Source organism: Chryseobacterium potabilaquae, from assembly GCF_902728265.1.
In the GTDB taxonomy this organism is placed as follows: domain Bacteria; phylum Bacteroidota; class Bacteroidia; order Flavobacteriales; family Weeksellaceae; genus Chryseobacterium; species Chryseobacterium potabilaquae.
On the sequence record NZ_CACVBR010000002.1, the window covers coordinates 115,344 to 173,014 of the forward strand.

A 57,671-nucleotide genomic window follows, 5' to 3' on the forward strand; every position below is an offset into this window, starting at 1 on the left:
AGGTTCTTTTTTGATACCGTGTATTGCCACGATAACATTGCCGTCTTCGCCTTGCTGTAAAGACAGGCGGGCATCTGTGCGGAGGATAGAGCCACCGAGGTTAATGCCTATCGGTAAAAGTTCATTGGTTTTGTAACCTCGTAACAAAGGGTCGAGCAGGTTTCTTTTTTCAAGATACTCTTTGCTTAATCCGAGGTTTTTCATTGTGTCCCAATCAATCTGCTCCGGCTTGTAGCGGTATTCGCTTGTTTCCGTTGTTGTTTGTGCTGTTGCCATATTATTTTGATTTTCTTGTTTTTTATCCGGTTGGGGTTCTGCTTTTACTTCGTGTTCTTTCAGCACTTTTTCGCCCTGTGGGGTGGGCTTATCTACGTGCTTTTGGAGTTCCCGCGCTTTTTCAGCAGCAACCGGGGCAGGCACTTTGAAGAAAGTAAAGTTTGTGGGGTTCTTTAACTGGCTGAAAAAATTGGAAAAGAAGTTGGAAAAGAAATCGCCACCTTTGTCCACACGCATAAACTGGTTTTGGTTCTTCTTGGTGGGGTCAACGGTTTCCATTTTCCCGTTTTCGTCTATACTCTTTACTGCCTGGATTTTCATTTTTTCTTTATCCAGTACGAGTAAGATGTCCGAAAGCTGTTCGGGCATTTCCTGTTTATTTACTGTTTCTTCGCTCATAGTCTGAAAATTTTAAAATTTCACGGTCGAATGTAAAGGAAGCCTTCACTGATTTGCTTTAAGTGGCACTCAAAGGCAGCATTTGTCACTTATTGGCATCCAGTTTTGGCAAAGGCGGGTTAAAACTTTCCCTGATGAACTGATGCACATCGGACAGTTTGTAATACAGTTTTCCGCTAATGGTATAATAAGGCAGCTTGCCTATGGAGCGATACCGTTGCAGGGAACGGTTACTGATTTTCAGCATTTGCAATAAATCCTGATTATCCAGTAATTCTTCGCCGTCTATGCTGTTGCGCTTCTTTTGTAAATCGTCTATGTGGTTGCCGAGAATGTCCAGCCTGTCCATTATGCGTTCCATCCACGCCACAAATTCCATTTTGTCGATATTCATACGGGTACGCTTTTAATGATTACCTGATTTCAATTTTCTGCCTTTCTCGATATAGCTTTTGCCTTTCGCCATAAGCTGTTCTACATATTCATCGGTAGTCTGCACGGCGTTAGTGTTGAGCATATCTTTTATAGCACCAATGGTATAGTAATACTGCCCGTACATTTTTGAAAAGGCTATCTGCCCGTTGGTACGCATACGCCACAATGTTTTTTCACTGATGTGGAGATACTGGCAGACTTCGTGGTTGTTGAGCCATAAGCTATCGTAGCTTGTATCTTCCAGTTTGAGGATATATTCGCTAATGGCTTTCAACCGTTCATTGAGGTGCTTCCACACTTCTTCGTCAACTGTTATAATGTTCATAGCACTATTGTTTAATATTCACAGGACAAAATTCAGAAGTGTGGCAGTGTTTGTCTGCCAATGCGTACCCATTGGTTTGGCACTTTTTTCAAATTTTTTGCAATGAGAAAAACCCTTGTTTAATAAGGGTTTTAGCGTATTTCGGTTATTTTGTAGTAGCCTTTTGCCAACATTTGCCAATTGGCATATATGGGCAAAGAAAAAGCAGTACACAAAATGTACTGCTTTCAAACCCCTGTGCTGATATTGCTAAAGGTCTTTATCCATATACTCTTCGAGGGAAATTTTGAGTTGGTCTAAAAACACCGTCCGGGAGCCTGCCCTTGTTTTCATCCTGTGGAAAGAATGATGTATATCGTTCAGGGGCGTTCGGAAGAGGATTTGGAAAATCAATGCCAATTTCCTGATGCCTATTTTACCGTATGCAATAGATTTGGAAGCATACAAGGCGTAAATTAATTCTATCAGTGCATTTTGCGAGTTCGTCCACGAAATGTCTTTGTTTCCATCACCGTTTATTGAAATGGCATCGGGATTTTTTTCGGGATTTATTTTGGTAAGTAAAAAAGTATAAAGTAATTCATTGGCTATAATATGGGCAACTTTGTTATCGTAATAAGTAGAAAAGCTAAGGTCAATTTCAAATACATTACTTTTTAGACCATCGTGGTAATTGATTTTTCCGAGCCTGAAATAACTGTGGTCACGGTCAGTTCTGCCTGCACGATAGTACCTGTAAAAATCCTCATTGGATATGCTTTCCTTATATTCGGATTTGAGAATTTTAAGTTGGTTTTCAAAATAACTTTGGTGTATTCTCCCTGTACTCACTGGGCAGGTAGTTTCAATTCGGAATACCTTATTATAGTAAATAAGTTTTCCTAAAATCTGCGGTTTGATGTTCTTGAAAAAAATGATTTCCTGCTGTTCATTCTTAAATCCGGTCTGTAAGACTTTCATCTTTATAGTAAACAGCATTTCCTTTAGGAATAAGGTCATTTGGTAAGCCTCGTTCGCAGTTTGCATCATTTGAGAAGATAGCTTATCTTCCTGACGCTGAATTTCCGATAATACTTTGTTCAATACGATTTCCATAGCTTAGACGTTTAGATATTGGGACTATTTGTTTCGGCACTACATCTTCGTTGATTTGCCAAAACTTGGAAATAATATGTAAAGCATTATCACATAGTGTCCCCATATTGGGAAAGATTTATTTTTAATTATCTTCTTTTGAGGGAGGGTTAAAAAACGAAAAAGGGTAAAGTATGCTGTTACTTTACCCTTTTTTTATTAGATTTGCAGTAATGATTTACAAGGTAATCAGATGAAAGCGAGTGCAGTAAGCACCATTACTAAATCGTTACCGATAGCACTTTCGGTTCTTGTAAACTCTTCTTTATTAGCCACTTTGGGCTATTTTAATCTTTTTTTCATAAAATAATATAAAGTTGTCCAAAGTAAAACCTCTAAAGAAGTGGGTTGAAAAAGCATATTTAAACGAAGTAAAACTGAAAACAAAATTCCCGTTGCGGTAAGTATCTGTGCATAAAGATTTCCTTTTAGCTCTTCAACCATTTTCCAACTCACCACAATAGTCAACGCTCCAAATAAAGCAGGAAAAAATTTCACCCAAAATACGGAACCTCCCAACATTTTAATTATCCAAGCAATCCAAGAATTGACAGGAGGCACTGATAAGAATCCCCATGCTAAATGATTTCCTTGATCAATATGTAAATATTCATCACGATGTAATTCGTATTCCGGACTTATTAAAGAATATTGTAAAATAAATTTTATAACAATAAAAAAGCAAAGAACTAAGTAACTATTTTTCATGGATTATTATCATATTTTATTATATAAAAATAAAACATTTCACCCACTATAATTATACATTAGATCACATAAAAAACTAAAAAAACCCAAGAAAAATTCTCAGGTTTTTAGTTGAATATAATATTCATTTATTACTTCGTTTTCTCTTTAAGCTCTTCTTTATCTTTATCCGATGGATTCCATACTTTCACTTCAGAGTTTTTGGTTAAACCTGAAAGAATCTGAACATTTATCCCATCACTTGCTCCTAATTTTACATCTACTTTTTTAAACTTCCCATCAGGTTGCTTCACCTCAACAAACGGTTTGTCTTTACCGTTACTTTTCTCATACTGGATAAGTGATTCATCTAGTAACAAAGCATTTTTTTGAGAGCTTAATACAATTTCCCCATTAGCTGAAAACCCAGCCCTTATATATTCATTATCAGGATTATATACATCTCCCTCCACAGGAAACTTTATCGTTCCATTATTATCTTTACCTTTTGGTGCAATCATCGTAAGCTTACCGGGAAATGTTTTGTTTTGCAAAGCTCCAATTACCATATTCATTTCCATTCCTTGTTTTAGCTTTCCGGCTTGTGCTTCATCAATTTCACCTTGGAATATTAAAGAATTCAGATCTGCAATAGAACAAATTGTAGTTCCTGCATTAAATGAATTTGCCTCTATAACCTGACTACCCACCTTTACCGGAACTTCAAGAACAGTTCCAGAAACTTTAGATCGTATTTGAGTCGTTGCCAAACCTTGTAATTCGGGAGTTGCACCCGTCTTTACTATTTGTAATCTTTTTTGAGCGGTCACCAATTGCTGATGAGCATTTTTAAGCGTCTGCTGCGTTGAATATAATTGCTGTTGAGAATTCAGATAATCTTGTTTAGCAATTACACCTTGCTTATAGAGCCTTTCCTGCATAGCAAATTGTTTCTCCATATTATCTACATTCATTTTGGCATTACTAATTTGCAACTGAGAGTTTTGAACATCCTGTTGAGCATTATTCACTTCAGCAATATTAGGAACAATTTTTACCGTTGCGATCAGTTGTCCAACTTCCACTTTGTCTCCTTCATCTACTAAGATCTTTTCAATGATTCCTGCTATATTAGGTTTAATTTCAATTTCTTCTTTAGGGATAATTTTTCCGGTAGCCATAACCTTATCATCCATATTTTGAATGGTTGGTTTTCTCGTAAGAAAAGCATCCTTCTCTTTAGAATTTGACTTCACAACATACCCAATTACTGAGAACAAAGCCACTGCAAGTAAAAGTCCTAAAAATATATAAATGACTTTTTTCCAGGTGAATTTCTTTTTCATATAGCTAGTTTATTTTTTTATATTGTATTAATTTATTTTTCATGTTTTTTTAGAATACTTTTCAAATCTTTTTACCAATGAAAACATGGCAGCAGTCCGTTTTTTTTAACATTTAAAAACATATTCCTTATCAATTTTCATTTGATTATTCGGTTCTCAATGCCTCAATCGGTCTAATCTTAACCGCTCTTTGCGCCGGAATCATTCCTATAATTAACCCTAAAATTACCATAACAGCCATCGCAGCAAATACATTTCCATAATTAACGGTCGGATTATAAAAAGGAAAATCATCTTGATTTTGCGTAACAGCATTTAAAATCATGAGCACAAAAATACCTGAAATAAAACCGAGTAATCCGGAGGATAATGTTATTACTACACTTTCCAATAAAATTTGATTTCTTACTTCAGAAGGTTTCGCCCCTAGAGCCCTACGTATACCAATTTCTTTTGTTCTTTCTTTTACGGTAATTAATAAAATATTTGAAATGGCAATAACCCCTGCTAAAATAGTTAATGCCCCTACCACAATTGTTAAAAATTGCATTCCACTCAAAAACCCCGTAAGCTTTTTAAATTCCTTTCCAAGATTAAATGTTCCGAACGCGTTTGTATCATCTGGAGAAACGTGATTTTTAGATTTCAGTTGCTGCTTTACTTTTTCTTCCACTGTATTCACCTCCGCATTCGGTTTACTTACAATCGCAAAGAAATCCACATTATTTCCATTATTATACATTTTTGTAAAGGTTGACAATGGAATAAAAACAGTTCGATCATTTTCCATTCCACCTCCTTTTTTCACTCTGAAAACTCCAATGACATTAAAAAAAATACCTTTAATATTAATCGATTTTCCGAGTGGATTTTCATTCTTTTTAGAATCAAAAAAGTTCTTGTACACTTCTTCTCCTATAACCACCACATTCTTATTTTGTGAAATATCGGCATCATTCAAATATCTTCCGAAAATTAATTTTTTCTCTGAAATTTTATTTCCTAAAGGATAATCACCATTCAACGTATAGGTCGCAGATTTTCCGTTTTTCGACATTTGCTCCCCTGCATTTCCAAAATTCCCTCTGGAATTTTGAGGCGAAATATAATCTATCTCTGGAATTTTCCTTTTCAACAGATCAATATCCTCAATTTTTAAATGAACTTCCCTTCCTTTTGGAAAACCATCATAAGGAATTGATGTATTCTGGGCCCAAAGAAAAATAGAATTGGTCGCAAATCCTGAAAACAATTTATCAAACCCATTTTCCATCCCTTTTGCAGCTCCCAGTAAACTCACATACAAAAACATACCCCAACCTACCCCGATCATGGTAAGAAATGTTCGAAGCTTATTATTCCTCAATGAATAATAAATCTCTTGCCAAGTATCTTTTTTAAATATTATATTCACCTTTATATTAATTATGAATGATTCAGCTTATTATCTATTTTTTTCCTTGTTGCCATCCTTGTTTCATTATTCCGTTCTCAATGCCTCAATAGGTTTAATTCTTGAAGCTCTATATGCTGGAACAAATCCTGCAATTAATCCTGAAAAAACCAAAGCAATAAATGCCATAATGATGGTTCCCCATCCTACGCTAGGACTTTTAATGAAGTACTCTTCAAGGCTGTCACCAATTAAATGCAATGCTAACGCACCTAATCCAACTCCTATAAATCCCGAAACAACCGTAATGACAACACTTTCCTGAACAATTAAAGCAACAATACTTCTCGGTTTTGCTCCAATTGCCTTTCGTACTCCTATTTCTTTTGTACGTTCTTTTACAATATAAACCATAATGTTACTAATTCCGATAATCCCAGCTAGCAAAGTTCCCATTCCAATAAATCCTACAATTGCCGTAAGAACAGCAATAAAAGTGAATGTATCGTTCATATTTTGAGCATTATTCCAAACCCTTATTCCATTCTCATCATCTGGAGAAACATTTTTTCTAGCTTTTAATTTTTCTTTTAATTTATCACCATATTTTATGGCTTGCTGCGGAGTCAGTTTATCACTATAAGCAATATAGTTAATGTTTACAGTATCAGAACCTTTCCGCATTTGCTGTAATGTAGTAATAGGAACAGTGATATGTCTTTCATCCCAGTCACCTCCATCATCCGAGAAAACTCCCACAACCTTAAACATGGTTCCATTAATATCGAGTTCTTTTCCAATGGGGCTTCCGTTTTTAATCAAATCTCGCTGAACCATCCTTCCAATTACAGCAATATTTTGCTTTCTATCCAAATCAGTAGGTGTTAAGTAACGACCTTCCAACATTTTTCGGTTTTCGATAAGCTGTTCTTCCGGTTGGGCTCCATTTATTTGATAATTCCCACTTTCTTTACCATACTTCACCAATAGATTTGCGGTGTATCTCGGTGTAGAACTTCCCACTTTTTCTTTATCTACATTAACTAGAAAAGTATAATCATCATTATTCATCGTCACTTGTCGATCAGATTGAAGCCCTTTATAAGCAATGGTTGTTTTTCCAGCCACAATCGAAATAAGATTCTGAGCATCTCTAGCAAAACCTTCAGTAAAAGCATTCTGTAATCCCTTCCCAATTCCAAAAAGCACAATGAAAATAAACAATCCCAAAGCCACGGTAAAACCAGAAAGTACTGTGCGCAATACATTACTGCGAATCGAACTGAATATTTCCTGCCAACGATCTAGGTCAAACATTTTTCCAATTTTAAAGATTAAAAAACTTAAAGATGAGTTTCATATAAGGTTTCACAATTATTTCATTTCCAAATTAACATATATTACAAAACGATCTGTTTTATAAAATCATCACTTTCAATAATTCCGTCTCTCAAGACTACATTTCTTTTGGTTTGCGCAGCCACATCGGGTTCGTGAGTTACCACAATAATGGTCTTACCCTCGTTATTAATTTCCTGTAAAAGCTTCATAATATCATGTGTCGTACTTGAATCCAGAGCTCCCGTCGGCTCATCCGCTAAAACAACTTTAGGATTTGTAATTAAAGCCCTTGCGATAGCAACTCTTTGCTTCTGTCCTCCTGAAAGTTCATTAGGAAGATGATTCGCCCATTGTGCAAGCCCTACCTTTTCAAGATATTCCATTGCTTTTGTTGTACGTTCTTTTCTTGGAACATTTTGATAATATAAAGGAAGAGCTACATTATCTAGCGCCGTTTTATAGCCTATCAAATTAAAAGACTGGAAAATAAATCCCAAAAAGCGACTTCTATATTCCGCTGCTTTTATTTCTGATAAATGCTCAATAGAAACACCATCCAGGTTATATATCCCTGAATCTTTTTCATCCAAAATACCTATAATATTAAGAAGTGTGGACTTTCCAGAACCAGAACTCCCCATAATAGAAACAAATTCCCCTTCCTCAATATTAAGGTTTATTCCCTTGAGAACATGCAATTTACTTTTGCCTGTACTATATGATTTATGTAAATCTTGAATTACTAACATTAAGCGATATATGTTTTTATAATCAATAAGTATATGATAATTTCGAATTGTTACAAGAATAAAAATTAATTCAACACAACAACTGTTTAATAATTAAAAAATTGATTTTCAATACAATAAACAAAACCGTTTAATTTAAGTTTTATAATTTTCTCTATTTTTGTACCCTAACTCTTTGTAAACCAATATCAGAGCAAGCTCTATGTAAATGTGGAAAACTTTTAAGGCTAAAACTCAACTAATTAACGTTTTACTCTTTTGAAATCAGTTCTTTTTGTCGAAATTTGTATTCGTAATTCTACAAAAAATATAAAGACTTTACTGTGAAAACTTTTTAATACAAGTTTCTACATATTAGAATATTGCATATTTTTTGAACTTTGCACGGGGATCTATTTATTTTAACTTTTAAAGACATTTTAATATGGGAATTTTTGATAAAAGAGTAAGTTACAAACCATTTGAATACCCTGAGGTTCTTCAATTTGTGGAAGCGATCAACAAATCTTTCTGGGTTCATTCAGAAGTAGACTTTACTGCAGATGTTCAGGATTTTCATTCTCAACTGGAGCCACATGAAAAACATGCTGTAAAAAATGCCCTTTTAGCCATTGCGCAGATTGAGGTGTCCGTAAAAACATTTTGGGGAAACTTATATACCCATCTTCCAAAACCGGAATTAAATGGTCTAGGAGCTACTTTTGCAGAATGTGAATTCCGTCACTCCGAAGCATATTCTCGTTTATTAGAGGTATTAGGATATAATGAGGAATTCTCAAGTGTAATCGAAATTCCAGCTGTGAAAGCAAGAATAGAATTTTTAGGCAATGCTCTAAAACACGCTAATTCTGCTACCCCAAAAGAATATGTTTCAGCTTTATTATTATTTAGTATTCTAGTTGAAAACGTTTCTCTTTTTTCGCAGTTTGCTATTATCCTTTCGTTTACAAGGTTTAAAGGATTCATGAAAAATGTTTCAAATATCATTGCTTGGACTTCTGTTGATGAACAAATCCATGCCAACGCAGGGATTTACTTAATTAACAAAATCCGAGAAGAGCAACCTGATCTATTAACAGACAGTGATATTGAAGATATCTATACACTTGTTGATGAATCAATTGAAAGAGAAGGAGATATATTAAATTGGATCTTTGAGTTGGGTGAAATAGATAATGTATCTAAAGAAGATCTACTCAATTTCATGAAATACCGTGTTGATGACAGTTTAAAGAAAATCAATATGAAGACAAAGTATAATGTTACTCCTGAGCAATATAGACCTATGGTTTGGTTTGAAGAAGAGGTTTTTGCCAATTCTATGGATGATTTTTTTGCGAAAAGACCAGTGGACTATACAAAACATGATAAGAGTATTACGGCAAATGATTTGTTTTAATTAAAACAAGTACCCTTCAAACATGATTAATGTAATAGTTACCTATACCGTAAAACCAGAATTTGTTTCAGAAAACAAAATAAATATTCGAAAGTTTTTGGAGGATTTTAAAAATTTAAATCAATCCACATTTGAATACAAGGTATACATCAAAGAAGATGGGGTTACATTTTTACATTATTCAAATTATATCAATAAAGAAGTTCAACATGAGGTTTTGAATACTCCTTCTTTTAAGGATTTTCAAAGACTAAGAGATGAAAGTGGTTTACAAGATTCCCACAAAGTGGAAGTTTTAGAATCAATATAATAACACGCAACAAAATTCTGAAGTGCATTACTCTATTTCAGAATTCGAAAATATATAAATACTATGGAAGAACAAAATACCAATATATGGTGGCTTAATGAAGAGTCCGAGCAAATGCTAAACAGAGGATATTTGTTAAAAGGTGAAACCGTGGACGGAGCCATCGACAGAATTACCACTGCTGCTGCAAAAAGATTGTACAAACCAGAACTTCAAGCCGCTTTTAAAGAAATGATCACAAAAGGATGGATCAGCTTCTCTTCTCCAGTTTGGGCAAATATGGGAACCCAAAGAGGCCTCCCAATTTCTTGTTTTAATGTTCATATTCCAGATAGCATTGAAGGTATCACTCATAAAATGGGAGAGGTAATCATGCAAACAAAAATTGGAGGAGGTACTTCGGGCTACTTCGGAGAACTTCGTAACAGAGGAACCGCAGTAACTGATAATGGAAAATCTTCGGGAGCAGTTTCTTTTATGAAATTATTTGATACTGCGATGGATGTCGTTTCTCAAGGTGGTGTAAGAAGAGGAGCTTTTGCAGCTTATCTCGATATAGACCATGGGGATATTGAGGAGTTTTTATCCATTAAAGATATTGGAAGTCCAATCCAAAACTTATTTACGGGAGTATGTGTTCCAGATTACTGGATGCAGGATATGATTGATGGGGATATGGAAAAACGTAAAGTTTGGGCAAGAGTTTTAGAAAGCCGTCAACAAAAAGGTCTTCCTTATATTTTCTTTACAGACAATGTAAATAGAAATAAACCACAGGTTTACAAAGATTTAGGATTACCTGTCAATGCTAGCAATTTATGCTCTGAGATTATGCTTCCTTCCTCAATGGAGGAGTCTTTCATTTGCTGTTTATCCTCTATGAACTTAGAGTTATATGACGAATGGAAGGATACTGATGCTGTAAAACTAGCCATTTATTTCCTAGACGCTGTTTTATCGGAGTTCATTGATAAAACTGAAGGAAATTATTATCTTCAGGGAGCAAGAAACTTCGCTATGCGTCATAGAGCTCTTGGATTAGGAGTTTTAGGCTATCATTCTTATTTACAAAAGAATATGATTCCATTTGAAAGCTTTGAGGCAACACAATTCAATGCAAGAGCTTTCCGGCATATTAAAGAACAATCCGAACAAGCTTCGAGAGAGCTTGCTAATATTTATGGTGAACCCGAATTATTAAAGGGATATGGGTTGCGAAATACGACCACAATGGCAATTGCACCCACCACTTCAAGTTCGGCTATTTTAGGACAAACATCTCCTGGAATAGAGCCATTTGCTTCTAATTATTATAAAGCAGGATTAGCAAAAGGAAACTTCATGCGTAAAAATAAATATTTGGCAAAATTGCTAGAAGAAAAGGGCCTCGACAATGAAGAAACCTGGAGAACAATTATGCTAAATCATGGTTCTGTTCAGCATTTGAAAGAATTAACGGATGAAGAAAAAGCTGTATTTAAAACATTCAAGGAAATTTCCCCAATGGAAATCATTTCCCAAGCAGCACAAAGACAACAATACATCGATCAAGCTCAGTCGTTGAACTTACAAATTCCATCCACTATGCCTGTAAAAGATGTAAACTACCTCTATATAGAAGCTTGGAAAAAAGGGGTAAAAACTCTTTATTACCAACGAAGCTCTTCTGTTTCTAAAGAAATGATGGTCAATTTTGTAACCTGCTCCAGCTGTGAAGCATAATAATAAATTAATCAATATCTCATACCGTACAATAACACGCTTCAGGGCGTGTTGTTATTTTTATAACAGAAAAATAAATGTCAGACAAAAGAATTGTAAATTTATAATTCATACAGTTTGCCTATATTTGTTATAAGTTTAATCCTAAAAGCTTACCTATGAAATTCGGACAAGTAGAAGATCCTTCAAAAATAGATTTTACATTACCTCAAGATCATCCTCGAACGAAAGATATTTTAAGCCAGAATAAAAAAGGGCTAGAAAATATTTCTATTGGGTGTGCAAAATGGAATAAAACAGATCTTAAAGGGTTTTATCCTAAAGGAACAAAAGACGAATTGACATATTATGCAACTCAGTTTAATTCAATAGAATTGAATGCTACGTTTTATGGGATGCCAACCCCTGAACAGGTTCAGACATGGAAAGGTAAAACGCCTCAAAATTTTAAGTTTTTCCCTAAAATCACCAATACTGTTTCTCATTTCAGAAGATTAATCGATGTTACCGAACCAGTGACACAATTCGCAACATCAGTTATGAATTTTAATGAAAAATTAGGAATGGTCTTTTTACAACTCCATGATAATTTTAAGCCAAAAGACTATAATCGATTAGAAAAATTTGTAAATGACTGGCCAAAGGAAGTACCGTTAGCTATAGAATTAAGAAATACTGAATGGTTTACAGATGAAAATATATTAAATATGACCTGCGAGCTTTTTGAGCTCAATAACATTACTAATATTATTGTTGATACTGCTGGCAGAAGAGACATGCTCCATATGCGCCTCACAACCCCAAATGCTTTTATCCGTTATGTAGGGGCCAATGCAGAAAGTGACTATGAAAGACTTGATGATTGGTTGAAACATTTAACTCAATGGAAAAAAGAGGGACTTCAGAATTTGTATTTTTTTGTTCATCAAAATATTGAGAAAGCATCTCCTCTATTATCTTCTTATTTCATAAAAAAAATAAATGAAGACTGGAACAAGGATTTAATGATTCCTAAAATGGCTACGGAAAATACAGGAACTTTATTCTAATTATTGATACTTATAAAAGTGTAGAAAACAATTATCTTCTTCTTACTAACAAAACAAGATTAAGAAACAATAATAAAAAATCCAGGGTAATCCATATTCCCTGCTTTATATTTTCATGGCTATATGATTCTATTTGCTTTTTAGCGATGTCAGATAACTTTACACTTTGATTAATATAATTCCGAACTTCTATCATCTGATCAATGTTCTTATTGGGAACCGAATGTTGTGAAAAATATACAAGATTCTTTTTACCAAGATTTCCTATAATCCAGTATTCATCGGAACTATCCATCTTCAGATACTCTATTCTATAATATTCCGGACGGATCTTTCCAATATGTTTAGTCTCTAATATTCCATTAGGGAATTGGCCTTTATTACTTATCACATAAAAATCCAATGTTTGAGGAAGTTTATTAATGATTTGTAATGCTACAGAATCTTTTATAATTCTTACTGTGCTTTTTTTGATAAACCAATAGCTAAATAATGAAATCGTAAAAATGAGCATGGCAGTACGAAATAATTTTGCCCACTCAGCCAATCTTCCTTTCTTTATTTTTGATAAAAATAAAGAAAGGATTAGTCCAAAAAAAATAAGAAATAATACCCCTCCCATATTGCAAAGATACTTTTTTATCTATATTTTTAAAACCTATTATAAAAACGTTACCATGAGAAAAGCTTTTTTAGCACTTTTACTATTTTTTGTATTCTTTACAAATGCCCAAATTAAATTTGAAAAAGGGTATTTAATAACCACTAACAATGAGAAAAAAGAAGTATTAATCAAAAACATGGATTGGATTAACACTCCCACAGGATTCTCTTATAAAACTGATCAGAATTCAACGGAGTTAACAGGACTTCCATCTAATATTAAAGAATTTGGAATCCATAATTCTTCCAAATACATTTCTTACACCGGATCTATTGATTATTCGTCTGATAATACTACTGAGCTTTCCTCAAAGTACGAACCTGAGCTAACGGAAAGTAGTGTTTTTCTAAAAGAAGAAGCAGTAGGAACTACCAATCTATATTCATATAAAGGGAAAAATGTAATCCGATTTTTTTATTCAAACGCTAGTACATCAATAACTCCTTTAATAAACAAAAAATATTATTTAGAGGGAAATACCTCAAAAATAGCAACCAATAATAGTTATATAGGTCAATTGAAAGATCTTTTTTCGGATGATTCTAATTCCCTTACTTTAATAAACCAAACAAAATATAATACGTCTGATTTGAAAAAACTTTTCAACGTATACAACAAAACCGAAAATGTAGCATCTTCTGAGTTAAAAGAAAAAACTAAATTTAATCTTCATATCAGACCCGGGATTAACTTCTACTCTTCCCTTGGCTTAAAAGGAAGCATTTTTGATGGTGTTTTTCCTTCAAAATCTTCTTTTAGGATAGGCATTGAAGCTGAAGTTGTTTTACCATTCAATAAAAATAAATGGTCTATCTTATTTGAACCTACTTATTCGGCTTATTCCGGAAAAACAATTACCGTAAAAAGTAACTCCCTTTATGAAATGAGTTTAGATAGCTATTCTTTTATTACTTTACCAATAGGGATTAGACATTATATGTTTATCAATGATAAATCCAAAATTTTTGTAAACGGACAAGCTAATGTCCTTACATTAAGATCAGGAAAAGCCAAAAATTTTGATCTTTTATATTCTGGACAAGCTTTCGAAAAAGTTCCATTATCCACTACACAGACCTTTAAGAGTTTATCTTTTGGTATAGGCTATAATTATAATAATAAATATAGTATTGAATTCAGATATAATACAAATAACAATATTATAGAGGATACTACTTCCCAAACTGCGGATATAAAATATGCCTCAATAATTTTAGGATATAATATTTTCTAATCAACATTCCATTCTTTATAAAACTGGTCGAGGAAAAGTAACATAAACTGATGTCTTTCCTCGGCTATTTTTTTGCCTTTCTCTGTATTCATCATATCTTTTAACAATAACAGCTTTTCATAAAAATGATTAATTGTTGTTCCTTTAGATTTTTTATACTCTTCTTTAGACATATCTAAATTGGGCTTGACCTCCGGATCAAACATCGGGTTATTCTTAAAACCTCCAAAATTGAATGTTCTAGCCACACCAATTGCTCCAATAGCATCTATACGATCCGCATCTTGTACAATTTTAAGTTCGATTGGAGTAACTTTAGGAGCCTCAGCTCTATTTTTAAATGAGATGTTTTTAATTATAAATAAAACCTTCTCTATAATGTCTTCAGAAACATTTTGGCTTTCTAAAAATTCACAAGAAACTTGTAATGCTATTGTTTCATCTCCATTATGAAATTTAGGATCTGCTATATCGTGTAATAAAGCCGAAAGTTCCACCACCATTTGTTCACAATCCTCATATTGAGCAATTTTTTTTGAGAGCTTCCAAACTCTTTCAATATGAAACCAATCATGCCCAGCCTCTGCTCCCTCTAATTTTTCTTTTACAAAATCTACTGTATTTGCTATCAAATTCTTCATTCTATGTACACTCATTTAAAATAATATCCCAAAGCTTTTTATTGTAGTTTCTAAAAAAATTAATATGTCCTATTATACGTTTTTGAGATTCCGAAACTTTAATTAATCTATGAGTAGGTCTAAGATTCGGGTAAGTAGTATCCAATAAGCTTTTTACTCCTTTCTCTGTTATCCATACATCATCTTCTGCACGTATTACAAAAACTTTTTGTTTTAAATTTTTAGAATAGTCTTCTATTTTTTCTAAAAGGCGATTGGTTGATTTTTTGTTTAAAATTAAGGTTCTCCAATCATATGCGCAATATTTGGGAAGACTTTCTCCTAAACCGAACCAATGTGCGGGAAAATACCCTAATAGTGAAGTGGTTAAAGGTTGAGCTATCCCAAAACCCAAATATGCTTCTACCTTCGTTCTCCATTTTAAGTTCCCCACGAAGGCATTTTGTGTGCCCACAAAAATAAATTCATCAAACATTTCAGAATCTTCATTCATTCCTAGTATTAAAGCTCCTACAGAATGACCTAAACAATACTTATAGTGATTTGTAAAGTTTTTCTTAATATATTGAGTGATGGCTTTAAAATCCCTAGCTCCCCACGTCCTCATAGAAGCATAAAATCCTTTTATATTTTGAGGTTTGGACAATCCAATTCCCCGATAATCATAGGTCATAACAGTAAACCCCTTTGCTGCAAAATATTGTGCAAATGAATAATAAATATGCTGTTTTACCCCTGTTGCAGAATTAATCAACAAAAATTTCCCATTATCAATTTTGGGTACAAAAAGATGGGTAATTAATTCTACATTATCTTCTGTAATAATAGTCAGCTTTTCCATAATAAAAAAAAGAAAAATCCACTCTAAAAGTGGAAATTTATTTAAAATATCATATTATATTTTTTCTTTTTCGATATGTCATAAATAGCGTTAAGAGATTAAATCTGAGATCCTTGGCAATCCTGTTTGCGAACCTTTTTTCAAAGAAACCATGGCAGATACTTCATTTCCAAATTTCACGCATTCTTCAATAGAATATTTATGGCATAATCCAATCGCAAACCCAGAAGTAAATGCATCACCCATTCCCATTTTATGAACAGTCTTCCCATTTGTACTTTTACTAAAGTATTTCATTTCTGTACCATCAAAGTATACTGTAGAGTTGGTATCATCCCTCACAAATACTTTATTTACATATTTTTTAAGAATATCTTCTCTCCTATCTTCACCAAAAACGATATGCAATTCATTACTCTTTACCACAATAAAATCCACACTAGAAAGTATTTCCTCACTTAGCTTTCTAGCCGGAGATGCATACAATCCTATTTTTATATTGTGCTTTTTAGCTTTTTTTATTGCAAAGTCAATCACATCCATGGAAACTTCTAATTGCAACAAAATAAGATCTGCTGTAAAAAAATATTTTTCCGCAGCATCTATATGCTCGGGTTTTAAATGATTATTAGCTGCGGGAACTACAACAATTGCTGAATTTCCATCTGAAGTAGTAACATAAGCTGTGCCTGTTGCATCTTTATCTGTTTCATGTACAAATCCAACATTTACACTTTCATTTACCAGATTTCTCATAATCTGTTGCCCCAAGGGATCCATGCCTACACATCCAATAAAATATACACTAGCTCCCAACCTCGCTGTCCCTACTGCCTGATTTGCTCCCTTTCCCCCAAAATAGCTGTCTGAATCATAAGCCATAACAGTTTCGTTGGAAGATGGTACTTTTTCTGTTTCTAGGACAAGATCAATTGAAGAACTGCCTATAACGATAATTTTGGGTTGTTCAGATGAGAAATTCATTGTGTTTTATTATTAGTTATAATTAATTTTATTATAAAAATTTTCTCTACAAAATAATTCACCTAATTTAACTAATTTCTATAAATTCTGTAACAATTTTTACAGGAAGTTTATTTTTGTCGTATGCAATATAGCTAGCATAAAATCCTTCTCCGTATCCTGTTTCAAATGCAAATATAGTTCCTGGGTGTTTTTCTGATGGTTTTAAAAAAGCATATTGATCTATTGCCCCTTTTTCATCAAAAAAATAATCATGAAAAAATTCTTCATAAATTCCCATAAAATCTACCCCTTTACTCTTATAAAGTTTTTGCTCAAGATCATTAAGGTTTTCCTGTGTATCAATATCCATAAAGCATCCCATACCACTTTCTACAGGATAACCAAATACCTCTCCTTCTGACAAATTTTTCACATTCTGCCCTTCTGTTGTTGCCAACTGCCATTGTTGGACCTCAGCATCACTGAATATAATCTCCGCATAGGCGACACAATTACTTTCTCTTTCCTTATGCAATAAGACTGAAAAATCTCCTTTGGGAAATTCCGTAGAGAAATACTTCATATCATTCGTAATCAAAGGATCACAAGCCACGAGCTTTCCACTGGAAAGATAAATCTTACCCACCTCAAAACTTTCCAACAAAGGACTTTCTACAAAATGCTTAGAAAATAGTTTTTCTATGTTTTCTATATGTATCATTGTTATTTCAAAAATTGTCAGATCCATTCACAAACCTGACAATTTTATTTATATTAATTATAGACTTTTCAGCTTTTCTTCTAAAATAGCAATCTTATCTAATGCATCCTTTTGTTTTTTACGCTCCACCTCTACAACTTCAGGCTTTGCATTGGCAACAAATTTCTCATTAGAAAGCTTCTTTTCAACAGAAATCAAAAATCCTTTTAGATATTTTAATTCCTCTTCTGTTTTCTCTTTTTCTTCTCCTAAATCTAAGTTTTCACTCAACGGAATTGAAATTTCTGTTGAACCTACCAAGAATGTGAAGCTAGGCTTCTCTGTTTTAGTTCCAAAATAGATTTCTGAAACGTTTGCCAGTTTTCTGATTACAGATTCATTAGCAAATTCTGATGCATTAGTATAAATTTCAGCTGTTTCTCTTGGTGAAATTCCTTTGGTCTGGCGATAATTTCTAACTCCAGAAATTAATTCTACAGCTATTTCAAAGTTTTTAATAATGGCTTCATTAAACGCTCCTCCTTTTTTCTGTTGAGCGATTACCAGTGCATCTTCCACATTCCTTTCAGAAATAATTTGCCATAGCTCTTCCGTTAAGAAAGGCATAAAAGGATGAAGAAGTTTCATTAATTCTTCAAAGAAGATAATTGTTTTATTGTAAACTTCTTTAGAAATACCTTCTCCAAAATTGGGTTTAATAGCCTCAAGATACAACCCACAGAAATCATCCCAAATTAATTTATAAATCAAATGCAAAGCATCAGAAATTCTGAATTTCTCAAATTGTTGATCAATATCTGTAATTGTTTTATTTAATTTATGTTCAAACCATTCTATAGTCTGCGTTTCAGCTGAATTAGCTGGTTTGTCTTCGTGGTTCCACATATTAATCAGACGGAAAGCATTCCAGATCTTCGTCATGAAATTTCTTCCTTGAAGCATTAAATCTTCATCAAACAGAAGATCATTTCCTGCTGCAGAGCTTAATAGAATCCCTACTCGAACCCCATCAGCTCCATACTTATCCATCAATTCCAACGGATCTGGTGAGTTTCCTAAAGATTTTGACATTTTTCGTCGCTGCTTATCCCTTACAATTCCAGTAAAATAAACATTCTTAAACGGAACTTCTTTTCGATATTCCAATCCCGCCATAATCATTCTCGCTACCCAGAAGAAAATAATATCCGGACCTGTTACTAAATCTGATGTTGGATAATAATAATTAATATCTTTATTCTCGGGATCAAGTAACCCATCAAAAACAGACATTGGCCATAACCAAGAAGAGAACCAAGTATCTAAAGCATCTTCATCTTGTTTTAAGCTAGAAGCTTCGAGATTGGGATTATCCATTTTTTTTCTGGCCAATATCAAGGCTTCTTCAATATTTTCAGCCACTACAAAATCATTCTCACCATCTCCATAATAATATGCCGGAATTTGTTGCCCCCACCAAAGCTGTCGAGAAATATTCCAATCCCGAATATTTTCCATCCAGTGTTTATATGTATTTTTAAACTTTTCAGGATAGAATTTTACCTCATCATCCATTACTACATCCAAAGCTGGTTTAGCAATTTCAGACATTTTCAGGAACCATTGAACTGAAACTTTAGGCTCGATAACGGCACCTGTCCTTTCAGAGGTTCCCACTTTATTTACGTAGTCTTCTGCTTTTAACAAAAGATTTTTTTCTTCTAATTCTTTTGCAATCAGCTTTCTTACCTCAAATCTATTTTTCCCAGCATAATGTAAACCATAATCATTTAAATTCCCATCATCATCCAGAGCATCAATCATCTGAAGATTATGTTTTTGGCCAATTTCATAGTCATTAACATCATGAGCAGGTGTAATTTTCAATGCACCGGTTCCAAATTCGATATCAACATATTCATCTTCAATAATGGGAATAACTCTATTTACAATCGGAACAATAACTTTACTGCCTTTTAAATGAGCATATCTTTCATCATTAGGATTGATGCATACCGCAGTATCTCCAAAAATAGTTTCCGGACGTGTTGTTGCAACAGATAGAAATTCTTCTGATCCTTCAATCTTATATTTAAGGAAATATAATTTGCCATTTTGCTCTTTAAAAATGACTTCCTCATCAGAAATATTAGTTTTTGCTTCCGGATCCCAGTTAACCATTCTGTATCCTCTGTAGATTAATCCTTTATGATATAGATCAACAAAACTCTTAATTACCTGTTGAGAAAGCTTATCTTCCATGGTAAAACGAGTCCTATCCCAATCACAAGAGCAACCTAATTTTTTCAATTGCTCCAAAATTGTTCCTCCATATTTATCGGTCCATTTCCAAGCATGTTTTAAAAATTCTTCTCTCGTAATATCTGATTTATTGATTCCTTCAGACTTCAGTTTAGCAACCACTTTCGCCTCAGTAGCAATTGAAGCGTGATCCGTTCCCGGAATCCAACATGCATTAAAGCCCTGCATTCTTGCACGGCGGACCAAAACATCTTGAATGGTATTATTCAACATATGCCCCATATGTAAGATTCCCGTCACATTTGGAGGAGGAATTACAACAGTATAGGGAGGTTTGTCATTCGGTTCTGAATGGAAATACTTATTTTCCAACCAGTAATTGTACCACTTTTGTTCTGTTTCTTGTGGATTATACTTTTCTGAAATCTGCATAATTCTATTTCTTTGGCTTACAATTTGCAAAAATAGTTTAAAGAAAAAAAATTTTGAGTATGAATTAAAATAATTTTTAACTTTGTTTCCTAAAATTTATCTAACAAACATATTAACATTCAAGAATATGAAAAAATTAATCGCAGGAATTGCGCTATTTGGAACATTTGCTCTTGCATCTGCACAGACTATTACATTTGATAAGACGACTTTTGACTATGGTACGATCAAACCTAGTTCTGACGGTACAAGATTCTTCAACGTAACAAATACCGGTGATAAGCCTCTTGTTCTTTCAAATGTAAAAGCATCTTGTGGCTGCACGACACCTCAATTTAGCACAGATCCAATTATGCCAGGAAAATCTGCTCAGATCAAAGTTGGATATAATACAGCTATCAATGGACCATTCAACAAAATGATTGAAGTATTTTCTAACGATCCAGCAAATAGCAGAAGCGTAATCTACATCAAAGGAAATGTAGATACAAAAGCTGCCGAAGTAGCTACTACTCCAGCTACAACTGAACCTGCTGCTGCTCCAGCTAAAAAGTCAAAAAAAGTAGCGGCTACAAAATAAGCTCTACTAAAAAATAAAAAAACCGTCTCCTCTGAGACGGTTTTTTTATTACATTTATTCAAAATAATACAAAACTTCTATGGATACTAATTTTTCAGACGATTTTGAAGTAAAAGGATCATTTTCTATAAAAAAAACATCTACCCAATATCATGGTAAACTTACAAAAGAAGAAGGAATCCAATTATTACTCAAAGAAAAAGAAAAACTCCGTGAACTTCAAGAGAAATTATATGCCGATGGGAACCAATCACTTCTGGTTGTTCTACAAGCAATGGATGCGGCGGGAAAAGATAGTCTCGTAGAGCATGTATTTGGAGGAGTAAATCCTCAAGGCTGCCGTATTACAAGCTTTAAAACTCCAAGTTCAAAAGAATATTCTCATGATTTTCTATGGAGACATTATATGGCATTACCTGAGAAAGGCATGATTGGAATTTTTAATCGTTCTCATTACGAGAGTGTTTTAGTCTGCAAAGTACACCCAGAATATAACCTAAATGAGAAAACATGGAAATCTGTAAAAGATTTTGACAATACATTTTGGAAAAATAGATACGAAAGTATTCGAAATTTTGAAAAACATCTTTCTCAAAATGGAACAACTATAATTAAAATCTTTCTAAATGTTTCTAAAAACGAACAGAAAAAACGACTTTTAGACAGAATTAATGAACAGGAAAAAAACTGGAAATTTTCTGCAGGAGATCTACCAGAAAGAGCTTTATTTAGTAAATATATGGATGCGTATGAAGAAGCAATTAATGAAACTTCAAAAGATTATGCACCATGGTATGTTCTTCCAGCAGATGATAAATGGTTTACAAGAGTAGCCGCAATCCAAATCATTATTGATACTTTAGAAAAAATGAAACTTACCTACCCAAAACTTTCTGAAAAAGATAGATTGGGTTTACAAGAAGCGAAAAATCAACTGGAACAAGAATAATCCCTAAAAACTAAAACCATGAAAAAATTTTTAATATTCAACTTATTCGTTCTAATTACATCTATTTCATTATTCCATTCCCAAGTTCCGAAATTTATGAAATATAGTGTTTCCGATTCTGGAGCCTCATTATATATTCCGGGAGAACCAAAATGGGAAAAATCTCTTTCTGAAGATAAAAGTGATGTTTATACTACTGAGGTCAATTTTAATAATGTAACTTACGGAGCTGTTGTTGTAAAATTTGCAAGCTCTCTTACCAATGTAGAATATGTTCTAGAAAGCTACCTGAAGCACTTGAATGAAAATTTTTTCCTACTTACCAAAATATCAGACATTGGAAAAGGTCACAGTTTAGAAAAGTATCCTGATGCAAAAGGCATATTAGAATATGGTGAAAATGCCAATGGTAAGGATTATATAATTAAAGCTTGGGGAACAACTAAAATGTTTGCCATTCTATATATACGTTCTACAACTGAGGTGAATTATAATTATCAGGAAATGTATTTTAAAGGATTTCGTTTTCCTTAAAAGCTTTGAGGTGATAGTATAAAGTTCAACATATTAAACTCCCCCTCTCTGAATCTTAAACTAAAAAAGCACGAGAAAATCTATAAGCCGGATTTTGTTCTTCTTAATGAAGCGCCTGTTATTTATCTTCGTCTTACATTACTGCAAAACTTTAGCTGATTACCCCTCGGCTTTCAGAGCGAGCAACTCCTATTTTCATTTCTGAAAAGAACCGATATACTTATCATTGCACCACAAAGAGTTTACCTGGTTTCACTACAGCCGAACTGTACTTGCTTTCTGTTGCACTTGTCCTACCCTCACGGGTGACGGATGTTATCCGCTTTGTTGCTCTTCGGTGTCCGGACTTTCCTACCCCTGCAAAAACAGGAATCAACAAGCCGACTTTCTCGCAGATGCAAAGATAGTATTTTATACTTTAAATAGAACAACGAAGCCACTTAATCTCCATTCTTTAATTCCCTATTTTTTGGAATTATCTTATTAATTTTAGAATTGATAAGATATTGAAATTCTGCATTGTTAAATTAATATATTGTTATTATCTTCGTAAAAACTAATTATACATCAAAAACTTGGCTTCTAAAGAAAAAGAATTTGCGCAGCTTATAAAAGATAATCAAGGATTGATTATCAAAGTTTCGCGTCTTTATACTAATTCACTTGAAGATGAAGAAGATCTTTTTCAAGAAATCGTTTTGCAATTGTGGAAAAGTTATGATTCTTTTAAAGGTAATTCTAAAATTTCCACTTGGATGTATCGTGTGGCCCTCAATACAGCTATTACTCTTTTTAGAAAAAAAAGCAAAAGTCTACCTACGAATGAATTAGATATTAATCATAAAGATGTTATAGAAGATGATGACGAGAAACAACAACAGATCTCACTTTTGTATACGGTAATCAAAACACTTCCCAACATTGAAAGAGCTATTGTCATGATGTATCTTGATGATTTACCTTATAAAGATATTGCGGAAAACCTCGGTATCACTGAAGTAAATGCGCGTGTAAAAATGAACAGATTAAAGAAAACCCTTAAAGAACAGATGGAAAGATATGCCTGAATTTGATTTAGATAGCTTTAAGAAGACTTGGCAGGAGCAACCTGTTCAACAAAAGTATGATAATAATGAAATCCTACAGATGTTGAATCGGAAATCACGTAATTATGTTAAATATATTTTTTGGATAAGCGTTGTAGAGTTTTTATTTTTTACTTCGTTAGGATTATTTTATATCATACAAGGCAAAGAATCCAATAGTTTTATCAATATTTTAGAAAAATTAGGGGTAAGAAGAACCCCGGAAATAGAACATTCTTTCGATAATATATATTTGGCTTTAAAAATTTTAAGTTTATCGATTACTGCATATTTTGTTTACAAATTCTACCAAAATCATAAACAAATAAAAATCGAAGAAAATCTGAAAAAATTTATTTCAAAAATTATTCAGTTTAAAAAAACGGTGAATATGTTTATTTTACTCAATATAGGATTATTGATTACTTTCACTTCCATTTTCACTGTATTTGTATTTTATGTACTCAATACCCAAAATATAGCAATTACAAACTCTGCTCTTACTGGGTTTCTTATAGGCATTATACTGAGTACTGCATTAAGTGTTCTATTAATATGGGTATACTATCGATTACTATACGGTATTATCATGAAAAGATTGGATAAAAATTTAAAGCAGCTAAAAGATATAGATTCGCAGGAAAATTAATTAAAAAAATTCACTGATTATAGATTTATTTATTATTTTTATTTCCTAAATCCCTCATTATGTCTTTATCTTATATATCTGGAACTTCCAAGATACCCTTATTAGGGCAAACTATCGGAAGTAACTTAAAAAACACGGTGGAAAAATTTCCAAATCAAGAAGCATTAATTTGCGTACATCAAAATTATAGGGCCACCTACCAAGAGTTTTACAATCAAACTACAGCTGTGGCAAAGGCTTTAATATACTTAGGAGCCAAATCAGGTGATAGGATAGGAATTTGGTCAGCAAACCGTTACGAATGGGTTCTATTGCAGTATGCAACAGCCAGAATTGGTACCATATTGGTTAATATCAATCCTGCCTATAGAACGCACGAACTCACCTATGTACTTAACCAATCAGAGATTAGGTATATATTCGCCTCTTTAAGCTTTAAGACCAGCAACTACAAAGAGATGGTAGAATATGCCAAAGAAGTATGTCCTAGTCTTGAACAAGAAATTTTTTTTGATGATAATTGGGATACTTTTCTTAATAACGGACAAGAAATTTCAGATGATACATTACATAGTTTTGAAGAACATGTTCAGTTTGATGATCCTGTCAATATTCAATACACTTCAGGTACAACAGGTTTTCCTAAAGGTGTTACCCTTTCCCATCATAACATCTTAAATAATGGATATTTTATTGGAATTAGATTACATTACTCTGAAAAAGATAGAGTTTGTATTCCCGTACCATTTTATCACTGTTTTGGAATGGTAATCGGCAATATATGTTGTACAACTCATGGCGCATGTATGGTAATTCCCAATGATAGCTTTGATCCCGAGCTCACTTTACAAGTTGTCTCTCAAGAAAAATGCACCTCTTTGTATGGAGTTCCCACTATGTTTATTGCCGAATTAGCCGTAAAAGATTTTGAAAGGTATGATTTCTCAAGTTTAAGAACAGGCGTAATGGCAGGCTCAGTCTGTCCACCTGAAATCATGAAAAAAGTGGAAAATCTTATGAATATCAAGGAAATGAGTATATGTTATGGAATGACCGAAACATCTCCCGTTTCTACTCAGACTTTAATTGGTACGCCTTTAGAAAAACAGGTGAGTACAGTAGGTACCGTTCACGATCATCTTGAAATTAAAATTATCGATGGAAACGGGAAAATTGTTCAACGTGGTGAGCAGGGTGAACTTTGTACAAGAGGATATTCTGTTATGTTAAAATATTGGAATGACCCAGTAAGCACAAAAAAAGTATTAGATAAAGCCAGATGGATGCATACCGGAGATCTTGCGGTAATGGATGAAGAAGGCTATATTACCATTTCAGGAAGAATCAAAGATTTAATCATAAGAGGAGGTGAAAATATCTCTCCAAAAGAAATTGAAGACTTTTTATATACCTATCCTAATATTCTTGACGTGCAAATTATTGGAGTCCCTAGTGATAGATTTGGCGAAGAAGTAATGGCATGGGTAAAAGTACGAGAAGGATTTGATGTAACTGATCAAGAGCTTTTAAATTATTGCAAAGGAAGAATTTCCCATTATAAGATTCCAAAATATTGGAAGTTTGTGGATGAGTTTCCAATGACAATCTCAGGGAAAATAAGAAAGGTAGAAATGCGTGAAATCTCAATGAAAGAACTTGGTTTGGAAAAAGTAAAATACAATTATTGATCCCCTCCAATAAATCGTAAACATTCTGCAAATAGTACAATTATCATATACAAAAAAAGCATTTCTATTTTGAAATGCTTTTTTATATGGTGTAATTTTATTTAAAATTTCGTTATGAGTTGAAAAGTGTATGTTATAATTCTTTTCTTAATCTAGCCACTGGAATATTAAGTTGTTCACGATACTTTGCAATTGTTCTCCGGGCTATATTATAACCTTGTTTTTTCAAAATTACAACTAATGCATCATCAGTAAGAGGTTTTCTCTTATTTTCCTTGTCAATAACCTCTTGAAGATATGTTTTAATTTCTTTAGTCGATACTTCTTCCCCATCATCATTAGTCAAACTATCAGAAAATAAATCCTTCAAATATACAATCCCGTTTGGAGTATCGGCATATTTACTTTTAACCACCCTGGAAATAGTAGAAATATCAAATCCTGTAATATCCGCAACATCTTTTAAAATCATAGGTTTTAAGGACTTCTCGTCTCCAGAAATAAAATAATCTTTTTGAAATTTAACAATAGCATTAATTGTTTGTAAAAGTGTATTTTGACGTTGATTTATAGCATCAATATACCATTTTGCAGCATCTAACTTCTGTTTGATAAATAATGCGGCTTGCTTATGCTCAGCAGAATTTTTATCGTGAGAATAAGTAGTTAAAATATCTTTATATTCTTCTGAAACTCTTAAAGTAGGAGCGTTTTTACTGTTCAGCATAGGAATAACCTGACCTTCTTTAACTTGAATCACAAAGTCCGGAATAATCTCCTGATTAATGGTAATCGTTTGTGTGTCAAAATTCCCCCCTACTTTAGGAGATAATCTTGATATTTCATCCAACGCATCTTTAAGGTCATCCTCTTCAATATCATATTTTTGAATAATTTTATTATAATGCTTATTCGTTAAGGCATCAAACTGATGTCGTAAAATATTTGCTGCCAATGATACTGCTTTATCTGAACTTACTTTTTTCTCAATTTGTAATAAAAGGCATTCCTGTAAACCACGAGCTCCTACTCCTGGTGGATCTAGCTTTTGAACATAATTCTCTAAAATATCATCAACCCTTTCTTTGGTTGTATAAATCCCTTGAGAAAATGCTAAATCATCTACAAGAGATTTCACTTCTCTTCTAAGATATCCATCAGTATCTAGATTTCCTATGATATATTCAGCAATTTTCAAGTCTTCTTCAATAATATTTACCAAATGGATTTGCTCCATCAAATAATCATACAAAGATTGTCCTTCGGTTAAAAGACTTTCATTATCATATTCTTCGTCGTCCGGAGAATAATTACTTGATGCTGTTTTATAGCTTGGTTCATCATCGTAAAGATATTGATCAACATCAAAATCAGTTTCAATACTTTCTGTACCTTCATCTTCATATGAATCCTCTAACGAAGAATACTCATCTTCTTTAGATTCATCTTTTGCTATCTCTAGAGCAGGATTTTCCTCTAACTCTCTCTCTAATTCCTCTTCAAATTCTAGCGTATGAAGCTGTATCAACTTCATTAATTGAATTTGTTGAGGGGCCAATTTCTGGCCTAATTTGAGTTGTAAGTGTTGCTTAAGCATACTGCTATTTTAGATTTTAACTTAACTTATTCTACGAATTTAATGATTTTTTTAATACGAAACATATTTTAGCACGATATTTGCAGTGAATAACACATAATAAGCTATTAGATAAACAAAAAGCCTTACATTGCAATGTAAGGCTTTTTGTTTATCTAGAATTCAGCATTTTTAGGCGTTCTTGGAAATGGAATTACGTCTCTGATATTAGTCATTCCGGTTATAAAAAGTACTAATCTTTCTAACCCTAAACCAAATCCTGCATGAGGTACAGATCCAAATTTCCTCGTATCCAGATACCACCAAAGCTCATGTTCATCCACATGCATATCTGCCATTTTTTGTTTTAAAACGTCTAATCGTGCTTCTCTTTCAGAACCTCCTATTATTTCTCCAATTCCAGGAAAAAGAACATCCATTGCTGCAACCGTTTTATTATCCTCATTCAATTTCATATAAAACGCCTTGATTTCTTTGGGATAATCAAATAAAACAACCGGACTTTCAAAATGTTTTTCAACAAGATATCTTTCATGCTCAGATTGAAGATCTGTTCCCCATTTTTCAACAGGATAAACAAATTTCCCTTTTTTATTTTCTTTAGAATTCAATAAGATTTCTATTGCTTCTGTATAGCTTACTCTCTTAAAACGTTTAGCCACCACATTTTGAAGCTTTTCGATAAGACCTTCTTTAGCTCTTTCCTTTTCTGGTTTTGTTTTTTGTTCTTCTACAAAACGTTTATCCAAAAATTCAAGATCATCTTTACAATTATCCAGAACATAGGTAATAACATACTTCAAAAAGTCCTCTGCCAAATCAATATTATCTTCTAAATTATTAAAAGCAACTTCGGGTTCAATCATCCAAAACTCTGCTAAATGCCTAGTAGTATTTGAATTTTCTGCACGGAAAGTAGGTCCAAAAGTATAGATCCTACCTAATCCCATTGCAGCAGTTTCTCCTTCTAATTGACCAGAAACGGTTAAGTTGGTCTTTTTTCCAAAAAAATCCTGTTCAAAATCAATCTGTCCCTCCTCTGTCCTTGGAATATTATTTAAATCAAAATTTGTTACACCAAACATCTCTCCTGCGCCTTCCGCATCAGCACCTGTGATAACCGGTGTATTAATATAGAAAAATTGATTTTTATTAAAGAAAGAATGCACTGCAAAACTAATAGCATGACGTACTCTAAAAACAGCTCCAAACAAATTAGTTCGGAATCTTAAATGAGCTTGCTCACGAAGCTTTTCCAAGCTATGCTTTTTAGGTTGAAGAATCGTATTTTGAAGCTCTTCTGTGAAATTATCACCTAAAATGGTAATTTTTTTAGCAAGAATTTCAACGGTTTGCCCTGCCCCTTGGCTTTCCACTACCTCACCCACTATTTTTAGAGAAGATGCAGTGTTAATTTTATTGATAATCTCTTCATCAAAATTTTCGAAATCAACAACAATTTGCAAATTATTAATCGTAGAACCATCATTAAGCGCTATAAAACGATTTGAACGGAACGCTCTTACCCAACCGTAAACCGTAATGTCATGATGTAATACTTTCTTGTAATCCTGTAGGATTTCCTTAATTGTCTGCTTTTTCATTTGTTGATTAAAATTTTTATATAAAAATTAACGTCTGCAAAGGTACAAAAAAACAACACAACTTGATGATTACACTTCCTAATTAAAAAGGGATTTATTAATTATGTAAAGGAAAAAACCTATTTTAAATATTAATTAAAGAAAATAGACTTTTTACGCTGTTTCCCTTTTCGAATTTTCCAGGCATGATAAGAACTAGGATAACAATTTAATTAAAAATTCAAAATCTTTAGAAACATCCGGAAATCGCGATAGGAAAATCTTCTTCAATAAGATGTATGAGCAGATTGAAAGTGTAAAAAATAAATTAATCTTTTAAAAAAGGATTATGGAGAGCTAAATAGAGAAATTAAATTGTCTTATTTACAACTTTTACTCGTCTTTTTTAGAAGGAATTAAAAAGACATCAATAAGACCTTCAGGAAGTTCCATTTTAATGAATCTTTCGTCTCTGTTTACTTCAAGAATCCAGTCTTTAATCATAGGAACTACCACTTCTTTTCCATCAAGATTTGTAATGAAATATACCTGTGCAGTCTGATCATTTACAGATCTTATCACGCCACAGTCATTTCCATTTTCATCAAAAATACTATATCCAATAATTTCATGATAGTAGAATTGCTTTCCTGAAAGTTTTGGTAATGAAGATAATGGTAAATATACGCTTTTACCTAAAGATTGATCTACCAAAGCTTCTGTAGAGTTTTTAAAAGCAATATTAAGAGCATCAGATTTGCTCCAAGATGATTTTATAATAAAAAAAGGAACCAATAATCCGTTGATTTCAACGAATATTGATTCCAGTTTATTATAAAGCTCGGGTTGGTCGGTATCCAATTTAAGGATAACATTTCCCGCAAGTCCATGTCTGCGTGTGATTTTTCCTAATAAGTAACAATCCTCTTTACGCATACACGTCTTTTCTTACGCTTCAGTGTTTTCTTCAGTTTCAGCAGCAGGCGCTTCTCCTTCGGTTGTTGCTTCAGTAGCTTCCTCAGCAGGTACATTTGCAGCTTCCTCAGCAGCTTTTGCATCAGCTTGAGCTTGAGCAGCAGCATTAATTCTTGCTTCGTTTACTTTAGCTTCTGCCTCTAAAGCTGCTTTTTTAGCATCATCTTTAGATTTAGCTAAACCTTCAACTTTACCTTGTACTTTTGCTTCTTTAGTCTCTAACCAAGAGTTGAATCTTTTTTCTGCTTCCGCTTGATCAAAAGCTCCTTTAGCTACACCACCTTGTAAGTGCTTTTTGTAAAGTGCACCTTTGTAAGAGAGGATTGCTCTCGCAGTATCAGTTGGCTGAGCACCATTATTTAACCATTTAACAGCTGAATCTACATTTAGGTCGATTGTTGCTGGGTTAGTAATTGGGTTGTAAGTTCCTAATTTTTCGATGAATTTACCATCTCTTCTAGCTCTAGAATCTGCAACCACGATGTGGAAAAAAGGTTTTCCTTTTTTACCGTGTCTTTGTAATCTGATTTTTACTGACATAATGTTTGAATTTTACGGGAACTCGTCCCAGTTAAATATTTAAGAGTGCAAAGATAAACAAAATTTCTAATGTAGCAATCCAAAAACTTAAGAATTTAATGATATCGCAGATCTCTTATCTGTTAATTGAGAATTATCTCCTTTTTTACATGTTAATCCAATTTTCCCAAGTAAAATAGCCCCAAACACTTTTGATTTTCTTCAATGATCAAAGAACTTTTCAGGTAATCTACAAGCTTGGGAGAACTCCAATAACAACCAATATTGTTTGCAGTACAAGTGAGATACATGTTTTGAACTGCCATAGAAACAGCTGCAATTTCTTCCCATTCCGGAGTCATTCCACTAAAGTTGACAACAATAGAAATCACTACATTGGCTTTATTAATTTTAAAACCAATATCTTGATATTTTTTCTCCAAAAAAAGTGGTTCAGGTTGTGTGGCTTTGTAAATAGTCTGCATTTCTGAAGCGAGTTTTGTTTTATTCTCCCCTTTAAATACAGTAAAACGCCAAGGTTTTGTACGTTTGTGATTAGGAGCTAATATAGCAGAATGCAGAATTTCATCAATAACTTCCTGCGGAATCTCTGCATCAGTATAGTCTTTTGGAAAAATGCTTCTTCTTTGTTCTATGATAGTCTTTAAAACTTCCCGTTTATTCATAGATACAAAATTACGATACGTAATTTAATATCTTACATTTTAAAATAAATTTTTAGAAAAATGTCTATTTTCAAGAATCGCAAATTCAGCTCCCTAACCCCTTGTATTGAGCATTTAAATAACCTCAATAATTTTTTGATGGATATTATTTAACGTAAACGCATCCCCAGATCTCATCCCCATCATTTTTTTTGCCATTGGACTTTCAGGAGAGATGGCATAAAATCGATCTCCTTCAAAAAAGAATTCCCCCAATGAAACTGAAATGTAAAATCGTGCTTTATTGGTAAGCACTAAGGATCCTAATTGCACTTTTTCCGTGGGATTATTTAGTACTTTAGCCATATTTCTTTGAAGATCACTCAAAGCACCAAGTTGTTTTTGCATTTGATAGATTTCCTCCTGCATTTCTTCACGCATACTATCATATTTAGGTGTTTTTTTTATATCTCGACTGGCTTCTAAAGTAAATTCAATAAAATTTTTCAACTTTTCGATCTTTCCTGAGATCAATGCTTTTACATAGTTTCTAATATCGTTTTTCTCAAATATTATCTTCTCCATAAATCGAATCTTTAACATAAAGATAATATTTTATTTTGAGTTTGTCCTAAAAGATCAAAATTTCTATTGATAATACTCCTTTTCACATGATAATTATCTATATAAAAATTCAACCATAGCCATTTATATCTTGCTATGGTTGAATTAACTTATTTTATTCTATAATTCTAACTCTATTTTTACGTACGAAATTATTATTCTATCATTTTCTTCAAATTATCCAAACCTTGCCCAAACATTTTATCCATTTGTCCATTCATCATAGGTTTCATCATTTTCATCATTGGCGTTAATTCATTATCCATTGTCCAAGTTACTTTAGTCCCATTACTTTCAGGCGCTAGAATAAAGCTTGCTTTAGCTTCACCTTCCCATGGGCTTATAAAATGAAGTTTACTAGTGATTCTTTCATTTGGAATAACTCCTATTACGGTTTGTTCACCCTCACCTACTTGATCATTTCCTTTCCAATGATAAGAATCTCCTATTTGTCCACTTGTTCCGGAATAGGTAATTTGAATATTTTTATCTGCCTTTGCAAAAGGATTCCAAGCATTAAATGCTTTAGTAGACCCTACATATTGCCATACTTTTTCTTTCGGAGCATTAATTACCACTGATTTCTCAAAATGATAATCTTTACTAAATGCCAGCATCGCAATTACTGCATACACAATAATGAGAAGAATAATTATCCCAAGAATCTTAAAGATTGTTTTCATAATATTAGTATTTAGGTTTTAATTTTTTAATAGTCATGTTACCATATCAAAATTAGTCCTTCTCCCAAAATTACAGCTTTACATATGACAAGATTATTAAAGATAGACATTTTTGGCAGAACTTCCTATTCGGGCATTATTTTTGAGATTACAACCGACAGATCCCTATGATTAATTACATTTACAATAATTAAAAGAACAAAAAATGAATATTTTAACAGAGAATTTTAATACCCCATATCATTCAGCACCATTCAATATCATTAAAAATGAAGATTTTCTTCCCGCTTTTAAAGAGTTAATCAAAAAATCCGAAGAAGAAATTGAGTCTATTGTCAATAACTCTGAAGCACCCACTTTTGAAAATGTAATTGAAATTTTAGCCTATTCCGGTGAACAACTTGATATGGTATCTCATATTTTTTTCAATTTAAACTCTGCAGAAACCAATGACGAATTACAACAAATTGCACAAGAAGTTTCTCCTATTTTAACTGAATATTCATCAAAAATTTCTCAAAATGAAGCTTTATTTAATAAAATTAAAAAAGTATATGATGAAAAAGAGAAATACAATTACAATGAAGAGCAGCAAATGCTACTGAATGAAACCTACAAAGGCTTTGTAAGAAGTGGCGCTCTATTAAACGAAAAAGACAAAGAGACATTAAAGAAAATCAGTATGGATTTATCTGTAAAGTCTCTTCAATTCGGACAAAATGTACTAGCTTCTACCAACGCATATTTCAAACATATTACCCATAAAGATGATTTGGCAGGAATTCCAAATGCTATTCTTGAGCAATATGCGGAAGAAGCCAAAGAAAGAAATCTTGAAGGATGGGTAGTAACATTACAATACCCTAGTTATATTCCTTTTATGACCTATGCTGAAAACCGTGAACTGAGAAAAGAAATGGCTTTAGCAAATGGAAAAAAATCTTTTAGCGGTGATGAGTTTGACAATCAAAATCTGATCAAAGAACTTCTCCAACTAAAGCAGCAAAAAGCAGCATTATTAGGCTATAAAGATTATGCTCATTACGTCTTAGAAGAAAGAATGGCAAAATCTCCGACAAAAGTTTTAGACTTTTTAAATGAACTTTTAATAAAAGCAAAGCCCTATGCTAATAAAGAAATTGATGAATTAAAAGCTTTAGCTAAAATTGATGGAATTGAAACAATGCAAATCTATGATCATGCATTCTATGCTGAAAAGCTACGTAAAGCGAAATTTGATTTGAATGATGAAGAATTGAAACCATACTTTCCTCTACATCAAGTTCAAGAGGCTGTTTTCGGATTAGCGAATGAACTTTTTGGATTGACATTTGAAGAAAGAAACGATATTTCAAAATACCATGAAGATGTAAAAGTGTATGAAGTAAAAGAAAATGGTGAATATAAATCTCTTCTGTACGTTGACTATTTTCCAAGAAAAGGCAAAAGAGCCGGAGCTTGGATGACAAGCTACAAAAATCAATATAAAAGAGAGGGGATCAATTCTCGTCCTCATATTTCTATTGTTTGTAATTTCAGTAAGCCGACAAAGGATACTACTCCTAGTCTATTAACCTTTCAAGAAGTAACGACATTATTTCACGAATTTGGTCATGCAATTCATGGGATGCTCGCCAACACCCAATATCCAAGTCTTTCAGGGACTTCTGTGAAATGGGATTTTGTAGAACTTCCTTCTCAATTTTTAGAAAACTTTTGTTACGAACCTGAATTTTTAAGAACTTTTGCTAAACATTATATAACAAGTGAAATTCTTCCAGATGATAAAATTGAAAAAATAGAGCAGTCTAAAAACTTTATGGAAGGTTATCAGACATTAAGACAGTTAGGTTTTGGAATTTTAGATATGAACTACCATACAAAAGGAGAAGACCTAGAAAAATTAAGTATAAAAGAGTTTGAAGATAAGTATACCTCTGTAACACAACTTTATCCTGTAAATCAAGAGACGGCAATGAGCCCGAGTTTCTCCCATATTTTCCAGGGCGGTTATTCTGCAGGATATTATTCTTATAAATGGGCGGAAGTTCTCGACGCAGATGCTTTCCAATATTTTAAAGAAAATGGAATTTTCAATTCTGAAATTGCAGCCAAGTACAAAATCCTTCTTTCCTCAGGTGGAACAAAAGATCCCATGGAATTATATAAAAACTTTCGAGGCAGCGAACCTAAAGTAGAAAGCCTATTAAAAAGGGCTTTTGGATAAAATCATAAAGAGCTTTTGATAATTTGTCAAAAGCTTTTTTATTTTTCATCTATAAATCAATTAAAAAATACTCTTTATTGCTGTTTTATTTACAATCATTGAAATTAAAATCTTATTAAAATTTTTACTTTTCTTTCTTATACATAGCTAATTATCGTGTTTTTTTTCTAAATTGAACAATCTAAAAAGTTATTGGCCGGGTAGGTTTTAAAACTGAACTTTATTTCTTCTTTTTAATCTCCCCTTGTCAAAACTTTTTTATACAATCTTAATTAAAAAAAACACACAACTATCAGAAATGAAAAAACTAAAAAAAATTAATTTTCTTGCCTTTGCATTATTAGTACTTACCACACTAACCTCCTGTAAAGTTGGAAGATTTATTGTTTACAACTTTGCCGATATTAAAGATTATGAAAAATTTCCGGCAAGAAAAATTGAAACCGGACCTACTAAATTCCATTTCTCTACTACCACAAAAGGAAAAGTTCCAGAAGAACTTACCGTAAAAGATAAAAAATATCCGTTTGAGAAATATTTAGCTGATCATAAAACAGTCGCTTTTATGATTATTCAAAATGATACTATTCAATACGAAAGATATTGGCAAAAGTATAATGAAGCATCGATTGTACCGTCTTTTTCAATGGCCAAATCAATTACTTCAATTTTGATTGGATGTGCAATTGATGACAAGTTAATTAAATCTGTAAACGAACCCATCACAAACTACATTCCTGAACTTAAAAAAAGTGGTTTTGATAAGGTTACTATAGAACATGTATTGCAAATGACTTCCGGAATCAAATTTAATGAAGGGTATAAAAATCCTTTTGGGGATGTGGCCACTTTCTATTATGGAACCAATTTAAGAAAAGCAGTAAGCAAAATGACCTTAAAGGTTGAACCAGGGAAACAATTTGAATATGTGAGTGGAAATACCCAACTTTTAGGAATGGTTTTAGCGAAAGCATTAAAAGATAAGACCGTATCATCTTATTTAGAAGAAAAAATTTGGAAGCCTTTAGGTATGGAATTCGACGCTAGCTGGAGCCTAGACAGAAAGAAAGACGGTATGGAAAAAACATTCTGCTGCGTCAATGCAAGAGCAAGGGATTTTGCTAAAATAGGAAGACTTTACCTAAACAAAGGAAAATGGGAAGGAAAACAAATTGTTTCCGAAGATTGGGTAACTCAATCCACAAAAATTGACACTTCAAATGGAAGCGCTTGGTATTATCAATATCAATGGTGGCTTCCTACAAAAACCGGAGACTTTATGGCTAAAGGAATTTTAGGACAATACATTTATGTTAATCCCAAAAAAAATCTGATTATCGTAAGACTTGGAAAAAGCAAGGATAAAGTAGATTGGCCAGAGCTCTTAGCCAATTTAGGACAAACCTATTAAAATAAAAAAATCGCATATCTCACCATATGCGATTTTTATTTTGTAAAGAATCTAGAAAAAATACTCTTTTGAAAAAAATACATGCTCTATATTTCTTGTAACATCAGAAAAATAAATTTCACACAAAATCCCCAATAAAAATAAATTAAACATAAATATATATTGTGTTCATTTTTTATTTACCTTAGTCCATAATATTGCTTATTATTTTTAATAAAAAAAATTATAAGACCATGGCCGAAGAACTCTATTTTATAAAAACAAATCCGATTATTGCCAAAATTAATTTGTACAATAAGCTTTGCCGTGAAGAAAAAAATATTACCGCCTTTTTGGATGATGATAAAATAACGAGTCTTGAAATTATTAAAAACAAGGTAAAGGATTCAGAGATTGAAAAGCTTACAAAAGAAGAGCTTCTTCACATTTTTTCTTGGTTTAATAGCGAATACCCATCTGATAATGATGAAATGAAAACCCAACTTTTCATCAATGGGATTGACCTTTTTTATGAAATCCCTTCCTTAAGTCATATAAAAAATTTTCAACAAATTCTTTCCGATTACGAGAACCTTTCTGAAGAAAAAATTAAATATATTTTAAATTCAGATACTTTCAACCAGTTTATTATTTATGGGATTTTCTTTACTGGCATGATCCAAAAAGAGAAAAAAGGCAATGAACAGATTCTCTCTGATTTTCTTAAACCCGATCATAAAAGTTTATATTCGATGGCCGAATCACAATTCAATTCTCAAAGTCCCAGTCTTGAAGTCGATGATATTATTTTTCAAAACTTTACTGATCTGTATGATCTTACCAAATTTTATAAAGGCAAAATTATTCAACTTCACGATCATTAATACATTTTCCACAAGATCATCTTTTCTTTTTTTTAAAGGAAAATTATATTTCATGATTTTTAGAATATTATCATAACTCCCTTTATATACTCCTCTCATTTTTAACGTATCCATAACTTCCTTATAACCAATTGAGGAAGACACCCAATATTGATTAAATAAAAAAAATTACCAAAATTATGTAACATCTCTTAACAATGAATTGTCTAATGAGTAAATACTAATACTATGGATCGAAAAATTATTTTTGTTTTGAGTCTCATTTCCTCATCTTTTATATACGCACAAAGCATTGAGGGAATTGTTACAGACAGAGATAATAAGCCGGCAGTAGAAACCGAAATTCTTCTCACCAAGAATGACGGGAAATTTTCGGCTATTACTGATGAAAAAGGAATGTTTAAAATTCAGTTAAAAGAAAATGGGGAGTACCTTCTTGAAATTATTAAAGACGGAATAAAAGGCAATAGCGAAAAAATAGCTGTAAAAGGCAATATAAAAAAAGACCTTAAAATAAGTGAACAGCCAATCACCAAAGATCAAAATATAGAAGGAGTAACGGTTACTGTAAAGAAAAAGCTTTTTGAAAGAAAAGTTGATAGACTTGTTTTTAATGTAGAAAATTCTGTTGCATCTCAAGGAATTGATGTGGTAGAAGCACTCGCAAAAACGCCGATGGTCCGTGCAACAGATGATGCCATAAGCATTGCCGGCAAAAGCAATGTGGGTATCATGGTCAATGATAGACTTCTTAATCTTTCCGGCCAAGAACTTATTAATTATTTGAAAACATTACGTTCCGATGATGTTGCCAAAATAGAAGTCATTACTACTCCACCTGCAAAATATGAGGCGGAAGGAAAAAGTGGACTTATTAATATTATCCTAAAGAAAAACACCAATAAAGGATGGAATGCCTCTCTTCAAACTTCAGGAAGTTATTATTGGAATAGACCCACTGTATCAACCAGAAGTGGTGCAGGATTCAATTATCAAGGGGATAAACTGTCTCTTTCAGTTAATTTATCCGCCGGTGATAACTTTTGGGAGAATAGATCTTACAATTACCTCACCGGAATTAATGGAAATACTAACTATTGGAATACGGATACAAACAACTCAAACAACTATAAATATAAGGGCGGAAATGTAAAAGGAGAATATAAGATCAACGATAAAAATCTTATTGGAATTAACTACAATTACTCCTACAGTAATCCTACTGAAAAAGGCGAAAGCAATTCAGCCATCTTTAATGAAGACGGTCTCATGGATGTTGCTTCCAATTATACAAACAAAAACAAAAGAAATGTTCATAATGCCACTGCATTTTATGATCTAAAATTAGATTCATTAGGAAATAAACTAAGTATCTCTGCCAATCTAATGCTAAATGATTCTAATGCAAGAAACTTTTATAATACCATTACATCAAATACCATTTCCACATTTGCAAACCCTATCAGTAATTACAAAATATATTCAGGGCAAGCCGATCTTGAAAAAACATTCGGTAAAATAAAAACAGAATCGGGTATAAAATATACTAAAATCAAAAATAACTCTGAATTTAATTTCTTCAATATTGAAGATAATCAGTTTATCTTGAATACAGACCGTACCAATACTTTTTTCTACAACGAAGAAAATTATGCTGCTTACGTTTCTACTAATTTTAAAATTAATGAAAAATGGGACGCTAAAGCAGGTCTACGTTATGAATACACTACACTAGAAGGAATTTCCATGAATGATGATACTTCCGCAAAAATCAAGTATGGAAAACTTTTCCCTACCGCCTATATAAGTTACAAAGCTAATGATAACAATACATTTTCATTAAATTACTCCAGAAGGATTACACGCCCTTATTTTGGTAATTTAAATCCATTCAAGTTTTATACCTCCGAATTTGAATACAGTACTGGAAACCCTTATTTGTTACCTTCTTTTTCCGATAACTTTGAGTTTGGATATGTATTAAAAAATAACTTTAATGTTACTTTATATTACAATTATAACAAAGATAATTGGGATCGAATTCAAGTGATAGAAGGAAATCTAAAATACAGTATCGTAAAAAACTTTTACAATGAGAACCAAGCAGGAATTAATATAAGTTATAATTATAATAAACTAAAATGGTTAGAATCTAATATTTTCGTGAATGGTTTTTATGCTAAATCCAACTCATATGCACCTGAAGCAGTTGCTGCACCTGCCGGGTACGGAGCCAACTTTAATCTTGATAATAATTTCTTTCTAAACAAAGACAAAACCGTTACCTTAATGTTAGGTTTATGGAGTAGCATTCCCAATAGAAGCGGAAATACCTACTTCAATGGAAATGCTTCTTTTTATACCGGAATGAAACTGAGTCTATTGAATAAAAATCTCATGATCAATCTTTATATGAATGATTTTTTAAATATTAACCGCTCAAAAGGGACAGAATATTATCCTAATTACAATGTTGAATATTATTATAAAGGTATTACCAGAAATATGTACCTATCCGTAACGTACAAGTTCGGAAATAATAATATAAAAGGAGCAACCAAACAAGTGAAATTTGAGGAATCCAACAGAGCAGGTGGACAATAATAAAAAAGAAAACAGCAATTTTAATTGTTGTTTTCTTTTTTTATTTAACTTCGATAGAGCAACTTTTTTAAATCAACCCATGGAGATATCATCAGAGTATAACCAAACTAGGATTGCAGTTCCTATAGAATTTGAAAATGTATTTACTCATTTCTACTTTGCTGAAAATAATTCAGACAAAGCAATCATTAAAACACTTCTACCCACTTATCAGACGATTCTATTATTCTGCTTTGGAGAAAGTGCTTATTTGACAACTAAAGAAAAAAACATTTTGAAAGTTGATAAATGCATTGTTTTCGGCCCCATTAGACAGTCTTTTGAATACACTTTACCCTCCAAAACATCTATTCTTGTTGCCAATTTTAAAGATGACGCTTTTTACCGTTTTTTTGGAAAAATTCACCAAAATACGATGATGAATGCTGATGATTTACTTGCGGAAAATTGCTTCACCACATTATGGAAAGAAATTTCTACAATCACTCCCCCAGAAAAACAGGTAGATCATATTCTTTCATTTTGCTTACCCTATCTAAAGAAGCAAAATGCTACAAGTCTACTACTAAGTCAATTTAAAAATAAAAATAAAAACCCAATCAAAACCATTGCTGAGCAAACCAATCAAAGTGAAAGAAACATCCAGCTTAAACACAAAGCACAATTTGGCTATTCTTCCAAAGAAATTAACCGTTATAACCGTTTTTTACATGCCATAAAAACCATCGAAAAGGAAATTGAAAACAAACATACAATTGAATGGTTTCACATTATCGATGAATGTAATTATTATGACCAGAGCCAACTCATTCATGATTTCAAATATTTCATAGGTATTTCCCCCTCTCAATATCTCAAATTTCAAGAAGATATTTGTAACCCAAGATCCGAATAATCTAAATAGACATTTCGTTTTCTTACAATTTTTATAAAACCCTCTCCTCTATCTTTGTCTTATAAATTTAAAAACAGTAAAAAAATGAGACACTTAATTATCTATGCGCACCCAAATGAAAACAGTTTAAATCATCATTTATTACAAACTGTTATTGAAAGTCTTCAATCCGAAGGTCATGAAATCGAAATAAGAGACCTGAATCAAATTAATTTCAACCCTGTTCTTTCTTTACAGGATATGCAGGAACAAAGGTTAGGAAAAGTTGCTGAGGATATCACCATAGAGCAAGACTTTATTTCTTGGGCTGAACATATTACCTTTATTTATCCAATATGGTGGACAGGAATGCCGGCTATTATGAAAGGCTATATTGATAGAGTTTTCAGCTACGGATTTGCTTACCGATATGATCAGGGAATTCAAAAAGGTTTATTAAAAGAAAAACAAACTGTTATTATCAATACACATGGAAAATCTCATGAAGAGTATGCAAGTTTAGGAATGGATAAAGCACTCTCTCTTACCTCAGACAAAGGCATTTTCTCCTATTGTGGACTTGAGATCACCCAACATCTATTTTTTGATAAAGCTGATAAAGCAACATCCGAACAAATTGAAATATGGAAAGATCAAATCAAAAATACATATCTACAGCTAGTTTAAAGTACATGTTAAATATATAAATCTTCCTTCAACCATTATGATTACAAATGTAGTATATAATAAAAAATCTGGACTATATTATCCAGATTTTTCAATAAAAATATTAATTAAAAGAAAATAGGTCTAAAAATTGAACTGTAATAACCAGCCATATACTTCCACAAACAGCATGAATTTAAAATTAGAATACAAAAAAGCAACAAAAAATGATGTAGATTTTCTCCTCAAACTAAGAATGAAAACGATGAATGAACATTATAACAATGCCAATCTTCCCACCTCAAGAGAAGCTACCCTTCAAAGAGTATTATATAATTATGACAAAGCGAATATTATTATATTAAATGATAAACCTATCGGTTTATTAAAAATAGATTATAGTAAAGATAAAATTGAGATCCTACAATTACAAATCGATCCGAATCAACAAGGAAAAGGAATTGGTAAAACAATCTTAAGTAAAATACTTGAGGAAGCCGTATCAATACAAAAACCAGCTATTTTAAGTGTATTAAAAGTGAATCAAGCTCAAGATCTTTATATAAATTTAGGCTTTAAAATTGTTGATGAAAATGAACATTCTTACATTATGGAATTTTCAAAATAATAAAACATGAATTTTTAACCCACTTATTTATTCATAAACTTGAGTTATTTCCTATTTTTTTAAAACTCTACTCTATGTATATATACATTTCATCAAACTTTTAATGTCTAATGTTCTTCCTGTTTACTAAAGCGTACTTTTCATCACCTGAGACTACAAAAAAAAATCTGTTCATAAAGAACAGATTTATATTATTACAATAATAATGATTATTTTAACCGTTAATCTCTTGATGAGCAACTAATTTATTCCTGGCTTTTGCTAGCATCGGAATTGATATTAAGCCCATAATAAGCATAATAACAATTTGTAAAGGGAGAGATATAAAAGAATAAGTCAATCCCATTTCTGCACCCAACTCACCACTCTTTCCCATTGAAATAAACAATGCCATAAAGCCATACTTTAATGCTAAATTATAAGCTCCTATCCCTCCACTTGCAGGAATAATCATACCTAATGTTCCTACTACAATGATAAAAAAACCGTCAGCAAAGGAAAAATTAGAAGTTTCAGGAAGCGCAAAGCACACTAAATAAGCCGCAAAATAATAAGAGATCCAAATGGCAGCAGTATAAAGAATAAATTTAAATTTTTCTTTTAATTTAATAATAGACATCAAGCCTTGAAAAATACCATCTATAAAGCCCACGATCTTCCCTAAAAAAGGAACATGTACAAACTTATTTTTGAATATAAAAAAAAGAGCTCCACCTGTTATTAATATCAAAAAAACAATACTAATTTTAAGGGGATTTACCTGAATTCCTGAATTTGTATAGAACGATAAAATAGCTTCATACTTAAACACCAATGTTAATCCTAAAAAGATAAACATACAAATCAGATCTACTATCCTTTCTAAAATAATGGTTCCAAAAGATTTATCCACCGGAATTTTTTCAACTCCATACAAAGCAGTAGCTCTTGCTACTTCGCCACTTCGTGGAATGGTTAAATTCATTAAATACCCAAAAGAGATAGACCAAAGTGCATTGGAATTAGAAATATGATATCCCATAGGCTCCAACATAAGATTCCAACGAATAGCGCGAAACCAATAGGCTAATCCTCCAAAAAATGCTGCACCAAGCACCCACAGATAATTAGCTTTAGTAAGAGCCTGCTGTATGATTTTGAAATCTAATCCTTTTAAGGCCAACCATAAGAAAAAGGCGGCAAAAGCAAGCGAAATTACTATTGTGAGAATTGGTTTTAAAGAATTGGTTATTTTTTTCTCCATCGATTATGTAAGAAGGTTTGTTTTTTCATCAGGAAAAACAATTTTTGGCTGGAATGTTTTTGCTTCTTCAGGAGTCATTTGTGCATATGCAATGATGATGATGATATCATCTTTCTGTACTTTCCTGGCCGCCGGTCCATTTAAACAGACCTCACCTGATTTTCTTTTCCCTTTAATTACATAAGTATCAAAGCGCTCACCATTATTCACATTAACAATATAAACTCTTTCTCCTACTACCAATCCAGCAGCTTCAATAAGATCTTCATCGATGGTTATACTTCCTATATAATTAAGGTCGGAAGCAGTAACTCTTACCCTATGAATTTTAGACTTAAAAACTTCTATTAACATGGTGCAAATTTATTAATAAAAATTCATAAAATAAGCGTTCAAAGTTATTTTAAAACCACCACATATACAGCAGGTTAATTTTATTATACACACTAATTTCGAATATTAGTTATAGAATTTACAATTATAACATAAAAACAATTAATACTTTTTATAAAATTTAGGATTTAATAAATACAAGAAACAATTTTGCTTTTTTGCTAAAGTCAATAAACATAAGCATTTGGCATGATTTTAGTACCGTGTAACGCAGATTTTTCGTAAAAAGTTGAATTATCATATTTTGATCTTTTTCACGCAAAATCAAAAAAATTATGCATTTTTTAATAAAAAAATTGCACATTTATAAAATAGTATTATATTTGCTATAATTACGAACTAACTTTAATATTAAAAATTATGAACAAGTCTGAATTAATCGACGCAATTGCAAAAGACGCAGGGATCACTAAAGTTTCAGCAAAAGCAGCTTTAGAATCATTCATTTCGAATGTTACTTCTACTCTTAAGAAAAAAGAGGGAAAAGTTTCTTTAGTAGGATTTGGTACATTCTCAGTTGCTGAAAGAGCAGCTAGACAAGGAATCAATCCAGCTACTAAAAAACCGATTAAAATTGCTGCTAAAAAAGTTGCTAAATTTAAAGCTGGGGCAGATCTTGCCAATGCAGTTTCTGGAGCAAAGAAAAAATAATCATCAGATTATAAGAAACATAAAACCTCATCATTTGATGAGGTTTTTTCATATTATATTTATTCCAATAGAATAGGTACTTTATTATGTATTCGTTACCAAATTATTTAAAATAAATTAAGGCGCTAACCGAGAAACAATCCAATCCAATTCATTCAAAGTATATACAATTCTATCATGAAGCCGATTAGGCCGTCCTTGCCAAAATTCTACTTCATAGGGCTTTGCGAGATATCCACCCCAATTTTCAGGTCTAGGAATTTCGTCATTTTGATATTGCTTTTCTAATTCTAATAATTTGTCTTCTAAAAATTCCCTATTAGGAATCACCTGACTTTGTGGAGATACCACTGCTCCCAACTGACTTCCTTTAGGTCTTGAATGAAAATAACCATCACTTAGATTTTCGGAAATCCTACTTAGATTGGTTTTAATGATAACCTGCCGCTCCAAACTTGGCCAGAAAAAATGTAGACATGCTTTATGATTTTTTTCAATTGCTTTCCCTTTTTTACTATCATAGTTGGTATAAAAAATAAATCCTTCATATGTATAAGCTTTGAGAAGAACCATTCTCGTTCGAGGACATCCATCATCTTCTACTGTTGAAATAGCCATTGCATTGGCTTCGGAAATATTTGGACTTTCGGAAGCCTCTAAAAACCAATCTCTGAATTGTTCAATTGGATTTTGTTTTATCTCACTTTCAATAAGTTGAGATTTCTCATACACTTTTCTTTTATCATGCAGGTTTTCCATAAATAATTTTTTATTAAATTTGAGTATGAATTACTCATACAAAGGTAAAATATTAATTTCCACACCTGATATTTCCGGCGATATTTTTTCTAGATCGGTAGTTTTAGTTATTGAACATAACGAAAAAGGTGCTTTTGGTTTAATATTGAACAAAAGAAATAAACAAATGAGTAATAAATTCAAAGATTTTTTTGAATTTAAAATTGAAGTATATGACGGAGGGCCAATAGAAAATGATAAAGTTTTCTTTATCGTAAAAGGCAAAAAGGTTACTGAAAATTACACTGAAATTACTGACGAATTTTACTTAACAGAAGATATAGAAAATATTATAAGTAACATCCTAAGTGGTGAACTCACCATTAATCAAGTCAAAATTTTTTCTGGATATTCCGGATGGTCATCCATGCAATTAGATAATGAAATACAAAGAAAACTTTGGACAGTCGTTGATGTATATAATTTAGATTATACTTTACCTAACGATCAAACACTTTGGAAATCAATTATGCAAAATCTGGGAGGCGAATATCTACTCTGGGCCAATTCTCCTGAAGATATTTCTTTAAATTGAATATTTTGATTAATAAAATTCAAATAACAACAAAAATAGTTATAAACAATTAACAAAAATTAGGATTGAATTAACTAATTTTTAGGAAATAATTTACGTTATTTGATGAATCAAAATCATTAAAAATGAAAGAAATTAAACTATTAGCATTAGCTTTTTTCTCAGTAGCATTTTTATCTTTCACCCCCACTAAAAAAGAATATATTATTATAGATGCAGGTCATGGTGGAAATGATTTGGGTGCTAGCTTTAATGGCATTTCGGAAAAAGAAATTGTATTAAATATAGCAAAGCAGATCAAGGAAATTAATAAGAGCCAAGAAAAGTACGAAATCCTTCTTACAAGAAATGACGATGAGTATACAACTCTTGTGAATAGAACTGATAAAATTAATGAACTAAATCCTGCTATGGTTATTTCTCTTCATATTAATCGTACCACTGAAAAGGAAACCACAAAACAGGGCCAAGAAATCTTTGTTCAAGACAATGAAAAGTCAAAGAAAATTGCTGAACAAATTATTAAAAAGTTTGGAACTTGCCCTATTACCACAGGCAATCTCCATATTCTAAAAGAATCCAAATCTCCTACCGTACTAGTTGAGTTAGGATACATAAACAATCAAAAAGATAGGGATTATTTAACAAATAAAGATGGGCAAAAAGAAATAGCTCAAAAATTTGTTGATCTTTTCAACGAAAACTAATAAAAAAAACAAATTCTGTTTTATTCAGAATAAAACCCGGTAAAGGACTTTTGCAGTTTTGTTGTTTACCGGGTTTGCCAATTTCTAGAAACTATCCTTCCAATTTTGTACCATTTCTGAAAAACGGGAATTAGTAAACGTTTTATTTCTTATCTTTCCTACAGAAAATACACCTTTCTCATCAGAAATTAATAAAATCTCTTCAGCTTTCTGAGATTCGAATGCAATAATTTCATTTTCTTGAATATCTATAATGTTACCTTTATGCAAAAAAGTAACAAAATTTTCCATTAATGGAGAAATGTAAGCTCCCTCAGATTGTTTAGGAATTTTTATGGTATCCTTTTCTAAAAAAAGAAGATTACCCATTGTAGAACGTGCTATTCTTTTATTGGGGTTAAGCAAAATTACATCATCTAAATCATTTTCCTGAGCATAAATTTTGCCATAAATATTTTCTGGGCAATGAACCCGGATATTACTTAATAGATTATTATTTACATTTATTTCCTTAATAAGATCTAGCTCTAAAAACCTTGAAGGAATACTCAATATATCTTCTATTTCTTCAACTTCATAATAATAATCTACTGAGGATCTCGCTAACATCGACTCATCGGAGTTTCTAAAAACCTGAAAATGAACAATTCCGTTTTTCACTCCTCTTTCCTCAATAATTTCTCGTTGAAAAAGACCCTGAAAAAACTCTAACGTATACGTTAAAGGAATATTCATTCTCATTTTTCTCATAGAAGCCATTAAAAAGAAATAGCATTCCTCATCCATAATAAGTGACGCATTTCTTATAAAGAAAGAAACCTTTATAGCATCTCCAAAGAAAAACGCTCTATTACTATTTAATTTATCCGATGTATAATATTGATTTTCCAATTTTAAATATCATTTATTTATAAAAAAATAATGAACGATAAATCGTTCATCAGTTTCTATCTTCAGTACAGCATAGATTAAGCAGCACCTAATTTTATTCTAAGGTTTTCAATAAGGTTTTCCCAATACATTGCGTTTTCACTTTCGTCTCCTTCTTCACAGAAATCTGTAATATTCAAAGATAAATCTTCCGTAATATCATCTATTACTATAGTCATTTCAAAAAAGTGTTTTGTCCCTTCATCTTCCTCCCATCTAAAACGCACGAAACCTTCAGGCTTATATCTAATTAAAGTAGCTTTTTCAGCAGGACCTCCTCCCCAACTGAAAAAGAAATCATCACCTTTCTCTATTACATCATCCGCAAACCATTCAGACAATCCCTCCGCAGTTGCCAGATATTCGTAGAGAATCTCTGATAAACAGTGCATTGGAAATTCGTAATGGACTTTATGTTTCGCCATATAATCTTTGTTTTTAACGTCCCGCAATATATAAATTAATTTTTTTATTACACAAAAATGTATTTATTTTTTTATACGATCTGCATGATATTTATCAGAGTCTTTTAAATCACCATATCATTAAAAATTTCGTCCAAATACTATATATAACATATAAAAATTCTTTCATATTTTGAATAATTTTCACTTAATTATCGTTTAAAACATCTAGAATAATTTTACAACCTTCTCGAATTTCCTCTAAAGAAATTGTTAATGGTGGAGAAATTCTTAGATATTCATTTCTATATAACTGCCAAAATACGATAAGACCTTTTTCCATACATTTTTTAGCCACTTCTAATGTATATTCAGGGGAGCCCAAATTCACCGCCAGCATCAATCCTTTTCCATTAATATTTTGAACCTTAGGATGATCCAACAACTTTCTAAACAAGCATTCTTTTTCTTCAATTTCATCCATCAGTCCACTTTCTAGTACTTCTTTTAGCGTGGCATAACTGGATGCTGCTATTAAAGGATTTCCCCCAAAAGTAGTAATATGCCCTAACTTTGGAGAATAAGATAATGTTTCCATTATTTCTTTTGAACTCATAAAAGCTCCTACCGGAACTCCTCCTCCCATACCTTTACCCATCACCAAAATATCAGGAACAATTCCAAAATGTTCAAATGAAAAAAGCTTACCTGTTCTTCCAAAGCCCGGCTGAATTTCATCAAGAATTAACAAAGCCCCTACCTCTTCACATCTCTTTTTCAGATTAAATAGATAATTGGGATCAGGTACTAAAAAACCAGCCGCCCCTTGGATTGTTTCCATAATAACACAAGCCGTCTTCTCTGTAATTTTATAAAATTCATTTTCATCATTAAACTCTATAAAATCAATCATTGGTAATAAGGGGCGAAATTCTCTTTTATGGAATTCATTTCCTGAAACACTTAACGCACCATGAGTATTTCCATGGTAAGAATTTTTAAAAGAAATAATCTCTTCCCTTCCCGTATATCTTTTTGCTAATTTCAAACTCCCATCGATAGCTTCTGCTCCACTGTTCACCAAATAGGTAATTTCCAAAGGAGCAGGAGTGGATTCTGCCAATAGTTTACATAATGCTACAGGCATTTCTTGAGCATATTCACCGTATACCATTACATGTAGATATTTAGTAGCCTGTTCTACAATAGCATTAACTATTTTCGGATGTGAATGCCCTAATGTATTAGCAGAGACCCCTGCTACAAAATCCAAATATCTCCTCCCATCTTTACCTACAATATAACTTCCTTCAGCTTTTTCCACTTCAAAACCTGCCGCAAATTTTGTTGTTTGAGCCTGATATAAAAAAAAATCTTTTTGAATATTCATTTTAATGAAATTTTCAGCAAATCTATAAAACATTCAGTAAACAGAGCAAACGATATAAAAAGAATAAAAAAAATCGCTCTCAAAAAAAATGAGAGCGATATCCACCAAATCACAAAATATTAATATAGTTTCACTTTACCATGTGATAAATGTACAAAAAATATCAATTGAAACAATAAAATTCTCAATAAAATATTAATTTAAATGCAAATAATATAATTTCAAGCCGATGTGAAATAAAGAATCGTTAAAAGTAAGCTCCCATATGACTTATCCCTTCACTTATTTTGGAATAATTTTTCACTATTCCCAAAATAAACATTCAAAAACATGAGATTTCATAGCGCTTTTATATACTTTTTAAAAAATTAATTCACCATTTCCATAGATGAAATGGTGAATTTGATTTTTTACATAGAAAAATGGAGTTATTTTCTTGTCCGTTTTGGTTTTTTAGCTTCTTCCTTAGCCTTCTCTTTATCAATTTCTTCTTGTGCACGATCATAAAGAGAAGTATTTGCAGAATATATTATTTCATCATAATCAGGAGTATCTACAAGTATATCCTGCCATTTTCGTATACGATCTTTTGTATTCCAATTAAAATCAGCAAATTTTCTTTTAGAAGGTTCTATCTTACTCATTGGATATGTATCTGATGTTGCTCCAATACTACAAGAAACAACCTGTAACGCCTTTTCTTCAAAAAGAGCTCCTAAAATTCCACAGGATGTAAGAGAAATTCCAATCCTTTCTTTTTCTTGTGTATTTTCATTCACATCATCAGAATAGCTAATTGATTGTGCATTTCCAATTACCTTAGCTTCTTTCAGATTATTATTCTGATAATATACGGTCATTAACTTTCCTTTTACCTGATTAAATTCATCTTTCAGATCTAAGGAGTCTACTTTGCTTATTGCAAAAGCATCATCAATAACTTTTAAAGAATCTATATTCTCTTCTTTTGTATTAAAGTATGCCTCAATTTTTTTACCTGTTACCTGCTTTTCACCACTCCATAATATGGGTGCTGTAAACATGTGCATCACTCCATCAGTTTCATTAAAAGCAATAGAATCTGCCCTACCTTGAGCATTAGATTTATAAAACCTAGCTTTCTTAAATGCTCTTAAAAAACTTTTTTTAGTCGTTGGATTCAGAGAATCCGGTTTCTGTAAGGAAATAATCTTTTCAGCAGCAAAGTACATGGAATCTTTCTCAAAAGCTTTTACAGCGTACGGATTTTTAGTCATAACGGCAGAATCTTTCTTTTCATAAATTTCGCCATAACCCCCTTTTATCCACCGCCTTTCTTTTGGATCATCTAATGTTACATTTCCCGTAGCGGTACCAAAACCTGTGAATTGATTAAAATACATATCATCGCCCGTCAGGATTTTATCATTATAATGTATCCTTGAATTCTTATTAAGATATGCTTCTTTAGAATTCATACTATAAGTTCCTTTTTCAGTGTACAAATAATTTTTAGGATTATCCTTTCTTGTGATAGTAGTAGGTCCAAAAAATTCAGCTACTTTAGTAAGCTGATTTTGTTTTATATTTTTTCCTTCTACAGTATAATCAGGATTATCTATTTTTACATTTCCTACAAAATCTATCAATTTTGTATCTAAAAAATAGGTTGCTGAATTGGTATACATCACATTTTGACCATCAGAAATAGTCCCTCCTGTATTAAAATATGCTTGTCTTGAAAGCCTATCGTAATACATCGTTTCAGTTTTTATCGTTTGCTGAGGATCAACAAGTATTACATTTTTTCGGGCTACACCTTTTTGAGTATTCCCATCATATTCCATTTCACCTGCTGTAATCACTGAACCATCAGTATTTTGCAATTTTACATTTCCAATTGCTTTTACAAAGTTTTCCTCTTCATACATCACTACCTCATCAGCAGTCAGAATTGATCCCTGATGCTCAATTTTCACATTCCCTTTCATATAACGGTTCCCGTCATACATTTTCTGATCTTTTATGATTTCGTCAGCATTGAGAATCTTTACCTTATTTTCGGGTTTTATTTGTTGTGGTTGTGCATTTATTACAGGATTCTGTAAATAGGGTTCTCGTTGCGCAGGCTTTTGTTTATCTTGCGCAAAAGTAAGTACTGATACAAAAAACAAGAATGCAAAAAATAGTTTCATTAATTAATCATTCTTAGTACCATAAAAATACAGCGAATGAGAATCAATTCTTACCCCAAATGCTTCTTCAATTGCTTCTTTAATTCCTTGGATCCTTGGATCGCAAAACTCAATAATCTCTTCAATTTCCTTATCAGAATCTTTTTTATAAATTACAAGATGATCATGTTGTTTGTCAAAATAAGATTTCTCATAAGATGAAGACGTAAGTGTCTTTTCACCAAATTGGTGCTTGCGGATTAACCCAGCATCAAGAAAGATCTCGATTGTATTATAAATAGTAGCCTTAGAAACGTGATATTTTTTCTGCATCATTAAAAGATATAGATCATCCACGTTAAAGTGATGATCCATATTATATATTTCCTCTAATATAGTATATCGTTCAGGAGTATTTCTAAAACCTTTTTCTAATAAATAGTTTCTTAAAACATCTTTAATTAAGGCTATATTTTTTTCTTTTTGTATTGTATCCATCAAAAAAATTATCTACAAATTTATTGATTTTTATTTAAATAAAGGGTAGACTATTTTGTTAAAGGATCTTAACTATTATGCCTTAGAAATCCTGCTTGCTCAATTTTATTATCATATACCGTTAGTTCTGTTATAGGTGCCGATTCTACTTCCACGTTATGAGAACTAACTCCCCAAGATTTAAAATCATCACTTCCAATATATTTCACAAAATTGTAAATATTGAGCGTAATTTTTTGTTTAACCGTTAATAATATATCATTGATATAAGTATTGTCTATAATTACATATTTAAGATCTGGCGGAATATCATGGGCTCTTAAAGACGGATGACTACTTCTTGAAGGAATCGTTCCATCAGCCATTAAATCTTTTAACACCATATTAAAATAATCATTGATTCTGCGATCAACCTTAAATCCTAATAGAAAATTCACTTTATAAACTGTCCCTGGTAAGATTTCATCAACTGTATATTTAAATGTATACGGATCTTCCTGATTAACAATACTTAAAATAAAATAATGATCCGCTCTTTTAGGTTGTTTTTTAATAATTGAATAAATAATTTTTGATTCAACTTCATCATTCTTTTTTGCTCTGCTTAAGTAAGCAAGGTTTGTAGCATATTTAGGAATAGTTTCATCTAGTTTCATATCCTTTATGATAGAAACATATTTATCAATTTTAACAAATTGAATAAAATTAGCTTTAATCAATCTACCGTTATACCAAGCATACATACAAACGGCTATATAGCCTCCAAGCACCATTGTCAACCAACCTCCATCTATAAATTTAATCACATTTGCGTAGAAAAAGCCAGATTCTAGGAAGAGATAAACTGAAGCAAATCCGATAAGAAAAAATTTACTCACTCGAGTTCTACTTAACCAGAATAACAACAAAATGGTCGTCATTAACATCGTTATAGTGATGGTTAAACCATATGCAGCTTCCATACGTTCAGATTTCTGGAAAAATATCACTACTACAAAACAAAATATCATTAATCCCCAATTAATTCTAGGGATATACATTTGTCCTTTAACTCCCGAAGGATATTCAATATGTTGATTGGGCCAGAAAGAGATAGACATGGCTTCCGAAAACATAGTAAACGATCCGGTAATTACCGCCTGGCTTGCAATAATTGCTGCAGCTGTTGCCAAAATAACACCTGGCAAAACTGCCCATTCAGGCATAATCCCAAAAAATGGATTTACTCCGGCACTGTGTACCTGGTGATAATTATCCAAGAGCCAAGCTCCTTGTCCTAGATAGTTTAAGATAAGCATTATTTTCACAAACGCCCAACTTACTCTGATATTTTTGGCACCACAATGTCCAAGATCAGAATACAATGCTTCCGCCCCTGTGGTACATAAAAACACAGCCCCCATAATCACAATTGCACTTGAAGAATGGGTAATAAGATTGTAAGCATATATTGGATTGAATGCTTTAAAAATTTCAATATGATCAAAAATATGAACAGATCCGAATATTCCTAACACTAAAAACCAAATTACCATAATAGGGCCAAAAAATTTACCTATAGATGCGGTTCCAAATTGCTGTACCACAAATACGATAAATAATATTCCCAGAGTAATAAATACAACCGGAGTTTCAGGGTTATAAATTTTAAGACCTTCAATCGCAGACATTACAGTAAGTGAAGGAGTAATCACACTATCTGCAACCAATGTGGAAGCCCCAATGATCGCCACCACGTATAACCATTTTTTCTTGAGTTTCTTTACTAATGAATAAAGTGCAAGAATTCCACCTTCTCCTTTGTTATCAGCCCTTAAAGCTATAATTACATACTTAAATGTCGTTTGAAGGGTAAGGGTCCAGATAATACAGGAAAGTGCCCCTTCAATATATTCATCAAAAGGCATTGTTGCTCCATCTTTACGGGCATTCACAATCGCCTTCATTACGTACAGTGGTGATGTACCTATATCTCCAAAAACGATTCCTAGAGAAACTATAACTCCTACAAATGAAAGCTTTTTCAAGTCAAAATGATGACCACCTTCTGTAACTTCTGCCATATTAGAGCAAATTTTAAATTTTAGAAGCGCAAATTTAAATTAAATTTATAACCTTAAGAATTTTTATCCATGAATATAATAAATGAAAAAACTTCCTTTCGGAAGTTTTTTTCTATTACTATTTAACGTACATCGCTTTCTTAATTTCTTCTTTAACTTTCTCAAGTTTAGGAAACCATTCTGCAAATAAAGCAGCTGAATACGGTGCAGGAGCATCTGGAGTAGTAACTCTCTTTATGGGTGCATCCAAATAATCAAATGCTTTTTGCTGTACCATATAGGTAATTTCAGAAGAAATTGAAGCAAATGGCCATGCTTCTTCTAAAATAACTAATCTATTTGTTTTCTTTACTGATTCTAATATCGTATCATAATCTAAAGGACGAACCGTTCTCAAGTCAATAACTTCTACCGAGATTCCTTCTTTAGCTAAATCTTCAGCAGCTTGAATAGCCAGTTTCATAATCTTACCAAATGAAACCAATGTGACATCTTTTCCTTCTTTCTTAATTTCAGCTTTTCCTATTGGTAAATAATATTCTTCTTCAGGAATTTCCATTTTATCTCCATACATCTGCTCAGATTCCATAAAAATTACAGGATCATTATCCTGAATGGCTGTTTTCAATAATCCTTTTGCATCGTAAGGGTTTGAAGGCACCACCACTTTCAATCCAGGACAGTTGGCATACCAACTTTCAAAAGCCTGCGAGTGAGTAGCTCCTAACTGACCTGCAGAAGCAGTAGGACCACGAAAAACGATTGGGCAATTCCATTGTCCCCCACTCATTTGACGGATTTTTGCAGCATTATTAATAATTTGATCTATTCCTACCAAAGAGAAATTGAATGTCATAAATTCCACAATGGGTCTATTACCATTCATTGCTGCTCCCACAGAAATTCCTGCAAAACCAAGCTCAGCAATAGGTGTATCAATTATTCTTTTAGGGCCAAATTCATCCAGCATTCCTTTTGAAGCTTTATATGCACCATTATATTCTGCTACTTCTTCCCCCATTAAATAAATGGATTCGTCTTTGCGCATTTCCTCGCTCATTGCCTGCGCAATTACTTCACGAAAAGTATATTCTGCCATATTTCTTTGAAAAATTTAGAGTACAAAAATAGTGATTTTTTATTACATACATAATAAAAAAGGCATCTCACAACTTGAGACACCTATATTCCTTTATTTAACATAAAATTAATCAACTTTATGCCATACTTGTGTTCGTCCTAATAAAGAAAGACCTACATATCCTCTTACATTGAGTTGGTCTCCACTTCTTGTAATCGTACATTTATACGTTTTACCTGTTTTAGGATCTGTAATAGTTCCTCCTGTAAATTCATCTCCATCCTTTTTCAATCCCCTGATTATTTCCAATCCTAAAATGGGTTTTCCTTTTCTATCATCTTTACAAACTGTACAATTTGGATCTGCCGGTTTGATAAGTAACTGAGAAACTTTTCCGTAAAATTTACCATCTGATTTCTTATAAATCTCAACAATAGATTTGGCTTGTTTAGTTTCATCGTCTATTGTCTTCCATTTTCCCTCAATTTGTGCAAAAGACATTACTCCAAAAAGCGAAAGCACAAATGTTAATAATAATTTTTTCATATTTCGTATCTATAATTAATTCTAAGTTAAGATATTTTCGTTAACTACGATCTGCTAAAAGTAAAAATTAATTTCAAACCAGCAAAAATAAAATTTAGTGTTTCAGCATTCTGTTAGGCTAATATAAAAATAATTATCCTTAAAACAGGGATGTTTCTTCTCAACATCCTCAATAATTTAGAAATAATTTTTTAGGAACATTTATTGCAATAGAAATCATATCATCACAAGTTATCTCATTTTTACACGACTAATAAAGTTTCCTATTCATAATCTTGTCCATATAATCTTGATACCAAGCTTTTGCTATCTGGATACCTTTTTCTGTTTCGGGAGTTTTAAGTTGAGGCATACGATTTTTTTCTAGCCCTAAATCTGTTTTATCATAAATTCCTACCACTTCATTACCATCAAAACGATAGATGTAATTTCCGATAATAAACTGCTCCACCGCACCATCTGAATTTGCAATAATGGTAGGATATTTTTTATCACTCACTAGACTTCTTCCCCAGCTTCTTATTTTTTTATTATAACCTATTAAATCTGCTAATGTAGGATAGATATCAATCTGTTGGGCATCTTCAACATTAACTCCTTTTAAATTATATTCAGGATTAGGAGAAAAGAAAATCAAAGGCACCGCAAATCTGTTCATAATTTTGTCATATTCAGAGTAATATATTTCATTCGTATGGTCTCCCGTAAAAACAAAGATGGTGTTATTATACCAAGGTTGTTTTTTTGCTGTTTCAAAATACTTTTTTATAGAATAATCAGTATACTGAATGGGCTCATGCATATTATTTTTCCCTTTTTTAAATTTACCTATATATTGTTCTGGGATTTTAAAAGGATGATGCGAAGAGGCCGTAAATACCGTTGCCATAAAAGGTTGCGTCCTTCCCACATTTTTCGCAAAATATTGTAAAAACGGTTCATCCCATATAGCCCACATTCCATCAAAGTCTTGATCATGATTATATTCTGTTTTCCCAAAATAATGCTTAAACCCAAGAATGTTTCCAAAACCTAAAAAGCCCATTGATCCATTAGGTGCTCCATGATAAAAAGACGTATCATATCCCAACTCATTGCACACAGAAACAATAGACTGGATCTTTTGATTGGAATAAGGTGAACTTGTAAAAGCATCCGTGAGACTAGGAATACCTGCTAATACACTACTCATTCCATGAATAGATTGCCTTCCGTTAGCAAAGGTGTTAGGAAAAATTAAACTTTCATTGGCTAAACTATCCATGAATGGAGTATAAGAAACATAATCCTTTATCTCCTTATTTCTATTAAAAGCTCCGGAATATTCTCTCCCAAAAGATTCTACAATAAAAATAACAATATTAGGTCGACTGGTTATTTTTCTATCATACATTTTGTATGATTGGATATTATCATCAATGAATTTTTCAGAGACGAAATGAACCTCTTTAAAATTATTTGTCCCTAATGTTCTAAAAAATGAAAAGGTGCTATTCAATACCATATTTCCTTGTGATGGAATCTTTACAAAGCGATTCGCATCCACTAAATTAATTGGCCTTGTACTATGTTTAAAATCACCTCGAATACCACCTACTGTCAATACAGCTACTGCACACAACGTAAGGATTGAAAAAATAAAATAAGGCAATAACTTTACAGGTTTTCTTTCAGTAATTTTTATTTTTTTATAAAGGAAAACCCAAACCCACATCAAGACTACAAACCACAGTAGGATGTAAGGATTTTGTACAATAGAAGTTGTAAATACTTTAAATATATTCGATTCATGTTTGGCTACCTGAAACGCCGCTGAAGTTAAACGCGTTTGCGAAAATTTAAAATACACTACATCGCCAAAATTCATCGCATAAGCAATTCCATTAGTTATAAAATACAGCCAGAGAAGAAATGTTTGATATCCTTTCTTGGTATTAACTATAATTGGAATCAAGCTTAGAAGTATGAATAATGCATTTACATAAAGAATCGCTGTTGTATCAAATGCAATCCCATGATATGATAAACTGAAATAATCAGAAAAAGAATCAACTTTTACTAATTCCCTATTAAAATACCAGAATAAAAATCTTGCAATCTGATAAAAAAAATATGCTAAAAAAATTCGATATAATAATATCAGAACTTCCTGTTTTCTAAATTCTTTAAAAAATTTCATTCCGCAAATTTACAGCAAATTCACATTAATGCATTTTTTAGTTCAGAATATTTTGAGTCATAATTCTTAAAAACAGTAATTTTGTGACTATAAACTTTATTGGATAACTATGGACTTTATTAAAAATAACATTGCAAATATCATCACACTGGGAAATTTATTTTCGGGATGTGTGGGTGCTATTCATCTCATTTTAGGAGATTATCAAACCACAGCGATCTGTATTATCTTTTCATTGATTTTAGATTTTTTTGATGGTTTCATTGCAAGGGCGTTGAAGTCTAATTCTAATTTGGGAGTACAGTTGGATTCCTTGGCTGATATGGTAAGTTTTGGATTAATTCCCGGCCTCACTCTTTATGTTGCTTTAGAACCTTTTGAAAATCTATTT

56 protein-coding genes, 1 other RNA gene and 1 pseudogene (2 of these 58 cut by a window edge) are annotated in these 57,671 nt (G+C 32.2%); 22 read left to right on the top strand and 36 right to left on the bottom strand.

Annotation, left to right across the window (positions count from 1 at the left end; all coding sequences use genetic code 11):
* The 10 genes and pseudogenes from CHRY9293_RS01780 to CHRY9293_RS01825 form a co-directional block, all read right to left on the bottom strand.
* Positions 1-675, bottom strand: the beginning of a protein-coding gene (locus CHRY9293_RS01780) for a DUF3945 domain-containing protein (protein WP_162031337.1). The gene continues 786 nt to the left of window position 1, outside the view; the window shows 675 of its 1,461 coding nt (coding positions 1-675); it begins with the start codon at positions 673-675; its stop codon lies off the left edge, out of view.
* Between the two features lie 85 nt (positions 676-760).
* A complete protein-coding gene (locus tag CHRY9293_RS01785; RefSeq protein WP_002978404.1) occupies positions 761-1,069 on the bottom strand; it encodes a helix-turn-helix domain-containing protein in 309 nt (102 codons plus the stop codon).
* 12 nt (positions 1,070-1,081) lie between these two features.
* Complete coding sequence (locus tag CHRY9293_RS01790; protein ID WP_162031338.1) at positions 1,082-1,435, bottom strand: helix-turn-helix domain-containing protein; 354 nt, start codon at positions 1,433-1,435, stop codon at positions 1,082-1,084.
* Between the two features lie 249 nt (positions 1,436-1,684).
* Positions 1,685-2,530 (bottom strand): RteC domain-containing protein, encoded by an 846-nt coding sequence (locus CHRY9293_RS01795; protein ID WP_162031339.1) that lies wholly within the window; start codon positions 2,528-2,530, stop codon positions 1,685-1,687.
* Complete coding sequence (locus CHRY9293_RS01800) at positions 2,478-2,636, bottom strand: hypothetical protein (protein WP_162031340.1); 159 nt, start codon at positions 2,634-2,636, stop codon at positions 2,478-2,480. The genes CHRY9293_RS01795 and CHRY9293_RS01800 overlap by 53 nt, the downstream gene beginning before the upstream one ends.
* A 227-nt stretch (positions 2,637-2,863) precedes the next feature.
* A pseudogene (locus tag CHRY9293_RS01805) lies at positions 2,864-3,277 on the bottom strand (glycosyltransferase family 39 protein); the annotation flags it as partial.
* A 131-nt stretch (positions 3,278-3,408) separates the two neighbouring features.
* Positions 3,409-4,602, bottom strand: coding sequence for an efflux RND transporter periplasmic adaptor subunit (locus CHRY9293_RS01810; protein ID WP_162031341.1), 1,194 nt, complete (start codon positions 4,600-4,602; stop codon positions 3,409-3,411).
* Between the two features lie 145 nt (positions 4,603-4,747).
* The gene (locus CHRY9293_RS01815) at positions 4,748-6,016 is read right to left on the bottom strand and encodes an ABC transporter permease (RefSeq protein WP_185153185.1); all 1,269 of its coding nucleotides are present in this window, start codon (positions 6,014-6,016) and stop codon (positions 4,748-4,750) included.
* Positions 6,017-6,082: 66 nt separating this feature from the next.
* Complete coding sequence (locus CHRY9293_RS01820) at positions 6,083-7,312, bottom strand: ABC transporter permease (RefSeq protein ID WP_162031342.1); 1,230 nt, start codon at positions 7,310-7,312, stop codon at positions 6,083-6,085.
* Between the two features lie 83 nt (positions 7,313-7,395).
* Positions 7,396-8,085 (bottom strand): ABC transporter ATP-binding protein, encoded by a 690-nt coding sequence (locus CHRY9293_RS01825; RefSeq protein WP_122546411.1) that lies wholly within the window; start codon positions 8,083-8,085, stop codon positions 7,396-7,398.
* A gap of 424 nt (positions 8,086-8,509) precedes the next feature.
* On the opposite strand from CHRY9293_RS01825, the gene CHRY9293_RS01830 reads away from it, so the two are divergent.
* From CHRY9293_RS01830 to CHRY9293_RS01845, 4 genes are all read left to right on the top strand, one after another.
* Entirely contained in the window at positions 8,510-9,484 is a 975-nt protein-coding gene (locus tag CHRY9293_RS01830) for a ribonucleotide-diphosphate reductase subunit beta (protein WP_162031343.1), read from the top strand.
* 22 nt (positions 9,485-9,506) lie between these two features.
* Positions 9,507-9,794 (top strand): hypothetical protein, encoded by a 288-nt coding sequence (locus CHRY9293_RS01835; protein WP_162031344.1) that lies wholly within the window; start codon positions 9,507-9,509, stop codon positions 9,792-9,794.
* Positions 9,795-9,857: 63 nt separating this feature from the next.
* Entirely contained in the window at positions 9,858-11,516 is a 1,659-nt protein-coding gene (locus CHRY9293_RS01840) for a ribonucleoside-diphosphate reductase subunit alpha (protein WP_122546408.1), read from the top strand.
* 158 nt (positions 11,517-11,674) lie between these two features.
* The gene (locus CHRY9293_RS01845; RefSeq protein WP_162031345.1) at positions 11,675-12,565 is read left to right on the top strand and encodes a DUF72 domain-containing protein; all 891 of its coding nucleotides are present in this window, start codon (positions 11,675-11,677) and stop codon (positions 12,563-12,565) included.
* 31 nt (positions 12,566-12,596) lie between these two features.
* On the opposite strand, the gene CHRY9293_RS01850 is transcribed toward CHRY9293_RS01845, so the two are convergent.
* Complete coding sequence (locus tag CHRY9293_RS01850) at positions 12,597-13,187, bottom strand: hypothetical protein (RefSeq protein WP_162031346.1); 591 nt, start codon at positions 13,185-13,187, stop codon at positions 12,597-12,599.
* 55 nt (positions 13,188-13,242) lie between these two features.
* Between CHRY9293_RS01850 and CHRY9293_RS01855 the strand changes: the two genes are divergently transcribed.
* On the top strand, positions 13,243-14,463 hold the full coding sequence (locus tag CHRY9293_RS01855; protein ID WP_162031347.1) for a hypothetical protein: 1,221 nt from the start codon (positions 13,243-13,245) through the stop codon (positions 14,461-14,463).
* Here CHRY9293_RS01855 and CHRY9293_RS01860 read toward each other — a convergent pair.
* The 5 genes from CHRY9293_RS01860 to CHRY9293_RS01880 all read right to left on the bottom strand — a co-directional run bounded on the left by CHRY9293_RS01860 (position 14,460) and on the right by CHRY9293_RS01880 (position 20,305).
* Entirely contained in the window at positions 14,460-15,104 is a 645-nt protein-coding gene (locus tag CHRY9293_RS01860) for an HD domain-containing protein (RefSeq protein ID WP_162031348.1), read from the bottom strand. The two genes, CHRY9293_RS01855 and CHRY9293_RS01860, sit on opposite strands and share 4 nt — an antisense overlap.
* A gap of 1 nt (position 15,105) precedes the next feature.
* Complete coding sequence (locus CHRY9293_RS01865) at positions 15,106-15,945, bottom strand: alpha/beta hydrolase family protein (RefSeq protein WP_162031349.1); 840 nt, start codon at positions 15,943-15,945, stop codon at positions 15,106-15,108.
* A gap of 90 nt (positions 15,946-16,035) precedes the next feature.
* Positions 16,036-16,929 carry a ribokinase gene (locus CHRY9293_RS01870; RefSeq protein WP_122546402.1) on the bottom strand — a complete coding sequence of 298 codons (894 nt, stop codon included), beginning with the start codon at positions 16,927-16,929 and terminating at the stop codon, positions 16,036-16,038.
* Between the two features lie 67 nt (positions 16,930-16,996).
* Positions 16,997-17,632 carry a DUF4241 domain-containing protein gene (locus CHRY9293_RS01875; RefSeq protein ID WP_122547307.1) on the bottom strand — a complete coding sequence of 212 codons (636 nt, stop codon included), beginning with the start codon at positions 17,630-17,632 and terminating at the stop codon, positions 16,997-16,999.
* A gap of 57 nt (positions 17,633-17,689) precedes the next feature.
* Positions 17,690-20,305, bottom strand: coding sequence for a valine--tRNA ligase (locus CHRY9293_RS01880; protein ID WP_162031350.1), 2,616 nt, complete (start codon positions 20,303-20,305; stop codon positions 17,690-17,692).
* 127 nt (positions 20,306-20,432) lie between these two features.
* Between CHRY9293_RS01880 and CHRY9293_RS01885 the strand changes: the two genes are divergently transcribed.
* From CHRY9293_RS01885 to CHRY9293_RS01895, 3 genes are all read left to right on the top strand, one after another.
* The gene (locus tag CHRY9293_RS01885; RefSeq protein ID WP_122635769.1) at positions 20,433-20,885 is read left to right on the top strand and encodes a DUF1573 domain-containing protein; all 453 of its coding nucleotides are present in this window, start codon (positions 20,433-20,435) and stop codon (positions 20,883-20,885) included.
* Between the two features lie 79 nt (positions 20,886-20,964).
* On the top strand, positions 20,965-21,834 hold the full coding sequence (locus CHRY9293_RS01890) for a PPK2 family polyphosphate kinase (protein WP_162031351.1): 870 nt from the start codon (positions 20,965-20,967) through the stop codon (positions 21,832-21,834).
* A gap of 18 nt (positions 21,835-21,852) precedes the next feature.
* A complete protein-coding gene (locus CHRY9293_RS01895; RefSeq protein WP_162031352.1) occupies positions 21,853-22,368 on the top strand; it encodes a hypothetical protein in 516 nt (171 codons plus the stop codon).
* Positions 22,369-22,435: 67 nt separating this feature from the next.
* Here the strand turns inward: CHRY9293_RS01895 and rnpB are convergent.
* An RNA gene (rnpB, locus tag CHRY9293_RS01900) (RNase P RNA component class A) lies at positions 22,436-22,760 on the bottom strand.
* A gap of 183 nt (positions 22,761-22,943) precedes the next feature.
* Between rnpB and CHRY9293_RS01905 the strand changes: the two genes are divergently transcribed.
* From CHRY9293_RS01905 to CHRY9293_RS01915, 3 genes are read left to right on the top strand one after another with little or no spacing between them, the layout of a single operon-like run.
* A complete protein-coding gene (locus CHRY9293_RS01905) occupies positions 22,944-23,435 on the top strand; it encodes an RNA polymerase sigma factor (protein WP_122546397.1) in 492 nt (163 codons plus the stop codon).
* Positions 23,428-24,102 (top strand): MFS transporter, encoded by a 675-nt coding sequence (locus CHRY9293_RS01910; RefSeq protein ID WP_162031353.1) that lies wholly within the window; start codon positions 23,428-23,430, stop codon positions 24,100-24,102. Before CHRY9293_RS01905 ends, CHRY9293_RS01910 begins: the two co-directional genes overlap by 8 nt.
* Before the next feature lie 59 nt (positions 24,103-24,161).
* Entirely contained in the window at positions 24,162-25,790 is a 1,629-nt protein-coding gene (locus CHRY9293_RS01915) for an AMP-binding protein (protein WP_162031354.1), read from the top strand.
* Between the two features lie 133 nt (positions 25,791-25,923).
* Here the strand turns inward: CHRY9293_RS01915 and rpoN are convergent, their stop codons facing one another.
* The 7 genes from rpoN to CHRY9293_RS01950 all read right to left on the bottom strand — a co-directional run bounded on the left by rpoN (position 25,924) and on the right by CHRY9293_RS01950 (position 32,436).
* Positions 25,924-27,387 (bottom strand): RNA polymerase factor sigma-54, encoded by a 1,464-nt coding sequence (gene rpoN, locus CHRY9293_RS01920; RefSeq protein WP_162031355.1) that lies wholly within the window; start codon positions 27,385-27,387, stop codon positions 25,924-25,926.
* Positions 27,388-27,542: 155 nt separating this feature from the next.
* Entirely contained in the window at positions 27,543-28,991 is a 1,449-nt protein-coding gene (gene asnS, locus CHRY9293_RS01925) for an asparagine--tRNA ligase (RefSeq protein ID WP_162031356.1), read from the bottom strand.
* A gap of 372 nt (positions 28,992-29,363) precedes the next feature.
* Positions 29,364-29,906 carry a ribosome maturation factor RimM gene (gene rimM / locus CHRY9293_RS01930; protein ID WP_162031357.1) on the bottom strand — a complete coding sequence of 181 codons (543 nt, stop codon included), beginning with the start codon at positions 29,904-29,906 and terminating at the stop codon, positions 29,364-29,366.
* A gap of 12 nt (positions 29,907-29,918) precedes the next feature.
* On the bottom strand, positions 29,919-30,485 hold the full coding sequence (locus tag CHRY9293_RS01935) for a 30S ribosomal protein S16 (protein WP_162031358.1): 567 nt from the start codon (positions 30,483-30,485) through the stop codon (positions 29,919-29,921).
* Between the two features lie 152 nt (positions 30,486-30,637).
* Positions 30,638-31,150, bottom strand: a complete 513-nt coding sequence (locus tag CHRY9293_RS01940) for a nitroreductase family protein (protein WP_162031359.1) — start codon at positions 31,148-31,150, stop codon at positions 30,638-30,640.
* A 114-nt stretch (positions 31,151-31,264) separates the two neighbouring features.
* On the bottom strand, positions 31,265-31,714 hold the full coding sequence (locus CHRY9293_RS01945; protein WP_162031360.1) for a hypothetical protein: 450 nt from the start codon (positions 31,712-31,714) through the stop codon (positions 31,265-31,267).
* 194 nt (positions 31,715-31,908) lie between these two features.
* A complete protein-coding gene (locus CHRY9293_RS01950; RefSeq protein ID WP_162031361.1) occupies positions 31,909-32,436 on the bottom strand; it encodes an SRPBCC family protein in 528 nt (175 codons plus the stop codon).
* Between the two features lie 205 nt (positions 32,437-32,641).
* Here CHRY9293_RS01950 and CHRY9293_RS01955 point away from each other — a divergent pair, with 205 nt between their 5' ends.
* The 7 genes from CHRY9293_RS01955 to CHRY9293_RS01985 all read left to right on the top strand — a co-directional run bounded on the left by CHRY9293_RS01955 (position 32,642) and on the right by CHRY9293_RS01985 (position 41,709).
* Complete coding sequence (locus tag CHRY9293_RS01955) at positions 32,642-34,663, top strand: M3 family metallopeptidase (RefSeq protein WP_162031362.1); 2,022 nt, start codon at positions 32,642-32,644, stop codon at positions 34,661-34,663.
* Positions 34,664-34,961: 298 nt separating this feature from the next.
* Positions 34,962-36,074 carry a serine hydrolase domain-containing protein gene (locus CHRY9293_RS01960; protein WP_162031363.1) on the top strand — a complete coding sequence of 371 codons (1,113 nt, stop codon included), beginning with the start codon at positions 34,962-34,964 and terminating at the stop codon, positions 36,072-36,074.
* Positions 36,075-36,307: 233 nt separating this feature from the next.
* The gene (locus CHRY9293_RS01965) at positions 36,308-36,937 is read left to right on the top strand and encodes a hypothetical protein (protein WP_162031364.1); all 630 of its coding nucleotides are present in this window, start codon (positions 36,308-36,310) and stop codon (positions 36,935-36,937) included.
* Between the two features lie 228 nt (positions 36,938-37,165).
* On the top strand, positions 37,166-39,541 hold the full coding sequence (locus CHRY9293_RS01970; protein WP_162031365.1) for an outer membrane beta-barrel family protein: 2,376 nt from the start codon (positions 37,166-37,168) through the stop codon (positions 39,539-39,541).
* A gap of 79 nt (positions 39,542-39,620) precedes the next feature.
* Positions 39,621-40,436, top strand: coding sequence for a helix-turn-helix domain-containing protein (locus tag CHRY9293_RS01975; protein WP_162031366.1), 816 nt, complete (start codon positions 39,621-39,623; stop codon positions 40,434-40,436).
* 84 nt (positions 40,437-40,520) lie between these two features.
* Complete coding sequence (locus CHRY9293_RS01980) at positions 40,521-41,102, top strand: NAD(P)H-dependent oxidoreductase (RefSeq protein WP_162031367.1); 582 nt, start codon at positions 40,521-40,523, stop codon at positions 41,100-41,102.
* Positions 41,103-41,271: 169 nt separating this feature from the next.
* A complete protein-coding gene (locus CHRY9293_RS01985; protein ID WP_162031368.1) occupies positions 41,272-41,709 on the top strand; it encodes a GNAT family N-acetyltransferase in 438 nt (145 codons plus the stop codon).
* A 214-nt stretch (positions 41,710-41,923) separates the two neighbouring features.
* On the opposite strand, the gene CHRY9293_RS01990 is transcribed toward CHRY9293_RS01985, so the two are convergent.
* Together CHRY9293_RS01990 and panD are read right to left on the bottom strand one after the other, a co-directional pair.
* Positions 41,924-42,952, bottom strand: a complete 1,029-nt coding sequence (locus CHRY9293_RS01990) for a lysylphosphatidylglycerol synthase transmembrane domain-containing protein (RefSeq protein WP_162031369.1) — start codon at positions 42,950-42,952, stop codon at positions 41,924-41,926.
* 3 nt (positions 42,953-42,955) lie between these two features.
* On the bottom strand, positions 42,956-43,306 hold the full coding sequence (gene panD / locus CHRY9293_RS01995; protein WP_027379879.1) for an aspartate 1-decarboxylase: 351 nt from the start codon (positions 43,304-43,306) through the stop codon (positions 42,956-42,958).
* A gap of 399 nt (positions 43,307-43,705) precedes the next feature.
* Here panD and CHRY9293_RS02000 point away from each other — a divergent pair, with 399 nt between their 5' ends.
* Entirely contained in the window at positions 43,706-43,996 is a 291-nt protein-coding gene (locus CHRY9293_RS02000) for an HU family DNA-binding protein (RefSeq protein WP_122546378.1), read from the top strand.
* 117 nt (positions 43,997-44,113) lie between these two features.
* Here the strand turns inward: CHRY9293_RS02000 and pdxH are convergent, their stop codons facing one another.
* Entirely contained in the window at positions 44,114-44,755 is a 642-nt protein-coding gene (gene pdxH, locus CHRY9293_RS02005) for a pyridoxamine 5'-phosphate oxidase (RefSeq protein WP_162031370.1), read from the bottom strand.
* A 25-nt stretch (positions 44,756-44,780) separates the two neighbouring features.
* Here pdxH and CHRY9293_RS02010 point away from each other — a divergent pair, with 25 nt between their 5' ends.
* Positions 44,781-45,329: a YqgE/AlgH family protein gene (locus CHRY9293_RS02010; RefSeq protein ID WP_122546376.1), complete on the top strand. Its 549-nt coding sequence runs from the start codon at positions 44,781-44,783 to the stop codon at positions 45,327-45,329.
* A gap of 125 nt (positions 45,330-45,454) precedes the next feature.
* Positions 45,455-46,036, top strand: coding sequence for an N-acetylmuramoyl-L-alanine amidase family protein (locus CHRY9293_RS02015; protein WP_162031371.1), 582 nt, complete (start codon positions 45,455-45,457; stop codon positions 46,034-46,036).
* An 84-nt stretch (positions 46,037-46,120) separates the two neighbouring features.
* On the opposite strand, the gene CHRY9293_RS02020 is transcribed toward CHRY9293_RS02015, so the two are convergent.
* The 9 genes from CHRY9293_RS02020 to CHRY9293_RS02060 all read right to left on the bottom strand — a co-directional run bounded on the left by CHRY9293_RS02020 (position 46,121) and on the right by CHRY9293_RS02060 (position 57,280).
* Positions 46,121-46,927 (bottom strand): aminotransferase class IV, encoded by an 807-nt coding sequence (locus CHRY9293_RS02020; RefSeq protein ID WP_162031372.1) that lies wholly within the window; start codon positions 46,925-46,927, stop codon positions 46,121-46,123.
* A gap of 77 nt (positions 46,928-47,004) precedes the next feature.
* Positions 47,005-47,391, bottom strand: coding sequence for an START-like domain-containing protein (locus CHRY9293_RS02025; RefSeq protein ID WP_122546373.1), 387 nt, complete (start codon positions 47,389-47,391; stop codon positions 47,005-47,007).
* 187 nt (positions 47,392-47,578) lie between these two features.
* The gene (locus tag CHRY9293_RS02030; protein WP_394351017.1) at positions 47,579-48,760 is read right to left on the bottom strand and encodes an aspartate aminotransferase family protein; all 1,182 of its coding nucleotides are present in this window, start codon (positions 48,758-48,760) and stop codon (positions 47,579-47,581) included.
* Positions 48,761-49,188: 428 nt separating this feature from the next.
* Entirely contained in the window at positions 49,189-50,934 is a 1,746-nt protein-coding gene (locus CHRY9293_RS02035) for an OstA-like protein (protein ID WP_162031373.1), read from the bottom strand.
* A gap of 3 nt (positions 50,935-50,937) precedes the next feature.
* Entirely contained in the window at positions 50,938-51,411 is a 474-nt protein-coding gene (locus tag CHRY9293_RS02040) for a Fur family transcriptional regulator (RefSeq protein ID WP_089689882.1), read from the bottom strand.
* A gap of 68 nt (positions 51,412-51,479) precedes the next feature.
* The gene (locus CHRY9293_RS02045; protein ID WP_162031374.1) at positions 51,480-53,474 is read right to left on the bottom strand and encodes a KUP/HAK/KT family potassium transporter; all 1,995 of its coding nucleotides are present in this window, start codon (positions 53,472-53,474) and stop codon (positions 51,480-51,482) included.
* Between the two features lie 118 nt (positions 53,475-53,592).
* Positions 53,593-54,573: a pyruvate dehydrogenase complex E1 component subunit beta gene (locus CHRY9293_RS02050; RefSeq protein WP_122546370.1), complete on the bottom strand. Its 981-nt coding sequence runs from the start codon at positions 54,571-54,573 to the stop codon at positions 53,593-53,595.
* 108 nt (positions 54,574-54,681) lie between these two features.
* The gene (locus CHRY9293_RS02055) at positions 54,682-55,101 is read right to left on the bottom strand and encodes a DUF2147 domain-containing protein (RefSeq protein ID WP_162031375.1); all 420 of its coding nucleotides are present in this window, start codon (positions 55,099-55,101) and stop codon (positions 54,682-54,684) included.
* Between the two features lie 250 nt (positions 55,102-55,351).
* Positions 55,352-57,280: an LTA synthase family protein gene (locus CHRY9293_RS02060; protein ID WP_162031376.1), complete on the bottom strand. Its 1,929-nt coding sequence runs from the start codon at positions 57,278-57,280 to the stop codon at positions 55,352-55,354.
* A gap of 109 nt (positions 57,281-57,389) precedes the next feature.
* On the opposite strand from CHRY9293_RS02060, the gene CHRY9293_RS02065 reads away from it, so the two are divergent.
* A protein-coding gene (locus CHRY9293_RS02065) for a CDP-alcohol phosphatidyltransferase family protein (RefSeq protein ID WP_162031377.1) crosses the window boundary here: on the top strand, positions 57,390-57,671 show its beginning. Its footprint extends 432 nt past the window's final position; the window shows 282 of its 714 coding nt (coding positions 1-282); the start codon lies at positions 57,390-57,392; its stop codon lies beyond the right edge, outside the window.

What these genes read in the sequence shown, in the direction of transcription:
- CHRY9293_RS01785 (WP_002978404.1), bottom strand. Translation starts at nt 1,069, where the DNA reads ATGAATATCGACAAAATGGAATTTGTGGCGTGGATGGAACGCATAATG.
- CHRY9293_RS01790 (WP_162031338.1), bottom strand. Translation starts at nt 1,435, where the DNA reads ATGAACATTATAACAGTTGACGAAGAAGTGTGGAAGCACCTCAATGAA.
- CHRY9293_RS01795 (WP_162031339.1), bottom strand. Translation starts at nt 2,530, where the DNA reads ATGGAAATCGTATTGAACAAAGTATTATCGGAAATTCAGCGTCAGGAA.
- CHRY9293_RS01800 (WP_162031340.1), bottom strand. Translation starts at nt 2,636, where the DNA reads ATGGGGACACTATGTGATAATGCTTTACATATTATTTCCAAGTTTTGG.
- CHRY9293_RS01810 (WP_162031341.1), bottom strand. Translation starts at nt 4,602, where the DNA reads ATGAAAAAGAAATTCACCTGGAAAAAAGTCATTTATATATTTTTAGGA.
- CHRY9293_RS01820 (WP_162031342.1), bottom strand. Translation starts at nt 7,312, where the DNA reads ATGTTTGACCTAGATCGTTGGCAGGAAATATTCAGTTCGATTCGCAGT.
- CHRY9293_RS01825 (WP_122546411.1), bottom strand. Translation starts at nt 8,085, where the DNA reads ATGTTAGTAATTCAAGATTTACATAAATCATATAGTACAGGCAAAAGT.
- CHRY9293_RS01830 (WP_162031343.1), top strand. Translation starts at nt 8,510, where the DNA reads ATGGGAATTTTTGATAAAAGAGTAAGTTACAAACCATTTGAATACCCT.
- CHRY9293_RS01835 (WP_162031344.1), top strand. Translation starts at nt 9,507, where the DNA reads ATGATTAATGTAATAGTTACCTATACCGTAAAACCAGAATTTGTTTCA.
- CHRY9293_RS01840 (WP_122546408.1), top strand. Translation starts at nt 9,858, where the DNA reads ATGGAAGAACAAAATACCAATATATGGTGGCTTAATGAAGAGTCCGAG.
- CHRY9293_RS01845 (WP_162031345.1), top strand. Translation starts at nt 11,675, where the DNA reads ATGAAATTCGGACAAGTAGAAGATCCTTCAAAAATAGATTTTACATTA.
- CHRY9293_RS01850 (WP_162031346.1), bottom strand. Translation starts at nt 13,187, where the DNA reads ATGGGAGGGGTATTATTTCTTATTTTTTTTGGACTAATCCTTTCTTTA.
- CHRY9293_RS01855 (WP_162031347.1), top strand. Translation starts at nt 13,243, where the DNA reads ATGAGAAAAGCTTTTTTAGCACTTTTACTATTTTTTGTATTCTTTACA.
- CHRY9293_RS01860 (WP_162031348.1), bottom strand. Translation starts at nt 15,104, where the DNA reads ATGAAGAATTTGATAGCAAATACAGTAGATTTTGTAAAAGAAAAATTA.
- CHRY9293_RS01865 (WP_162031349.1), bottom strand. Translation starts at nt 15,945, where the DNA reads ATGGAAAAGCTGACTATTATTACAGAAGATAATGTAGAATTAATTACC.
- CHRY9293_RS01870 (WP_122546402.1), bottom strand. Translation starts at nt 16,929, where the DNA reads ATGAATTTCTCATCTGAACAACCCAAAATTATCGTTATAGGCAGTTCT.
- CHRY9293_RS01875 (WP_122547307.1), bottom strand. Translation starts at nt 17,632, where the DNA reads ATGATACATATAGAAAACATAGAAAAACTATTTTCTAAGCATTTTGTA.
- CHRY9293_RS01880 (WP_162031350.1), bottom strand. Translation starts at nt 20,305, where the DNA reads ATGCAGATTTCAGAAAAGTATAATCCACAAGAAACAGAACAAAAGTGG.
- CHRY9293_RS01885 (WP_122635769.1), top strand. Translation starts at nt 20,433, where the DNA reads ATGAAAAAATTAATCGCAGGAATTGCGCTATTTGGAACATTTGCTCTT.
- CHRY9293_RS01890 (WP_162031351.1), top strand. Translation starts at nt 20,965, where the DNA reads ATGGATACTAATTTTTCAGACGATTTTGAAGTAAAAGGATCATTTTCT.
- CHRY9293_RS01895 (WP_162031352.1), top strand. Translation starts at nt 21,853, where the DNA reads ATGAAAAAATTTTTAATATTCAACTTATTCGTTCTAATTACATCTATT.
- CHRY9293_RS01910 (WP_162031353.1), top strand. Translation starts at nt 23,428, where the DNA reads ATGCCTGAATTTGATTTAGATAGCTTTAAGAAGACTTGGCAGGAGCAA.
- CHRY9293_RS01915 (WP_162031354.1), top strand. Translation starts at nt 24,162, where the DNA reads ATGTCTTTATCTTATATATCTGGAACTTCCAAGATACCCTTATTAGGG.
- rpoN (WP_162031355.1), bottom strand. Translation starts at nt 27,387, where the DNA reads ATGCTTAAGCAACACTTACAACTCAAATTAGGCCAGAAATTGGCCCCT.
- asnS (WP_162031356.1), bottom strand. Translation starts at nt 28,991, where the DNA reads ATGAAAAAGCAGACAATTAAGGAAATCCTACAGGATTACAAGAAAGTA.
- rimM (WP_162031357.1), bottom strand. Translation starts at nt 29,906, where the DNA reads ATGCGTAAAGAGGATTGTTACTTATTAGGAAAAATCACACGCAGACAT.
- CHRY9293_RS01935 (WP_162031358.1), bottom strand. Translation starts at nt 30,485, where the DNA reads ATGTCAGTAAAAATCAGATTACAAAGACACGGTAAAAAAGGAAAACCT.
- CHRY9293_RS01940 (WP_162031359.1), bottom strand. Translation starts at nt 31,150, where the DNA reads ATGAATAAACGGGAAGTTTTAAAGACTATCATAGAACAAAGAAGAAGC.
- CHRY9293_RS01945 (WP_162031360.1), bottom strand. Translation starts at nt 31,714, where the DNA reads ATGGAGAAGATAATATTTGAGAAAAACGATATTAGAAACTATGTAAAA.
- CHRY9293_RS01950 (WP_162031361.1), bottom strand. Translation starts at nt 32,436, where the DNA reads ATGAAAACAATCTTTAAGATTCTTGGGATAATTATTCTTCTCATTATT.
- CHRY9293_RS01955 (WP_162031362.1), top strand. Translation starts at nt 32,642, where the DNA reads ATGAATATTTTAACAGAGAATTTTAATACCCCATATCATTCAGCACCA.
- CHRY9293_RS01960 (WP_162031363.1), top strand. Translation starts at nt 34,962, where the DNA reads ATGAAAAAACTAAAAAAAATTAATTTTCTTGCCTTTGCATTATTAGTA.
- CHRY9293_RS01965 (WP_162031364.1), top strand. Translation starts at nt 36,308, where the DNA reads ATGGCCGAAGAACTCTATTTTATAAAAACAAATCCGATTATTGCCAAA.
- CHRY9293_RS01970 (WP_162031365.1), top strand. Translation starts at nt 37,166, where the DNA reads ATGGATCGAAAAATTATTTTTGTTTTGAGTCTCATTTCCTCATCTTTT.
- CHRY9293_RS01975 (WP_162031366.1), top strand. Translation starts at nt 39,621, where the DNA reads ATGGAGATATCATCAGAGTATAACCAAACTAGGATTGCAGTTCCTATA.
- CHRY9293_RS01980 (WP_162031367.1), top strand. Translation starts at nt 40,521, where the DNA reads ATGAGACACTTAATTATCTATGCGCACCCAAATGAAAACAGTTTAAAT.
- CHRY9293_RS01985 (WP_162031368.1), top strand. Translation starts at nt 41,272, where the DNA reads ATGAATTTAAAATTAGAATACAAAAAAGCAACAAAAAATGATGTAGAT.
- CHRY9293_RS01990 (WP_162031369.1), bottom strand. Translation starts at nt 42,952, where the DNA reads ATGGAGAAAAAAATAACCAATTCTTTAAAACCAATTCTCACAATAGTA.
- panD (WP_027379879.1), bottom strand. Translation starts at nt 43,306, where the DNA reads ATGTTAATAGAAGTTTTTAAGTCTAAAATTCATAGGGTAAGAGTTACT.
- CHRY9293_RS02000 (WP_122546378.1), top strand. Translation starts at nt 43,706, where the DNA reads ATGAACAAGTCTGAATTAATCGACGCAATTGCAAAAGACGCAGGGATC.
- pdxH (WP_162031370.1), bottom strand. Translation starts at nt 44,755, where the DNA reads ATGGAAAACCTGCATGATAAAAGAAAAGTGTATGAGAAATCTCAACTT.
- CHRY9293_RS02010 (WP_122546376.1), top strand. Translation starts at nt 44,781, where the DNA reads ATGAATTACTCATACAAAGGTAAAATATTAATTTCCACACCTGATATT.
- CHRY9293_RS02015 (WP_162031371.1), top strand. Translation starts at nt 45,455, where the DNA reads ATGAAAGAAATTAAACTATTAGCATTAGCTTTTTTCTCAGTAGCATTT.
- CHRY9293_RS02025 (WP_122546373.1), bottom strand. Translation starts at nt 47,391, where the DNA reads ATGGCGAAACATAAAGTCCATTACGAATTTCCAATGCACTGTTTATCA.
- CHRY9293_RS02030 (WP_394351017.1), bottom strand. Translation starts at nt 48,760, where the DNA reads ATGAATATTCAAAAAGATTTTTTTTTATATCAGGCTCAAACAACAAAA.
- CHRY9293_RS02035 (WP_162031373.1), bottom strand. Translation starts at nt 50,934, where the DNA reads ATGAAACTATTTTTTGCATTCTTGTTTTTTGTATCAGTACTTACTTTT.
- CHRY9293_RS02040 (WP_089689882.1), bottom strand. Translation starts at nt 51,411, where the DNA reads ATGGATACAATACAAAAAGAAAAAAATATAGCCTTAATTAAAGATGTT.
- CHRY9293_RS02045 (WP_162031374.1), bottom strand. Translation starts at nt 53,474, where the DNA reads ATGGCAGAAGTTACAGAAGGTGGTCATCATTTTGACTTGAAAAAGCTT.
- CHRY9293_RS02050 (WP_122546370.1), bottom strand. Translation starts at nt 54,573, where the DNA reads ATGGCAGAATATACTTTTCGTGAAGTAATTGCGCAGGCAATGAGCGAG.
- CHRY9293_RS02055 (WP_162031375.1), bottom strand. Translation starts at nt 55,101, where the DNA reads ATGAAAAAATTATTATTAACATTTGTGCTTTCGCTTTTTGGAGTAATG.
- CHRY9293_RS02060 (WP_162031376.1), bottom strand. Translation starts at nt 57,280, where the DNA reads ATGAAATTTTTTAAAGAATTTAGAAAACAGGAAGTTCTGATATTATTA.